Here is a 57,671-nt window from a genome sequence, read left to right as displayed (position 1 = left end):
TCGCTCCTTCGCCCTGCCCAACCCGCCGTGAAATCCCGCCTGATCCGTCAATTGCTGCTGCCGCCTCTGATCATCCTGCTGATGGTCGGCCTGGGCATGGCTGGCTACCTGATCAGCGAGAGCAATGGCATCCGTGCCCTGAGCGAGAACGGCGAACGCCAGCTGGAGCTGCACGCGCGTACCGTCGAGAGCGAGATCAGCAAGTACACCTACCTGCCGAGCTTGCTGGAACTCGAGGACAGCGTCTCCAAGTTGCTCACGGACCCTGAGGCGGGCTACCGCCAGACCGTCAACGAATACCTCGAAGGCCTGAACCGCCGCAGCCGCAGCCGGGCCATCTTCGTGCTGGACACCACCGGCCGTGTCCAGGCTACCAGCAACTGGCGCGACGCCGACTCCTTCCTCGGCGAGGATTTGTCGTTCCGCGCCTACTTCCAGGACGCCGTGCGCGGCGAGCCTGGCCGCTTCTATGGCATCGGCAGCACCACTGGCGAAGCAGGCTATTACCTGGCCCACGGGCTGGAGGAGCACGGCAAGATCATCGGCGTGGCGGTGATCAAGGTGCGCCTGGACACCCTCGAAGAGCGCTGGCAACGCGCCCGCCTGGAAGCTTTCGTCAGCGACGAGAACGGCATCATCATTCTTTCCAGCGACCCGGCACGCCGGCTCAAGTCGGTGCGCCCGCTGACGCCGCAGATCAAGGAGCGCCTGGCGCGCAGCCTTCAGTATTACTGGTGGCCGCTGAACGAACTGCAGCCCTTGGCGCGGGAGACCCTGTCCGATGGCGTGGAGAAACTCACCTTCCCCGCCAACAGCGAGACCGACCAAGGCAAGCCCCGCGAGATGGCCTACCTGGCCCAGACCCGCCGCCTGGTGGATACCCCCTGGCATTTCACATTGCTCACCCCCCTACAAGACCTGCACCGCGAATCCATGGTTCAGGGCATCCTGGCAGGCGTGGCCTTCGCCCTGCTGACCATCCTGGCGATCGCCTGGAACGAGCGCCGCAAGGTGATCGCCACCCGCCTGGCCGCCCGCGAAGCCCTCGAAGAGGCCAATAGCCAGCTTGAGCGGCGCATCACCGAACGCACCGCCGATCTGCGCGCCAGCAACGAACGGCTCAAGGGGCAGATCCGCGAGCGTCGGCACGCCGAGCAGACCCTGCGCCACGCCCAGGACGAGCTGGTTCAGGCCGGCAAGCTCGCGGCCATCGGGCAGATGTCCACCAGCATCGCCCATGAGCTGAACCAGCCCCTGGCCGCGCTGCGTACGCTGTCGGGCAACACCGTGCGTTTTCTCGAGCGCGGCGCCCTGGAGACCGCCAGCACCAACCTGCGCACCATGAACGACCTGATCGACCGCATGGGCCGGATCACCGCCAGCCTTCGATCTTTCGCAAGGCGTGGCGATGACAGCGGCCAGGCCTCGTTGGGCAAGGCCGTGGATGCCTCCTTGCAAGTGCTGGCCAACCGCATCGCCGGCTGCAAGCTGCAACTGCACAGCCAATTCGACGACCAGCAACTGGCCATCGACCAGACACGCCTGGAGCAGATCCTGGTCAACCTGGTCGGCAACGCCCTAGACGCCATGGCCAACCAGCCAACCCCGCAGCTCTGGCTCGAGGGCGAGCTGCAAGGCGACAAATACCGCCTGCGGGTGCGCGATAATGGCCATGGCATCGATGCCGAGGCGCGCAAGCACCTGTTCGAGCCTTTCTTCACCACCAAACCGGGCGAGCATGGCCTGGGCCTGGGCCTGACCCTGTCGGCGAGCCTTGCCGCCGCCGCCAAGGGCTCGCTGAGCGTCGAGCACCCCGCCAGCGGCGGGACCGCCTTCCTGCTCGCCCTGCCCTTGGTCACGCCCACCGGCAAATCGGTAGAACCTCTATGAACGCAGGGTCCCTATGAACCAAGTGCCCTTGACTGTCCTGATCGTCGAAGACGACCCCCATGTGCTGCTGGGCTGCCAGCAGGCCCTGGCCTTGGAAGACATCGCCTGCGAAGGCGTGGGCAGCGCCGAGCAAGCCCTGGAACGCATCGGCGATGATTTCGCCGGCATCGTCGTCAGCGACATCCGCCTGCCCGGCATGGATGGCCTGGAGCTGCTCGGCCGGCTCAAGGCCCGCGACCGCAGTCTGCCGGTGGTGCTCATCACCGGCCACGGTGACATCGACATGGCGGTTGGCGCCATGCGCAACGGTGCCTACGACTTCATGGAGAAGCCCTTCTCCCCCGAGCGCCTGGTGGATGTGGTCCGCCGCGCCCTGGAGCAACGCGGCCTGTCCCGCGAAGTCCACGCGCTGCGCCGCCAACTGGCCGGCCACAGCTCCCTGGAAGGTCGCATCATCGGTCGCTCGCCAGCGATGCAGAACCTGCGCGAACTGATCGCCAACGTCGCCGACACCTCGGCCAACGTGCTGATCGAAGGCGAGACCGGCACCGGCAAGGAACTGGTCGCCCGCTGCCTGCATGATTTCAGCCGTCGCCAGGGCCAGCCGTTCGTGGCACTCAACTGCGGCGGCCTGCCGGAGAACCTGTTCGAAAGCGAGATCTTCGGCCACGAGGCCAATGCCTTCACCGGCGCCGGCAAGCGGCGCATCGGCAAGATCGAACATGCCAATGGCGGGACGTTGTTCCTCGATGAAGTCGAGAGCATGCCGATCAATCTGCAGATCAAACTGCTGCGCGTGCTGCAGGAGCGCACACTCGAGCGCCTGGGCTCGAACCAGAGCATCCCGGTGGATTGTCGTGTGATCGCGGCGACCAAGTCGGACCTGGACGCCATGGGCCAGAGCGGGCAGTTTCGCAGCGACCTGTACTACCGCCTGAACGTCGTGACCTTGGAGCTGCCGCCTCTGCGCGAACGCCGCGAGGACATCCTGCAGCTGTTCGAGCACTTCCTGGAGCAGTCAGCGCTGCGCTTCGACCGTGAGGTTCCGGAGCTGGACAGCCAGACCCTGTCACGGCTGATGGCCCACGACTGGCCTGGCAACGTGCGCGAACTGCGCAACGTCGCCGAGCGCTATGCCTTGGGCCTACCGGCGTTCAAGAAGAACGCCAGTGGCGCCAGCCAGGGCCTGGGCTTTGCCGAGGCGGTGGAGGCCTTCGAACGCAACCTGCTCAGCGACGCCTTGCAACGCACCGGCGGCAACCTCAGCCAGGCCAGCCAGGAGCTGGGCATGGCCAAGACCACGCTGTTCGACAAAGTGAAGAAGTACGGCCTCAGTTGAGGCCAAGGGAAACCCGTGGACCTGATACTCAAAGCCAGCCTGGGCGCCGCCGTCGTGGTGCTTCTGGCCATCCTCTCCAAGACCCGCAACTATTACATCGCAGGGCTGGTGCCGCTGTTTCCGACCTTTGCCCTGATCGCCCATTACATCGTGGGCAAGGGGCGCTCGCTTGAGGACCTGAAGGCCACCATCCTGTTCGGCATGTGGTCGATCATTCCGTACTTCGTCTACCTGGCCACCTTGTACGTGCTGGTCGACCGTCTGCGCCTGGAAGCCTCGCTGGCCCTGGCCACAGTGGCCTGGCTGGTGGCGGCGACGGTGCTGGTCACGCTGTGGGTACGCTTTCACTAGGGTCTGTATGAAAAGTCTTGAGACGAAGGTCAGGCAAGGCGAAAACAGCCAAGGAACGGTCGGAGTCGCGCTCGACTTTACGGGTTGTAAATGAGCATTCCGAGGCTGTTTTCAACGCAGCATCACCGAGTATCAAGGCTTTTCGTACAGAGCCTAGGCAACCGTGCGGCCCTTTTCGCGAGTAGACCCGCGCCTACAATAATTGCCGTGATCCCTCTGGAAGCGGGTTTACCCGCGAAAAAGGCAACGCCGCTCAAAGCCCGGCCACGTGCCGGAGGTCTTCGCGATGTGAGCTCAGGTAAGGCAATACCGCCGCCAGCAGCGGCGCCTTGAACTGCTCCTGGAAGCGGTGGGCCAGCCCCGGGATCAGGCGCAACTGGCTGCCCTGGATGTGCGCGGCCAGGTGCACCCCGTGCATCACCGGCAACAGCGGATCGGCCGTGCCATGCACCACCAGCGTGGGCACGCGCAACTGGTTGAGCAGTGCCACCCGGCTGGGCTCGGCGAGAATCGCCATGATCTGCCGCTGGGCCCCTTCTGGATTGAACGCCCGGTCATAGGCCACTGCCGCCTGATGCAACAGCGCTGTTCGGTCGTCCGGGATCGTCGGGCTACCCAGGGCGGCCAGCAGGTCCGCCTGGTGCTCGATGGCCACTTCGCGATTCGGCGCGTCCCGCCGGGCCAGCAGTTGCACCAATGCAGCACTTGGCGCCGGCAGGCCTTCGGCGCCGGAGCTCGACATCACCAGCGTCAGGCTGCGCACGCGCTGCGGAGCCATTGCCGCCAGGTGCTGGGCAATCATGCCGCCCATGCTCACTCCCAGCACATGGAACTGCTCGACCTTCAGCTCATCCATCAGGCGCAAGCCATCGGTGGCCATGTCGGTCAAGGTATAGGGCGCCGACACCGGCAGCCCCAGTTTGTAACGCAACAGCTCGACGGTCAGATTGGCCGAGGCTGGCAGCTGGTTCCAGCGTGACAGCCCGACATCGCGATTGTCATAGCGAATGACCCGGAAACCTTGGTTGCACAGGGCCTCGACCACGTCATCGGGCCAATGGATCAGCTGTCCGCCCAAGCCCATGACCAGCAGCAACACAGGGTCCGACGGTGCCCCCACGCTCTGGTACACCAGGCTCAGTTCACCCAGCTCGGCCCGTTGCACCGGCACCTGCGCGTCGCAGCGCGACGCCGACGCAGTGGCCGATGCGCTGAACAATAGAAAGAAAAAAACCCATAAAGCCCGCATGAAAGAAACACCAGAATGCAGATCCCCAGTAGATCGCGAGTCTGATGAAATCTCTTCGAGGGCGCTGCCACAGAATCGTGACAGTTTTATTAAGCCTGCCGAGCGGTCATCGCATCCCCCGTCGACAGCCGCCCACAACATGAGAGAAACTCAACATCACGCTTTTTTTCTCCCGTTCTACCCCCGGAGCCTTCTGTGCTGGAAATCCGCCACCTGAAAACCCTTCATGCCTTGCGCGAAGCCGACAGCCTGGTGGAGGCGGCCGAACGCCTGCACCTGACCCAGTCGGCCCTCTCGCATCAATTCAAGGAACTGGAAGAACGCCTGGGAATGGCGCTGTTCGTGCGCAAGACCAAGCCGATCCGCTTCACCAGTGCTGGCCTGCGTCTGCTGCAATTGGCCGATGCCACCCTGCCCCTGCTGCGTGGCGCCGAACGTGACATCGCCCGGCTGGCCGGTGGCACCGCAGGCCGCCTGCACATGGCCATCGAGTGCCACAGCTGTTTCCAATGGCTGATGCCGACCATCGACCAGTTCCGCGATGCCTGGCCGGAGGTGGAACTGGACCTGGCCTCAGGCTTTGCCTTCGCCCCGCTACCGGCCTTGGCCCGCGGCGATCTGGACCTGGTGGTGACCTCCGACCCCGTGGACCTGCCGGGGATCACCTACGTGCCGCTGTTCACCTACGAAGCCATGCTCGCGGTCGCCAATCAGCACCCGTTGGCCAGCAAGCCCTACATCGTGCCCCAGGACCTGCTCGATCAGACCTTGATCACCTACCCGGTGGAGCGCGACCGCCTGGACATCTTCACCCGCTTCCTGGAGCCGGCCGACATCGAACCGGCCGCGGTTCGCACTTCGGAGCTGACAGTGATGATGATGCAATTGGTGGCCAGTGGCCGTGGCGTGTGCGGTATCCCGCATTGGGCGCTGCACGAATACAGCTCGCGCGGTTATGTGAAGGGCAAGCGCCTGGGTGAAAAGGGCCTGTTCGCCACGCTGCACGCGGCGGTGCGCACCGACATGCTCGATGCGCCTTACATGCGCGACTTCCTGCTCACAGCCAAGGACACGTCCTTTTCCACCCTCGACGGCGTCAGCGCGGTGCGCTGACCGCCTGGCGGTAGAGCGGCAGAATCAGGTCACGGGTCAGCGGTGCCAGCTCAAGGTCCGTGACCTGGTCAGCGCTCAGCCATACCACTTCTTCAATCTCGGCAGCCGGTACGACGGCCGAGGCGCTGTCGACCCTAAACAGCTGCGCCTGGACCTCGAACCCAGGCTCGTTGGCGGCCGGTGCGCTGAACTGGCCAAGATAGACTGCCTGCTCGGGGTCCAACCGCAGCCCCAGTTCCTCGTGCAACTCACGCACCAGCGCCGCCTGCGGCGACTCCCCCGCATCGATCTTGCCGCCGGGCTGCATGAAGGCCAGGGTGCCGCGCTTGCGCACCAGCAGAGTACGACCTTGCGGGTCGATCAGCAGGGCGGCGGCGATGCGGATGGTCTGGGACATGGAGGGCTCGCTTGCAGGTAAAAAAGGCGAGAAGGATCACACGGGGGCACGGTACGGACAAGGGGCCGCGTTGCGGCCCATCGCAGGCTGCGCCAGCTCCCACGACCTGCGGGTTTACCCGCGAACACCGGCGCAGCCGGTGCAAGACACCGCGCCGTCTGTTTCGCGGCTAAAGCCGCTCATACAGGTCCAGCGGCGGCAGTCAGCGCAGCGGAAAACCTGTGGGAGTGGGTTTACCCGCGAAAGGTTGGACGCAAAGTTCATGACGAACGGCCTCTTGCCAATGTCCGTCTCGCCCTCCATAAACAACACATGAACCTCCCTGCCCAGCACCACCCGGTGCTCGACCTGTTCCACCCCGCCATCGGCACCTGGTTCCGGCAACATTTCGCCACCGTGACCGACGCCCAGGCCCGGGCTTGGCCACTGATCCACGGTGGCCAATCGATGCTGCTCGCCGCCCCTACCGGTTCGGGCAAGACCTTGAGCGCATTCCTTGCCGTGCTCGATGAGCTGTTTTGCCAAGGCCTGGCACAAGGCGGTGAACTGCCCGCGCAGACCCAGGTGGTCTATGTATCGCCGCTCAAGGCGCTGTCCAACGACATCCGTCTCAACCTCGAAATGCCCCTGGCAGGCATCAGTCAGGCGCTCCAAGCCCAAGGCCTGCCGGCGCCGCGCATCACCACCCAAGTGCGCACCGGCGATACACCGCAAAAGGAACGTGCAGCCATGCGCAAGCAGGCGCCGCACATTCTGGTGACCACCCCCGAATCGCTCTACGTGCTGCTGGGCTCGGCCTCTGGCCGCGAGGGCCTGGCCACTGTGCACACGGTCATCGTCGACGAGATTCATGCCTTGGCAGGCAACAAGCGCGGCTGTCACCTGGCCTTGACCTTGGAGCGCCTGCAAGCGCTGTGCGCACGCCCCTTGCGCCGCATCGGCCTGTCCGCGACCCAGCGTCCCGTGGAACGCGTGGCGCAGTTTCTGGTCGGTCACCAGCGCCCGTGCGCCATCGTCGACGTCGGCCATGCCCGCCGCCGCGACTTGGCCATCGAGGTCCCGCCCATACCGCTGGGGGCGGTGATGGCCACCGATGTGTGGAGTCTGGTTTACGACCGCATCGCCACCCTCGCCCGCGAACACCGCACCACGCTGGTGTTCGTCAATACCCGGCGCCTGGCCGAACGGCTGACCCGCCACCTGGGCGAGCGCCTGGGCCAGGACGCCGTGGCCGCGCACCACGGCAGCCTGGCCAAGGAGTACCGTCTGGCCGCCGAACAGCGCCTGAAGGCGGGCGAGCTGCAAGTGCTGGTGGCCACCGCCTCGTTGGAGCTGGGCATCGACATTGGCGAGGTGGAGCTGGTGTGCCAGATCGCCTCGCCCGGCTCGATTTCGGCCTTCCTGCAACGGGTCGGGCGTTCCGGACACCAGGTGAAGGGGGTGCCCAAGGGGCGGCTGTTCCCGACCTCGCGAGATGACCTGATCGAATGCGTGGCCTTGCTCGACTGCATACGCCACGGTGAACTCGACGAATTGCACATCCCCACGGCGCCGCTTGACGTCTTGGCCCAGCAGATCGTCGCCGAAGTGGCCAACCAGCCCTGGCCGGAACAGGCGCTGTACGACTGTCTGCGCCAGGCTACGCCCTACAGCGCCCTGGATCAGCATCATTACCAGGCATTGCTGCGCATGCTCGCCGAGGGCTACAACGGTCGCCAGGGCATACGCAGCGCCTATCTGCATCGCGACGCGGTCAGCGCCACCTTACGCGGGCGCCGGGGCAGTCAGCTGACCGCACTGACCAGTGGTGGGACCATTCCGGACACCGCCGACTACGCCGTGTTGCTCGAACCCCAGTCGCTGAACATCGGCAGCGTCAACGAAGACTTCGCGGTGGAGAGCATCGCTGGCGACATCTTCCAGCTGGGCAACGCCTCCTATCGCATCTTGCGGGTCGAGCCAGGCCGGGTGCGGGTCGAAGACGCCCACGGCCTGCCGCCGACCATTCCATTCTGGCTCGGTGAAGCGCCCGGGCGCAGCGATGAGCTGTCCGCCGCCGTGGCCCGCCTGCAGGCGCGCATCGATGAGCGTTTGCAGGCCAGCGCCGGCGACTTCGCCCCGGTGCTGGCCTGGCTCCAGGAGGCCTTCGCGCTGGACGAGGACAGCGCCAGCCAACTGCTCGACTACCTGGGGCGCACCTGGCAAGTGTTCGGTGCCCTGCCCTCGCAACAGACGCTGGTGATGGAGCGCTTTTTCGACGAGTCCGGCGGCACCCAGTTGATCATCCATTCGCCCTACGGCAGCCGCATCAACCGGGCGTGGGGCTTGGCCCTGCGCAAACGCTTCTGCCGTACGTTCAATTTCGAACTGCAAGCTGCGGCCAGCGAGGACGCCATCGTGCTGTCGCTGTCCACCAGCCACAGCTTCGCGCTGGACGACGTCTGGCGCTATCTGTCCAGCACCAGCGCGCAGCCGATCCTGGTCCAGGCCTTGCTCGACGCGCCACTGTTCGGCGTGCGCTGGCGCTGGAATGCCGGCGTGGCGCTGGCCTTGCCGCGTTACATCGGGGGGCGAAAGGTGGCGCCACAGATCCAGCGGATGAAAAGCGAAGACCTGATCGCCGCCGTGTTCCCCGACCAGATCGCCTGCCTCGAAAACATCTCGGGCGAACGGCAGATCCCCGACCACCCGCTGGTGGAGCAGACCCTCGACGACTGCCTGCATGAAGCCATGGACAGCGAGGGCTGGCTGGCCATGCTGCGACGCATGGAAAACGGCCAGATCCGACTGCTCGCCCGCGATCTCCCGGCCCCGTCTCCATTGGCCTCGGCCATCCTCAATGCGCGGCCCTATACCTTCCTGGACGACGCGCCCCTGGAGGAGCGCCGTACCCAGGCGGTGCTCAACCGCCGCTGGAATGAAGTCCACAGCAGCGACGATCTGGGCGCGCTGGACGTCGACGCCATCACCGCCGTGCAGGCCGAAGCCTGGCCGCAGCCGGGCAGTGCCGACGAGATGCACGAAGCCTTGATGAGCCTGGGCGCCATCAGCCAGGCCGAGGTACAGGCCAATGCGCCCTGGGCTGGCCTGCTCGGGCAATTGGCCGATACAGGTCGCGCCTGTCAGTTGCACACCGGCGAGCACAGCCTGTGGCTTGCACGCGAACGCCAGAACCTGTTGCTGGCGTGTTATCCGCAAGGCCGCCTGGCGCCTGAGTTCGCACTGCTGCCAGGCTTCGACCATCCTGTCGAGCCAGACACCGCGCTGACCGAACTGCTGCGCTCGCGTCTGAGCGGTTTCGGCCCGTTGACCGTGGCGCAGATCGCCGCGCCCCTGGGCCTACCCAGCAGCGCTATCGAACAGGCCCTCGCCCGCCTGGAAGTCGAAGGCTACGTGCTACGCGGGCATTTCAGCCCAGGCCAGCACACCCAGCAATGGTGCGAGCGGCATCTGCTGGCGCGTATCCATCGCTACACGGTCAAGCGCCTGCGCCGGGAGATCGAGCCGGTCACCCTGCAGGACTTCATGCGTTTTCTGTTCGACTGGCAACACTTGGCGACCAGCGAGCGCGTGCAAGGCCCGCAGGCGGTGGCCTTGGTGCTCGATCAGTTACAAGGGTTCCCGAGTGCAGCCGGCGCCTGGGAAGCGGAGCTGCTGCCTGCCCGCATCAAGGACTACAGCCCACATTGGCTCGACGATGCCTGCCGCAGCGGGCAGTGGGCCTGGAGCCGGCTGGCGACCACGGTTTCAGGCAGCACATTGTCGAGCACGCCACTGGTGCTGTTGCCTCGGGAGCATCTGAGTCTCTGGCGCAGCCTCGCCGCGGCCCCGGCGCCCGATGAGCTGGCGCCCAGGGCGCAGCGCGTGTACGAAACCCTGCAGACCCAGGGTGCATTGTTCTTCGACGAGCTGGCCCACGAGGCGCATCTGCTGCCCAGCGAACTCGAAACAGCCCTGCAGCAATTGGTGGGCGCAGGGCTGGTCGGCGCCGACAGCTTCACCGGCCTGCGCAGCCTGATCACGCCCGCCAACAAGCGCACCTCGCGCAACAGCCGCCGGGGCCATCCGCCACTCTCCAGCAGCATGGCCCACGCCGGGCGCTGGGCGCTGCTGCGCCGAAGCAGTACCGCGCCAGACCACGAGCAGCGGCTGGAACACATCGCACGGACGCTGCTGCGCCGATATGGGGTGATCTGCTGGCGTTTGCTGGAGCGCGAAAGCGACGCCCTGCCGCCCTGGCGTGAGTTGTTGCGTTGCTATCACCGCTTGGAAGCACGCGGCGAGATACGTGGTGGGCGCTTCATCGCAGGGCTGGCCGGCGAGCAATTCGCCCTCCCCGAGGCGGTCGGATTGCTGCGTCAGGTACGAAAGCGTACGTCACACGGCGAACTGGTGATGGTTAGCGCCTGCGACCCGCTCAACCTGCTGGGGACCTTGCTGCCAGGGAACAAGGTGGCCGCGGTCGGCGGCAATCGGTTGCTGTATCGCGATGGTGTGCCGGTCGCGACCCGCGTGGCGGGACGATACGAGTTCCTGCTGGAAGCGCCGGCGACGGAGCAGCAAGCCTGGCGACAGCAGTTATTGCGCGACAGGCCCTGAGGCCGCTTCGCGTCCGTTCGCGGATAAGCCCGTTCCCACCTGGCCTGCGGTGAATCCTGTGTGGGGTTTACCCACAAAAATGCTTGCCACTGAAGGACAGCCGCCCTTGCGCATGACCAATCTTTCATGTGTACAGCGGGCCATCGACTGGCAATACGCCACGCAATGGGGCTATGGTCGGGGTTTGACCCAGGCCCCTGAGCCTGACCGAGCCATCGCAAGGACCCTGTATGAGCCTGTCACTTCTCAGTCGCTATGCCTTCTTCGCCGCCTGTGTGCTGTTCACCCTGGCCAGCCTGCCCTTCCTGCACCATGAATGGCTGTGGCCGTTCACCCTGACCACCGGCGTGCTCACGCTGATCGGCCTGTTCGACCTGCTGCAGCAACGCCATGCGGTGCGGCGCAACTACCCGATCCTCGGCAACATTCGTTACCTGGTCGAGGCCATTCGCCCAGAGATTCGCCAGTACCTGCTCGAAGCCGACAGCGATGCCCTGCCCTTCTCCCGGGCCCAGCGTTCGCTGGTCTATGCCCGGGCCAAGAACGAAGCGTCGGACAAACCCTTCGGCACGCTGATCGACGTCTATGAGTCGGGCTTCGAATTCATCGGCCATTCGATGCGCCCGGCGCCCTTGGCGGACCCGTCGAGCTTTCGCGTGGTGGTCGGTGGCCCGCAGTGCAGCCAGCCGTACTCGGCGTCCATCTTCAATATCTCGGCCATGAGCTTCGGCTCACTCAGCGCCAATGCGATCCGAGCCCTGAACCAGGGTGCCAAGCTGGGCAATTTCGCCCACGACACCGGCGAAGGCAGCATCAGCCCCTACCACCGCGAGAATGGCGGCGACCTGGTCTGGGAACTGGGCTCGGGCTATTTCGGTTGCCGCACCCCGGACGGACGCTTCGACCCCGAGCGCTTCGCCGAGCAGGCGCGCAACCCGCAGGTGCGCATGATCGAGATCAAGATGAGCCAGGGCGCCAAGCCCGGCCATGGCGGTATCCTGCCCAAGCACAAGGTCACCGAGGAAATCGCTGCGACCCGTGGCGTGCTGATGGGCGAGGACTGCATCTCGCCGTCACGTCACAGCGCCTTCTCAACGCCCATCGAGATGATGCAGTTCATTGCCCGCCTGCGTGAGCTGTCCGGCGGCAAACCGGTGGGCTTCAAGTTCTGCCTGGGTCACCCCTGGGAGTTCATGGGCATCGCCAAGGCCATGCTCGAGACCGGCATCCTGCCGGACTTCATCGTCGTCGATGGCAAGGAAGGCGGCACTGGCGCAGCGCCCGTGGAGTTCACCGACCACATTGGCGTGCCGCTGCGCGAAGGCTTGCTGTTCGTGCACAACACCTTGGTCGGGCTGAACCTGCGCGACAAGATCAAGCTCGGCGCCAGCGGCAAGATCGTCAGCGCGTTCGACATCGCCAGCGTACTGGCCATCGGCGCCGATTGGGCCAACGCGGCGCGCGGTTTCATGTTCGCCATCGGTTGCATCCAGTCCCAAAGCTGCCACACCAACAAGTGCCCGACCGGGGTGGCTACCCAGGACGCCCTGCGCCAGCGCGCCCTGGTGGTTCCAGACAAGGCCCAGCGGGTGCTGAACTTCCACCACAATACCCTGCGCGCCCTGGCCGAGATGCTGGCTGCGGCGGGCCTGGAGCATCCGGCGCAACTGGAGGCCAAGCACCTGGTACGGCGTATATCCGCCACCGAGATCAAGCTGTTCTCGCAGATGCATGTGTTCCTCAAACCAGGCGAGTTGCTCACCGGCGAGGTGAATGGGCAGTTCTATTCGCGCATGTGGCAGATGGCCCGGGCGGACAGTTTCGAACCGCATACCGAGGTCGCCGCCTGAAACAAACCTCCCACTCGATGTGCCGGCGCCGGGCCGGGCACATCGGGTAATTTAGAGCGATGTCCTACAACGCGCCAAGTCGCCTCCTACTCATCCATTAAATGGTCGTTAATCAATGGCCGACATGCTCGATGCCTCTCATTCAGGAGTGCACATCATGTCGTCGATCAACAATCCACACTTTCCAGAAACCTGCTCGGCGTCCAGGCCTCAGCGTCTACTGGCGCTCGCCAGGCAGATCGCCGTGCTGGGCGTTGTCATGCCGATGTTGATGATCGGCCTGCTCAAATTCACATCGCTCGAAGTACAAGCCCTCAAACCGCTCATCAGCCAGACACCTTGGCTGAGCTGGTTGTATGCCGTGTTTGGCGAGGTGGGGACATCCTACTTGCTGGGGGTGGTGGAGATATTGGCCGCTGTGCTGGTCCTGGCCAGCCGATGGTCGACCAAAGCTGCCATTGCCGGTGGAGGGCTTTGCGCGCTCACCTTCGCCACGACACTGTCGATCATGCTTGCCGTGCCAATCTGGGAGACCGCCTCTGGTGGTTTCCCCTGGCTCAATCGCGCCGGTAGCTTTCTGATCAAGGATCTGGCGCTGCTGGGCGTGAGCCTGATGGTATTGGCAGAAGGCCTGCTTCGCAGCCAGCGGCGCCAGCCAGCGGTCGGTTCCACAAACCATTGACGGGCAGAACAAGAACCCAAAAAACAAAGCCCCGGCGCAGGCCGGGGCTTCGTTCGTCAGGAGGCGGTACTGGCCGCGCCTTGCGTCTCTTTCGGCGCCAGGCGGAACGCGTAGTACAGCACCGTCAGCAGCACCAGGAACGCCGGGCCGATGTACAGAGCCACGCGGGTGTCCTCGAAGTACGCCATCAGGCCGACCACCAGCACCAGGAAGGCCAAGGCCAGGTAGGAGCTCAGCGGCCACAGCCACATGCGGTACTTAAGGCCCTGGCGCTCGGCGGTGGAGAGGCCAGCGCGGAACTTGAGCTGGGCCAGCAGGATCATCACCCAGGTCCAGATCGCGCCGAAGGTGGCGATCGAAGTCACCCAGACGAAGACCTTCTCAGGCACCAGGTAATTGGCCAGCACACCCAGCAGCAGCGCACCGATCGACAGCAGCAAGGCGTTGCGAGGCACGCCGCTGTTGGAGGTGCGGGCGAAGGCCGCCGGCGCCTGGCCATTCTGCGCCAGGCTGTAGAGCATGCGCCCAGTGCTGAAGATGCCGCCGTTACAGGACGACAGCGCGGCGGTGATCACCACGAAGTTGATGATGCCGGCGGCGGTCTTGATGCCCAGACGCTCGAAGGTCATCACGAACGGACTGCCCTGGCTGCCGATTTCGTTCCACGGGTAGATCGACAGGATCACGAACAGCGCGCCCACATAGAACAGCAGGATGCGCCAGAACACCGAGCCGATGGCCTGGGGAATGGTCTTCTGCGGGTTGCGCGCTTCACCGGCGGTCAGGCCGATCATCTCGACGCCCAGGTAGGCGAACATCACCATCTGCAGCGACATCAGCACACCGGTCACGCCGTTGGGCATGAAGCCGCCGTTGCTCCACAGGTTGGAGATGCCCACTGCCACGCCGTCATTGCCGAAGCCGAAGGCGATGATGCCGATGCCGCCCAGGACCATGGCAATGATCGTGACGATCTTGATCAGGGCGAACCAGAATTCGAACTCGCCAAACGCCTTGACCGCGATCAGGTTGATTGCCCCCATGCTGCCCAGCGCCGCCAGGGCCCAGATCCAGCGAGGTACGTCAGGGAACCAGATGCCCATGTAGATGGCCACGGCGGTGATTTCCGCCACGCAGGTCACCAGCCACAGGAACCAGTAGTTCCAGCCGGTCAAAAAGCCCGCCAGTGGGCCGAGGTAATCCTGGGCATAGCGGCTGAAGGAGCCGGCGACAGGGTTGTGAACGGCCATTTCGCCGAGGGCGCGCATGATCACCAGGATGGCCAGGCCACCGATGATGTAGGAGAGCATGATCGCGGGACCGGCCATTTCGATGGCCTTGGCCGAACCGAGGAACAGGCCGACACCGATACAGGCGCCCAGCGCCATCAGACGGATGTGCCGTTCGCCCAGCTCGCGCTTGAGTGGGCCGCCCTGGGCGGTCTCACCATGGGCAGGGTGGTTGCCGACTGGCATAGCAATACAACCTCATTTTGTTATTGGATATGACCTCCGTGCAGCGCCGGCCATGCCGATGGGCGTGGCGTCGTCTTGCCAAGCGAGCCTTGTGGGCCCGCCTGTCCGCCGAAATTCGGCAGACGAAGGGGTCGAGCAGTATAGGAATCCGCCTGTAGGGCTTTTCACTATATAAACAAGGAAATTTGGAGAGAATTCTCGGCCAAAATCCCTTTCGCGGAAGAGAGAAAATCCTCGCGCGCCCTCTCGAGGAGAATGGGGCGGCTACCATAACAACATTGCCGAAGAATGGAAGCTGCACCAAAGGCGGATATTCCCACCCAAGATTGCGAGGCTTCTTACAATTTTTTCACCAACCCCGCCTAACGTCTAAGCTTCAGACAAGCAAGACGAAAAGTACCTGGCCGGATTGAAGACTATGGGCGCACTGTGGCAATCGGAACCAACCAGAACGGAAGCACCCGAAACATCTCCGGCTGAAGCGCCACTGCCAAAGACTCCCCGCCAGCGTCGGCTATGGTGGCGGCTGATCCTGCTCATCGTGCTGCTGGGGATCATCGTCATCGGCTTTGCCGCCTACGACGAAATGCGCACCTCCAAGCTGCAATCCAGGGAATTCAGCCGCCTGGCCAGCACCCTCACCTACTCCCTGCAACCTGGCCCGAGCGACGCGATCATCTACCCGGGTGACGGCCCCTTCGACAAGCGCCTGGGCTACAGCGCCCTGGGCGAATTCCTACCCCGACTGCTCAAGCGCGACTACCTGATCAGCCAGCAGGTGCAGTTCTCGCCCGCGTTGATGAACTACGTTGAGCATGGCCTGTTCGTCCCTTATGTGGAGAAGATCCAGGCCGGCTTGTCGATTACCGACTGCCGCGGCCAAGACCTGTACCACTACAACTACCCACAGCACCTGTACCCGGATTTCGCCTCGATTCCACCGATCATCGTCAACAGCCTGCTGTTTATCGAAAACCGCGACCTGCTCGACCCGCAGGACCCACGCAACAACCCGGCCGTGGACTGGCCACGCTTCGCCAAGGCCGCCTACAGCCAGGTGGCCAAGTACCTCGCCCTGCCCGGCCAGTCGGCTGGCGGCAGTACCTTGGCGACGCAGTTGGAGAAGTACCGCCACTCCCCCGATGGCCTGACCGTCTCCGGGGCCGAGAAGATCCGCCAGATGATTTCTGCCAGCGTGCGGGCCTACCAGGGCGGGCCGGACACCACGGTGGCGCGCGAACGCATCGTGCGCGACTACCTCAACAGCGTGCCGCTGTCGGCGGTGCCGGGCCACGGCGAGGTGCACGGCATGGCCGAAGGGCTGCGGGTCTGGTACGGCGCTGACTTCGACCAGGTCAACCAGGCGTTGGCCGCCACCACCACCGATCCTGAGTCACTCGCCGCCCGCGGCCTGGCCCTGCGCCAGGTGCTGTCGCTGATGATCGCCCAGCGCCGGCCGTCCCATTACCTGTCCAAGGGCCGGGTAGAACTGGCTGAGCTCACCGACGCGCACATCCGCGTGCTTGCCGCCAACGACGTGATCGACCGCCCCCTGGCCGATGCCGCCCTGGCCAGCAAGGCGGTGTACCGCGACTGGGTGGCCCAGCCGACCATCGTGCCGATCATCACCAACAAAGGCATCAGCCTGGCCCGCAACCGCCTCGCAGCCATGCTCAACCGGCCTCTATATGACCTCGACCGCCTCGACGTTTCGGCCACCAGCACCTTGCAGGCCGACTTGCAGATGCAGGTCAGCCAGTACCTGAAGAACCTCTCCGACCCCGAGTTTGCCGCGCAGATGGGGCTGATCGGCGAGCGCCTGCTCACGACCAAGACCACCGACCAGGTGCGCTACAGCTTCACCTTGTTCGAGCGCACCGCCGACGGCTCGCGGGTGCGGGTACAGACCGACAGCACCGACCAGCCTTTCGACATCAACGAAGGCAGCAAGCTGGAGCTGGGCTCCACGGCCAAGTTGCGGGTGCTGACCACCTACCTGGAAATCATCGCCGAACTGCACGACAAGTACGCGGGCAAGCCTGCCGCGGAGCTCAAGAAAGTCCCGGTGGCCGAGCTCGATCGCATCACCCAGTGGTCACTGGAATGGCTGATGCAGAACCCCAAGAACCAGAGTCTGGATGCCATGCTCGACGCGGCCCTGGAGCGCAAGTACTCGGCCAACACCGGCGAGGCCTTCTTCACCGGCGGCGGCATGCACGTGTTCAACAACTTCCGCAAGGAAGACAACAGCCGCAACCCGACCCTCAAGATCGCCCTGCGCGAGTCGATCAACCTACCGTTCATCCGCCTGATGCGCGACCTGGTGCGTTATGTCACCTACCAACAGCCGTTCAATCGCGAGCCGCTGCTCAAGGACGATTCCGACCCGCGCCGTCAGGAATACCTGGCACGTTTTGCCGACAAGGAAGGCACCAACTACCTGATGCGGTTCTGGAAGAAGTACCAGCGCAAGACCTCCCAGCAGCGTCTGGATACGTTCCTCGACAGCATGCGCGTCACCCCGCAGCGCCTGGCCGCGGTGCACCGCTACCTGTTCCCGGAAGCCGGGCAGGAAACCTTCAACGCCTTCGTGCGCGCCCACAGCGTCAACGACAAGAAGGCCCTGGCCAAGCTCACCGACGGACGCCTGTCGGAGATGTACGAGGCCTATGGGCCCGGCAAGTACGACCTGCCTGACCAAGGCTACATCGCCAAGGTCCACCCGTTGGACCTGTGGTTGCTGGGCTATCTGTTGAAGAACCCTGGCGCCTCGCTCACCGAGATGGTCAACGCCAGCCGCTTCGAGCGCCAGGAGGTCTACAGCTGGCTGTTCAAGAGCCGCCACCAGGGTGCACGCGACAGCCGCATCCGCACCATGGTCGAGATCGAAGCCTTCCTGGATATCCATCAGCGCTGGAAGCGCGTGGGCTACCCGTTCGATCACCTGGTGCCGTCGCTGGCCACCGCCATCGGCAGTTCCGGCGATCGCCCGGCGGCGCTCTCCGAGCTGGTCGGGATCATCCAGAACGACGGCGTGCGCCTGCCGACCCTGCGCATCGACACCTTGCACTTTGCCGCCAACACCCCTTACGAAACCAAGCTGATCAGCGACCCGGACCGTGGCCAGCGGATCCTGCCGGTGGAAGTGGCCAGGGCCCTGAAGGGCGCGATGTCGCAGGTGGTGGATGCCGGTACCGCGCGGCGTATCTCCGGCAGCTTCAAGCTGCATGACGGCACCTCGCTGGTGATGGGCGGCAAGACCGGTACCGGCGACAACCGTATCGAAAGCTTCGGCGCGGGCGGCCGCCTGATCGGCTCGCGCTCGCTCAACCGGACCGCCACGTTCGTGTTCTTCCTGGGCGAGAACCACTTCGGCACCCTGACCGCGTTCGTTCCGGGACGGTCGGCCGAGGCGTTTACCTTCACCTCGGCGTTGCCGGTGCAGGTGCTCAAGGGGATGGCACCGATCCTCATGCCGTACCTGGAGCCTGGCAGTGCCACCGAGTGCAAGGCACCGGAAGTGGCAATGCATACGCCGTAACACGCGGGGCAGGCCTTACCGCTCGACCCATCGAAAATAAAGATAAGAATCATCCGTATTTTAGCGCTTGTGTTTAGATATATCTTGAGTAATATCTTGAGATATATCTAAACACACGGAGCCGACTCTCCATGCGCGACCATTCCCCCCACGATCCCTTCGAACGCCGTCCTGCCCGGGGCGAGCGTGGCCCTCGGGTCTTCGCCCCAGGCGATCTGAAACTACTGATGTTGTCGATGCTGGCCGAGCAGCCCGGTCATGGCTATGACCTGATCCGCCAGATCGAAAGCCTGTTCGACGGCAGCTACACCCCAAGTCCGGGCGTCATTTATCCCACCCTGAACTTCCTCGAAGAGGCCGAGCTGATCACAGGCCAGGTCCAGGGCAGCAAGCGGCTCTACGCTATCACCGAAGCGGGGCGTGATGCCCTGGCCGAGCAAGCCGTGGCGCTCGATGGCGTGCGCATGCGTATCGAAGTCAGCAAACGTGCCCTGCGTGGGCACGATCGCCCGCCAGAAATCCACGAAGCGGTCGGCAACCTGCGCCACGCCCTGCACATGCACAGCGGTCGCTGGTCGCCCGATGAGATCGAGCGGGTACGCACCCTGCTCAACGACACCGCCAAGGCCATCGCCTCAGGCCCCACCGAGGCTGTTACGGAGAACGCCCCATGAGCGACACCATTCATCGCGTCAACCACGAGATCCGCCAACGCCGCCTGCAGGTGCTGCGCGTCACCGACCTGACCCCGCGCATGCGCCGCATCACGTTGGGCGGCGTGGAACTGCAAGGCTTTACCAGCGTCGGCAGCGACGACCACATCAAGCTGCTGTTCGCCCAGACACCCGAAGAGCAACAGGCCATCGACGCCCGCAATCTTGGCCGCGACGGCGGTGCTCGCCCGACCATGCGCGAGTACACGCCCCGGCGCATCGATCTGGTCGCCAATGAACTGGATATCGATTTCGTTCTGCACGGCGATGGCCCGGCGTCCACCTGGGCGGCGCAGGCCGCAGCGGGCCAGACCTTGGACATCGCCGGCCCGCGTGCCTCGATGGTGGTACCGGATATCTTCGACAGCTACCTGCTGATCGGTGACGAGACCGCGATTCCCGCCATCGGCCGACGTCTCGACGAGTTACCGGCTGGCCGCCAGGTGCTGGCGCTTATCCAGATCGAGGACGAGCAGGAACAACAGCCATTGCCGAGCAAGGCGCACGTCGAGGTGATCTGGGTACGTCGCCACCAGGACGACCTGCTGGCGATGCTCGAACAATTGGCGCTGCCCCCCGGAGCGCTGTACGCCTGGGTTGCACTGGAAAAGACCCTGACCCGCCAAGCCAAGGCATTGCTACTGAACAAAGGTGTGAAGGACGATGCGCTGAAAGCCGCGGCCTACTGGCGCCAAGATGGCAGTGCCGATGACGAGTGATGTTTTGCAGCTCATGCGTTGCAAGGTCAACTGGCTTGCGCTGTAGCGTCCTCTTCACGGGTAAACCCGGTTCCGCAGGTTCTCCGGTGCTATCGAGAACACTGCTGTACCTGTGGGAACGGGTGTACCCGCCAACGGGCCGCCACGGCCTCAACAGGCCTGCGCCAACCGACGTCCCCGCCAGCGATCCACCCCGATCAACACCAGCCCGATCACCCAGAACCCCACCAGCACCCCCAAGGCATTGAGCAGCACTTGCCCGTAGCCCAGGCTCGCGACATCGATGAAGGGATAGGCATACACACCGATCTCTCGACCCCGCCACAAGGCATAGGCGAAATACACCGCTGGGTACAGGCTCCACATCGCCAGATGCCAGAGTCGCAAGCTGCCCTTGGGCACCACGCGCCACCAATACAACACGCACAACACCGGCATCACATCGTGCAGCAACTCGTCCGCCAGCCATTGCCAGCCCTGGGGTTGCCACAGATGGCGCAGCAGTACGCTATAGGCCAACGCCACCAGTACGATACTGGCGGTGATGCCGGAGCCGACCACCGGCGACAGAAAGAACCGCCGCGCGCCCGACGCCCGACCAAACGACGCATAGCTGAGCACAGTGGCGACCAAGGTATTGGTCAGGACCGTGAAATAGCCAAACACATTCACCAAACCGCCGATCAGGCTGGCCTGCTCCTGCCAGCGGGCCCACAGCACCAGGTAGACCTGTATCGCCAGGCCCGTCCAGCCGAGGCAGGCGGCGAAGGTCAGCCAGGGACGACGCGGCATCAGCCCGCCCGCTGGAGTTTCACGTAGAGCTGCTCAACCTTCTCCCGCGCCCAGGGCGTCTTGCGCAGGAAGGTCAGGCTCGACTTGATGGTCGGGTTGCTCTTGAAGCAACGAATGTCGATGCGCTCGGCCAGGCCTTGCCATTGGTAGTGCGCCACCAGCTCGGTGAGGATCTGCTCCAGCGTCTTGCCGTGCAGCGCGTTGTGTTGGGCCGTGCTCATGCCTGTGCTCCCGCGGGTAAAGATGCGCACCTTACACGAGTGTAGTGACAGGCGGCGCTGATTCGGTACTGCGAGTTGCCATTTGCACAAAGCACTGGCCAAAACGCGAATCCTTGTGCTGCAATAGTGATGTTATATTGTAACAGCAAAGATATCTGCCAAGGAACGTCACAACCCCATGCGTCACATGTCCCTGCGTCTCTCCCCGCTCGCCGCCGCACTCTGGTTGGCCTCCATGCCCGGCCAGGCCGTGGAACTGGAACCCCAGATCATCACCGCCAACCCCCTGGGCAACCGCCAATTCGCCGCACCCAGCACCGTGCTGCAAGGCGACGACCTCCTGCAACAGCAACAAGGCAGCCTCGGTGAAACCCTCAACAAACAGCCCGGCGTCGCCTCCACCTGGTTCGGCCCCGGGGCCAGTCGCCCGGTGATTCGCGGCCTGGACGGCGACCGCATCCGCATACTGCGCAACGGCGTGGGCGCACTGGACGCCTCGTCGCTGTCTTATGACCACGCCGTGCCACTGGACCCGGTCAATGTCGAGCGCATCGAAATCGTCCGCGGCCCGGCCGCCCTGCTCTATGGTGGCAACGCCATCGGCGGTGTGGTCAACACGTTCGACAACCGCATCCCCGACGCCCCCATCGAGGGCATACATGGCGCAGGCGAGCTGCGCTATGGCGGCGCCGACACCACCCGCAGCAGCGCCGGCAAACTGGAAGCCGGCAATGGCGCTTTCGCCTTGCATCTGGACGCCAACAGCCGCCAGTTCAACGACCTGCGCATCCCCGGCTATGCCCGCAGCTCGAACGTGCGCGACAGCGACGAGCCAGGCAGCCGTCATCGTCTGGAAAACAGCGACGGGCGCCAGGACGGCGGTGCCATCGGCGGCGCCTACCACTGGGACCACGGCTACACCGGCCTTTCGTACAGCCGCTATGACAGCAACTACGGCTCAGTCGCAGAGCCCGGGGTCCGTCTGGACATGCAGCAGGATCACTATGGCTTTGCCAGCGAGCTACGCGACCTAGAAGGCCTGTTCAGCTCGGTCAAGATCGACGCGGGCTACACCGATTACCAGCATCGCGAGATCGAAAGCGGCGAAGTCCACACCACGTTCAAGAACACAGGCTACGAGGCGCGACTCGAAGCGCGCCACCAGCCGCTGGGGCCGGTCGAAGGGGTGCTGGGCGCGCAAGTCAGCCGCAACGAATTCTCCGCTTTGGGCGAGGAAGCCTTCGTCCCGCACACCGACACCGACAGCCTCGCGCTGTTCCTGCTCGAGCAGTGGCAGGCCAGCGAACGCCTGAACCTGAGCCTCGGCGCACGCCTGGAACACACCCGCATCGACCCGGACGCCAAGGGCAACGCCACCTTCGCCAGTGCTGACAGCTCGAACAGCTTCACCGCCTCGAGTCTATCGTCCGGTGCGGTGTACCAACTCGACCCGATCTGGTCGCTGGCTGCGAACCTCGCCTACACCGAACGCGCCCCGACCTTCTACGAGCTGTACGCCAACGGCGCGCATGTGGCCACCGGCGCCTTCGAAGTGGGTGACCCGAGCCTGAACAAGGAGAAAGCCACCTCCGCCGACTTGGCCCTGCGTTTCGACAATGGCACCCACAAAGGCAGCGTGGGCGTGTTCTACAGCCACTTTCACAACTACATCGGCCTGATCGGCACCGGCAACCTGCGCGAGGGCCACGATCACGATCATGATGAGCATGACCACGATCACGATCACGATCACGATCATGACCACGGCGAGTTGCCCGAATACCTGTACCAGGGGGTACACGCCCGCTTCTATGGCATCGAGGCGCAGGATCGCTGGCAGTTGCTCGAAAACCGTTATGGCCGCTTCGCCCTGGAGCTGTCCGGCGACTACACCCGCGCCAAGAACCTCGACAGTGGCGAGCCCCTGCCCCGTATCGCCCCCCTGCGCCTGAACAGCGGGTTGCTGTGGGAACGGGACCGCTGGCAAGCGCGGGTCGACGTGCAGCATGCGGCCTCGCAGCACCGCAAACCCGCCAACGAGACCCGAACCGACGGCTATACCACCCTCGGCGCCAGCCTGGGCTACCGCTTCGAGATCGGTCAGAGCGAGTGGCTGGCTTTTGTTCGCGGGGAAAACCTGACCGATCAGACCGTGCGCTATGCCAGTTCCATCCTGCGGGACATCGCGCCAGCGCCTGGGCGTAGCGTACAGGTGGGATTGCGCACCTCGTTCTAAGCATTTTGGCGGCACCACGGGCCCAATCGCGATGGTCCGGTGCCAGGGCAAGCCAGTTCCCTCGGTGGCGCGGGGCTGGTGAAGCCTGCAAAAGGCTGCCCAGCCGCCCCAACTATTACTCGCTGAGCAACAATCCGCTGCGACATTTTGTCTTTTTTTCTTACAACTTCCTCTATATCCTCCACGCCGAACGCTGAAACGCTTCACCCATGAACCTTGCAGCCATCTCCATCGAAGGGCCTACCCTTCGATGCGTTTGCCGTTTTTTCAATAATCAAAAGATAGCGCTATCTCATGCTCCAACTGCCGCACATCCGTTTTTCCAGTTTCGCCCTTGCCACTGTCCTGGGCGGGCTTTCGTCCACCAGTGCAGCCCATGAATTGTTCGCCAGTGACTCCCCCTGGATGCTCGGTGACTGGGGCGGCACCCGCACCGAGCTATTGGAAAAAGGCTACGACTTCACTTTCGGCTACACCGGCGAGATGGGCAGCAACCTGCACGGTGGCTATGACCACGACCGCACTGCGCGCTATAGCGACCAGTTCACCTTCGCCAGCCACCTCGACCTGGACAAAATCCTTGGCTGGCACGATGCCGAATTCAAGCTGGCGATCACCGAGCGCCATGGCCAGAACATCAGCAACGACCGGATCAACGACCCGCGCGTGGGCGGCTTTACCTCGGCCCAGGAAGTCTGGGGCCGTGGCCAGACCTGGCGACTCACTCAGATGTGGATCAAGCAGAAGTACTTCGATGGCGCCCTGGACGTGAAATTCGGCCGCTTCGGCGAAGGCGAGGACTTCAACAGCTTCCCTTGCGACTTCCAGAACCTGGCCTTCTGCGGCTCCCAGGTGGGCAACTGGGCCGGTGGCATTTGGTACAACTGGCCGGTCAGCCAATGGGCCCTGCGCGTGCGCTACAACCTCAACGACACGCTGTACGCCCAGGTCGGCGTCTTCGAACAGAACCCCTCGAACCTTGATAGTGGCAACGGCTTCAAGCTCAGCGGCAGCGGCACCCAGGGCGCCGTCATGCCGATCGAACTGGTGTGGAGCCCACGAGTCAATGGCTTGGAAGGGGAATATCGCGTTGGCTACTACTACAGTAATGCCAAGGCACAAGATGTTCTGAAGGACAGCAATGGCCAGGCGGCCGCGCTGAGCGGCCAGGCCTACCGCAGCAGCTCGAGCAAACACGGTTTCTGGCTCGGTGCCCAGCAGCAGGTGACGTCGCTGGCCTCGGACCACTCCCGCGGCTTGAGCCTGTTCGCCAATGCCACGATGCACGACAAGAAGACCAATGCCATCGACAACTATGTTCAGGCAGGTGTGGTGTACAAAGGGCCCTTCGATGCCCGCGCCAAGGACGACATCGGTTTCGCCCTCGCCCGCGTGCACGTCAACCCCGGCTACCGCAAGAACGCCCGCCTCATCAACCAGGCCGCCGGCCTGGACGACTACGACAACCCTGGCTACCTGCCCGTCCAGGACACCGAGTACAGCGCCGAGCTCTACTACGGCATCCACCTGGCCGATTGGCTCACCGTACGCCCCAACCTGCAGTACATCCGCCATCCGGGCGGTGTGTCGCAGGTCGACGCCGCCCTGATCGGCGGCCTGAAGATCCAGAGCAGTTTCTAACCCACCCCTTCGACCTACGGAGAACATACGATGAGCACTGACGGTGCCAAGAATGGAACCCGCTGGCTACCGCGCCTTCTGGGCGTGCTGCTGTTGCTGATGGGCCTGGCCCTGCTGGCCGGCGGCATCAAGCTGAGCCAGTTGGGAGGATCCCTGTACTACCTGATCGCCGGCATTGGCTTTGCCTTGTCCGGCATCCTCCTGCTGGCCATGCGTCGCATCGCCCTGGGCCTGTATGGCCTGGTGCTGCTGGGCAGCACCATCTGGGCACTGTGGGAAGTCGGCCTGGACTGGTGGCAACTGGTGCCACGCCTGGCGATCTGGTTCGCCATCGGCGTCGTCCTGCTGCTGCCGTGGGCACGTCGCCCGCTGGTCGGCCCGTCGTCGAAGATCAACACCGCGCTGCTCGGCATCGCGGTGGTCGCCTCTGGCGCCAGTGCCCTGGGCAGCCAGTTCACCCATCCCGGCGAGACATTCGGCACCCTCAATCGCGACAACAGCGAGATGGGCAGCGCCGCGCCCGACATGCCGGATGGCGAATGGCAGGCCTACGGCCGCACCGAGCACGGCGACCGCTACTCGCCGTTGCGCCAGATCACCCCGCAGAACGCCTACCGTCTGGAAGAAGCCTGGCGCATCCGCACCGGTGATCTGCCGACCGATGACGACCCGGTGGAACTGACCAACCAGAACACCCCGCTGAAGGTCAACGGCATGCTCTATGCCTGCACCGCCCACAGCAAGCTGCTGGCCCTGGACCCGGACACCGGTGCCGAAATCTGGCGCTTCGACCCGCAGATCAAGAGCCCGACCGGCTCGCTCAAGGGCTTTGCCCACATGACCTGCCGCGGCGTTTCCTACTATGACGAAAACCGCTACGTCAGCCGCGACGGCAAGCCGGCACCGAAGATCTCCGACGCAGGCCAGGTCGTGGCCCAGACCTGCCCACGCCGCCTCTACCTGCCGACCGCCGACGCCCGCCTGATCGCCATCAACGCCGACAACGGCAAGGTCTGCGAAGGCTTCGCCAACCAGGGCGTGATCGACCTGACCACCGGCCTCGGCCCGTTCACCGCTGGCGGCTACTACTCCACCTCACCTGCGGCGATCACCCATGAACTGGTGATCATCGGCGGTCATGTCACCGACAACGAGTCGACCAACGAGCCGTCCGGCGTGATCCGCGCCTATGACGTGCATGACGGCCACCTGGTGTGGAACTGGGACAGCAACAAGCCCGAAGACACCAAGCCGCTGGCCGCCGGCCAGACCTACAGCCGCAACTCGGCCAACATGTGGTCGATCGCCAGCGTCGATGAAGACCTGGGGATGATCTACCTGCCCCTGGGCAACCAGACCCCGGACCAATGGGGCGCCGACCGCACCCCAGGTGCCGAGAAGTACAGCGCTGGCATCGTCGCCCTGGACCTGGCCACCGGCAAGGTACGCTGGAACTACCAGTTCACCCACCACGACCTGTGGGACATGGACGTGGGCAGCCAGCCGACCCTGGTGCACCTGAAGACCGACGATGGCATCAAGCCCGCGGTCATCGTGCCGACCAAGCAAGGCAGCCTGTACGTGCTCGACCGTCGCGATGGCACGCCGATCGTGCCGATCCGCGAGATCCCGGTACCGCAAGGCGCCGTCAAAGGCGATCACACCGCACCGACCCAGGCCCGCTCCGACCTCAACCTGCTCGGCCCCGAACTGACCGAAAAGACCATGTGGGGCGCAACGCCGTTCGACCAGATGCTCTGCCGCATCCAGTTCCGCAGCCTACGCTATGAAGGCCAGTACACCCCGCCGTCCGAGCAGGGCTCGCTGGTCTACCCAGGCAACGTCGGCGTGTTCAACTGGGGAAGCGTGTCGGTCGACCCGGTCCGCCAGGTATTGTTCACCTCGCCGAACTACATGGCGTTCGTCTCGAAGATGGTGCCACGCGAGCAAGTCGCCGCCGGCAGCAAGCGCGAGAGCGAGACCAGTGGCGTACAACCGAACACCGGCGCGCCGTATGCGGTGATCATGCACCCGTTCATGTCGCCTCTGGGCGTACCGTGCCAGGCCCCGGCCTGGGGCTACGTCGCGGCGATCGACCTGTTCACCAACAAGGTGATCTGGAAGCACAAGAACGGCACCACCCGTGACAGCACCCCGGTGCCGATCGGCCTGCCCGTCGGCGTACCGAGCATGGGTGGCTCGATCGTCACCGCAGGTGGCGTAGGCTTCCTCAGCGGCACCCTGGACCAGTACCTGCGCGCCTACGACGTGCACAATGGCAAGGAACTGTGGAAATCCCGCCTGCCAGCGGGTGGCCAGGCCACGCCGATGAGCTACACCGGCAAGGATGGCAAGCAGTACGTGCTGGTCACCGCCGGCGGCCACGGCTCGCTGGGCACCAAAATGGGCGACTACATCATCGCCTACAAGCTCGCCGACTAAGCTTCAAGCGGCAAGCCACAAGCAACAAGAGAAAGCGGGGCCTGCGAGGTCCCGCTTTTTTCTTGCGGCCTGAAGCTTAAAGCTTGAAGCTTGAAACCCATCCCCCCCCGCCCCATCTAAGCACCATAGTCATTTACGCAGGTGCCCCATGAGCGACCAGCAGGATCTACCGGACCATCCAGACGAACACGAAACAGTCGAACACCTCCACGCCAAGGCCACCCCTGGCCACCACCTCGCCCTGCCCGGCCAGCAACTGCCGGACAAGGTCTACGTGATCCCGATCCACAATCGCCCGTTCTTCCCGGCCCAGGTCCTGCCGGTGATCGTCAATGAAGAGCCCTGGGCTGAAACCCTGGACCTGGTCGCCAAGACCCCGCATCACGCCCTGGCCCTGTTCTTCATGGACGAACCGCCAGAAGACCACCGCCACTTCGACACCTCGTCCCTCCCGCAGTACGGCACCCTGGTCAAGGTTCACCATGCCAGCCGCGAGAACGGCAAGCTGCAGTTCGTCGCCCAGGGCCTGACACGGGTGCGTATCCGCACTTGGCTCAAGCACCATCGCCCGCCCTACTTGGTGGAAGTGGACTACCCGCACCAACCCGCCGAGCCCACCGACGAGGTGAAGGCCTACGGCATGGCCCTGATCAATGCGATCAAGGAGCTGCTGCCGCTCAATCCGCTGTACAGCGAAGAGCTGAAGAACTACCTCAACCGCTTCAGCCCCAACGACCCGTCGCCCTTGACCGACTTCGCCGCAGCGCTGACCTCGGCCACCGGCGCCCAGCTGCAGGAAGTGCTCGACTGCGTGCCGATGCTCAAGCGCATGGAGAAAGTCCTGCCGATGCTGCGCAAGGAGGTCGAAGTCGCGAGGCTGCAGAACGAGATCTCCGCCGAGGTCAACCGGCAGATCGGCGAGCACCAGCGCGAGTTCTTCCTCAAGGAACAGCTCAAGGTCATCCAGCAGGAGCTGGGCCTGACCAAGGACGACCGCAGCGCCGACCTGGAGCAGTTCCAGCAGCGCCTGGAGGGCAAGACCCTCCCGGAGCAGGCGAAAAAACGCATCGACGAGGAAATGAACAAACTGGCGATTCTAGAGACCGGCTCGCCGGAATACGCCGTCACCCGCAACTACCTGGAGTGGGCCACCGCACTGCCCTGGGGCGTGTACGGTGAAGACAAACTCGACCTTACGCATGCGCGCAAGGTGCTCGATCAACACCACGCCGGGCTCGATGACATCAAGGACCGTATCCTGGAGTTCCTCGCCGTGGGCGCCTGGAAAGGCGAAATCAGCGGCTCCATTGTCCTGCTGGTCGGCCCGCCAGGGGTCGGCAAGACCAGCATCGGCAAGTCCATCGCCGAAAGCCTCGGCCGGCCGTTCTTCCGCTTCAGCGTCGGCGGCATGCGCGACGAGGCGGAGATCAAGGGCCACCGCCGCACCTACATCGGCGCCCAGCCCGGCAAGCTGGTGCAAGCGCTGAAGGACGTGGAGGTGATGAACCCGGTGATCATGCTCGATGAGATCGACAAGATGGGCCAGAGCTACCAGGGCGACCCTGCCTCCGCCCTGCTCGAAACCCTCGACCCCGAGCAGAACGTCGACTTCCTCGACCATTACCTGGACCTGCGCCTGGACCTGTCCAAGGTGCTGTTCGTCTGCACCGCCAACACCCTGGACTCGATCCCCGGCCCGCTGCTCGACCGTATGGAAGTGATCCGCCTCTCCGGCTACATCACCGAAGAGAAACTGGCGATCGCCAAGCGTCACCTGTGGCCCAAGCAACTGGCCAAGGCCGGCGTCGCCAAGACCAGCCTGAGCATCAGCGACAGCGCGCTGCGCATGGTGATCGAGGGTTATGCACGCGAGGCGGGTGTACGTCAGCTGGAAAAACAGCTGGGCAAACTGGTGCGCAAAGCGGTGGTCAAGCTGCTGGAAACGCCGGACGCCAAGCTCAAGATCGGTACCAAGGACCTGGAAGCCGCACTCGGCATGCCGGTGTTCCGCAGCGAACAGGTGCTCGCCGGCAAGGGCGTGATCACTGGCCTTGCCTGGACCAGCATGGGCGGCGCCACCTTGCCGATCGAAGCCACGCGAATCCATACCCTGAACCGTGGCCTGAAGCTGACGGGCCAGCTGGGGGATGTGATGAAGGAGTCTGCGGAAATCGCCTACAGCTACATCAGCTCGAACCTCAAGCAGTACGGCGGCACACCCGACTACTTCAACGAGTCGTTCATCCACCTGCACGTACCGGAAGGTGCCACGCCCAAGGACGGCCCCAGCGCCGGCGTCACCATGGCCAGCGCCCTGCTGTCGCTCGCCCGCGACCAAGCGCCGAAGAAAGGCGTGGCCATGACCGGCGAGCTGACCCTCACCGGCCAGGTGCTGCCGATCGGCGGCGTCCGTGAGAAGGTCATCGCCGCACGGCGACAGAAAATCTTCGAGCTGATCCTGCCGGAGGCCAACCGTGGCGACTTCGAAGAGCTACCGGACTACCTGCGCGAAGGGCTGACCGTGCATTTCGCCAAGCGCTATGCCGACGTGGCGAAAGTGTTGTTCGCTTGATTGAACAGAGGGGCCACGGCCCCTCTGGTTTTCAGGCAAAAGCCTCACGCAATCGCTGCGCGTGCACGGCAACCTGTTTCCACTGTCCCAAGAATATTTTGAAGTACACCATGAAAAGCGCCAGCTCTCGCTGGCGCTTCACTTTGCTCAAATGATTGTGTGCACTTTCGACATACGTGCCTATCGCTTGCCAAGCCGTATGAAGTTTTTCAATATTGCCATGCACGCCAGCCAGCTGTAGATCACGCACGCCAAACAAAGCCCTAAGCTGTTCGCGATCTTCTTCTTCAAAAGTCGCTTTCCGACAGTTTGTCCAAAACGGCTCGACTCTCAGCGTGCACTTGAGCACCTCAACCGTATCGAGCGCTTTGATCACCCTATCCAGGTCGGGCTGTAATTCACGCCGGTGAGTCTCGCGAAAATCCTCGATACCTGACATGTATTCAGTGAGATGGATGTCAAAGGCCTCGACCTCCCTCCGAAGGCTGACCACGTACGCAACCATTGTTTCCACACGCGTCAAATCCCTGGGACTGAGTGCCAGATCCTTTTCGCGAGACAACGCCTCCCATCTATCGGCATGACCGTTCGCCATCTCGAGCCGAGACGCAATGTTCTGTATTTCTGCACTCCGCTGCGTGACCGTTTGGGTATGCCCGGCCAATGCCTGACTCAGCGAACTTCCACGCTCACGCAAGGACCACCAAAAACCACTCCTGTAGGACAGCCTAGCGATCAGCCGTTCCAAATTACCAATATTCAGGACTGGCTCAGAGACATACGAATAGCTCACCCAACGCGACAATCGTCCTTGAGGTAAATCGTGAACCCTGCGGACATAGGCATCCAACTGCGCAACGGAGGCTTTTAGGTCACCCCTGCCGCTGCGCGCCTGTTCGAAGAGCGCTGCCACTCGCACTTCCATCGCCCTCGCAGCGTTCCCCATAGGCATCAGCATCCTTTGTTCCATGAGCATTAACTCCGAAGGCCTGACCGCCGCTCTGATGAATGGCAGTCAGGCTATTGATCACGAATCAAAATGCATTGCTGATCTGCTTGTTCATGCTGCGCTGATAAGCCAGGAGCGTCTTCAAAAACGCATCGATAGCACGCAGGTCTTCGACTCCCTTGTACTTGGCGTTCTTCAGCAGGTTGTAGAAACTCCCCAACGCCATGCTCAGCGCATTCAAGGCAATCAGGCAGGCCTTACGTTGCGCAACGAGCCCAGGCACATTTTCCAGCGCCTTGAGCTGCTGACGGCATGCCGCCAGGTTTCGGCTATTGGCGGCAAGCTCCCGCTGCAGCGTTCTGAGTCCGAGCGTCAATTGCCGACGCTCTGCCTGCAGTCGGCTGTAATTGAGGTCGGCAGACAACTGTCCAAGCGTTTTCTCCAGGTTTTTCAGGGCCTGGGCTGCGGCCTCACTCAGTAAGGCGATCTGCCCACCGGGCACTGCCAGCGCAGCCAATTGCTCGGGCGTGGGAATCAGGCCGTCGAACTTGACCTCGATATCGATGGCTTCCAGCGCTTTGAGGGCGGTATGCAGTGCCTCGATCTTGGACGACTCGGCGTCTATTTCGGCTTTCAAGGCGACACTGGTCGTTTCCAGTTCCATCTGCTGCCTGAATAAACGGGCTTCGTCGCGGGAGGCGTTGGGGGCAGACAAAGCCGACAACTCCGTCGAGGCATTCTTCACACCATTGATCTGAATCGTCAGATTCGACAGCACTTTATTGATTGTTTCCTGGGCAATGAACAGAAGCTCAGGGTCTTCGCCGATGTCCTCAAGCGCCTCGACGATATCCTCTAATCCACTTGCATGCAGCTCTGCCTCCATTCGAAGGGCTTGAGTTGCCATTCGCTTGGTAATGCTGTCCAGAAACTTGGCATGCCGCTCAATCGATTCATATAACGTCGGCAAGGACTTCAGGTTGCCCTGCTGCCACTCAAGCAGGAAAATACGTGTCGTCGAGAGAATGTCGTCCAGCGCAGGTTGCTGGCTGGCTGGCGACAGATAAGAAACCTTGGTATTCATGGTGATAGTCCTTTAATGAATTAGCGTGCCGATGCGGCATTGTCGAAAACCGCTGTCAGTTGCAGCGAAGTTCGCTCGATTTCTTTCCACTGCCGGAGGAATCGTTTGAAAAAGATCAGGAAGATCGCCAGCCGCTGGCCATCTGTGATCTTTCCGAGTTCCTCGATGGAGCTGGTGATGTAGACCTCGACACGCTCCCAGACCGTCTGCAAATGGGAGGCCGAGGTCAGGACATCGTTAAGACGCACGTCCAGGTCATCCACAAACTGGGTCATTTCCTTGAGCCGGCCTTCCAGATTCACACGGGCCTTAAGTTTCGCTGCGACCACCCTGCGTTGCTGTTCCGCCTTTTTACGTTGCTTACGCGCAGATTCTGCTTTGGCGCCATAGATCGCACCGCCGACAATAGCTCCAAGCGGCCCCCCAGTGAGGCTGCTCAGTCCGCTGGACAGGTACCTGTCGTATTCTTTTTTAAGTTCGCCGATCTCGACGTCGAGGGCTTTGAGTTCCGTGCGCAACTCTTCAACCAGCCCGTCTTGTTTCTTGCGTTTTAGCGCCTTGTCCTTGTTGCCGACTGCAGGCAGCAACTCCTTTTTAACGGTGTCCCTGAAGGCTTCGCTGCCTTTCTTTACACCGTCTACACGCTTGGCATAGTTCCTGACATCGTCGTTGAGGATCTGCATGTACTCGACCAGTTGCGTGACGACTTTCTGGTCCTCGGCGCCCAGCTTGACCGGTCTCGCGAGCGCTACCTGCTCCCAGGTCATTTGCGGTTTCAGAAATCTCAGGCGACTGCACTCTTCAACAATTTCCTCGCCAACGACATCGATCAAGTTTGCGGTGGTTGCCAGTTCGCTCGAGAGCCGCTTGCTGCGATCTGACAGTGTTGTCCAGGCGTTGGCATGACGACGCAGCCCCTCAAACAGGCTGGACATGGCAGAGGGCTTCAGCTCAGGCTCATCGATGGTCTTGTAGCCCAGCCATTGCTCAACGGTTTGCGGGGTCTTGGGCAGACCAAAAACAAAATTGGCATATTGGTTGATAGTGACGATGTGCTCGCGGCTGAGTGTCAGGCCGCCCTCATTACTACCGTCGCGCTCGGCCATGGCTGTAACCATTGCTACAGGTTGGCTGGCCGCCTCATTTGCCAGCGTTTCATAGCTGGCTCTTTGGAAACTCATACATTTCTCCTTGTACCCAAACCGGGCTGGTTTGGTGATACAAAGCTATGACTCGCTCCGATGAGTCATCAGATGGCAATCGTTCCTCCTACAAGTTCTATTGGTATATTCAGACAGGAGACTTCATGAGATCTCGCCTTGCACTGTTTCCCCTGGCCTTCGGGCTATTGAGCGCCTGCAGCCAAAACCCCTCATCACCTGAGCCGATCGTTCTGGAAAAAGCCAGTGAATGCCCAATCACCCTGGTACCCGGGCAAACATTGACCTTGCGCTTGCCCAGCAATCCCAGCACCGGCTATCGCTGGTTGGTTCAGCACCCGGCGGCCAACATCCTGCGCAGCCTGGGGCCTGAGGTGTATAGCGATCCAGAGGACATCGGTGTGGTGGGCAGTGCAGGCCAGTCCTTGTGGCGCTTCCAGGCCCAGGGCCAAGGCGTGAGCCATCTCATTCTGGTGTATCAGCAACCCTGGGCACCTGAAGTGCGCCCCGCGCAAACGTTCGACTGCGCCGTGACGGTGGACTGAACCTGCCCAGAGGCGATGCGCAAACGGTCAGGGTTGGCTAAAATGCACGCTCTTTACACCCCCACCTGGTACACCTGTGAGCCAACAACCCGACCGCCTCTTCGCCCAGCCCTTGGAGCAGGTGCCCGATTTCGCCTTCAACGAGGACGTGGTGCGGGTATTCCCGGACATGATCAAGCGTTCGGTGCCCGGCTACCCGACCATCGTCGAGAACCTCGGCGTGCTCGCCGCCCGCTTCGCCCAGCCGCACACCGCGCTGTACGATCTGGGCGCGTCCTTGGGCGCGGTGACCCAGTCCCTGCGCCGCCACGTGCGGGCCGATGGCTGCCGGGTGATCGCGGTGGACAACTCCGCCGCCATGGTCGAGCGTTGCCGCCAGTACCTCACTGCCCAGGACTCGATGTTCCAGGAGTTGTTGCCGGTCCAGGTGCTGGAAGCCGATATCCTCGCCCTGCCCTTCGAGCCGGCCTCGGTGGTCGCGATGAACTTCACCCTGCAGTTCATCGCCCCGGACCAACGCCTGGCACTGCTCGGCCGCATCCGCCAGGCGCTGCTGCCCGGCGGCGCACTGATCCTCTCCGAGAAGCTGCGCTTTGCCGATGACCAGGAGCAGGACCTGCTCAACGAACTGCACCTGGCCTTCAAGCGCGCCAATGGCTACAGCGAACTGGAAATCGCGCAGAAACGCAGCGCCATCGAGAACGTGATGAAACCCGACACCCTGGAAGCCCACAAGGAACGCCTGCACGCCGCGGGCTTCTCCAAGGTCGTGCCCTGGTTCCAATGCCTTAACTTCGCCTCACTGATTGCCCTGCCATGATCGACCTGTCCCCCCTCGTCCGCCGCTTGGCGGACACGCCCCTTGCCACTTGGTCTCAGGGGCTGCAGGCACAACTGCACACCAAGCTGGAAAAAGGCCACGGTGACCTCGACCGCTGGCGCGGCGCGCTGGAAGCCTTGCCGGACCTTACGCCCAGCGAGATCGACCTGATCGACGGCCTGCGCCTGGACAGCGATTGCGACCAGGCCACCCGCGCCCAGATGCACCAGGCGCTGATGGGGCTCTCCCCATGGCGCAAAGGGCCGTTCGACCTGTTCGGCGTCCATGTGGACACCGAGTGGCGCTCGGACTGGAAATGGTCGCGGGTCAGCCCGCACCTGGACCTGAAGGGCAAGCGCGTGCTCGACGTCGGCTGCGGCAATGGCTACTACCAGTGGCGTATGCTTGGCGCTGGCGCCGACATGGTCATCGGCGTGGACCCCAATTGGTTGTTCTTCTGCCAGTTCCAGGCTGTGCAGAAGTACCTGCCCGACCTTCCGGCCTGGCACCTGCCCTTCGCCCTGGAAGAACTGCCAGCGAACCTCGAAGGCTTCGACACCGTGTTCTCCATGGGCGTGTTCTATCACCGTCGCTCCCCCATCGAGCACCTGCTGGCGCTCAAGGACTGCCTGGTCAAAGGCGGCGAGCTGGTGCTGGAAACCCTGGTCGTCGAGGGTGACGAGCATCAGGTACTGGTGCCCGAGGACCGCTATGCGCAGATGCGCAACGTCTGGTTCCTGCCGTCGGTACCGGCGCTGGAGCGCTGGCTGCGCCGTGCCGGATTCAGCGACGTGCGCTGTGTCGATGTCAGCGTCACCAGCGTGGAGGAGCAACGCAGCACCGACTGGATGCGCTATCAGTCGCTTGCCGATTTCCTCGACCCCAGCGACCACAGCCTCACCATCGAAGGCCTGCCTGCCCCACGTCGCGCCACCTTGCTGGCCCGCAAATAAAAAAAGGCGCCCCATCAGGGCGCCAGACTCACCTTCGTCAGAGGAGCGGCTGCGAAGGCGGCTACGCGTCAATCCTTGGCCAGCTTGCGGGCCTTCTCGTTCGCCTCGCGCTCACGCGCCACCACCGCTTGCTCTTTGTCCCCGTGCAGACGCTGCTGGTCTTGCCGGAAGGCCTCCCAGAACTGTTTGGAACGCTCGGCACCGCCTTCGGCCATTGCCGCGGAGCTGCCCAGGGTGAGTACGGCCAACAACAGGTATTTGGTCAGGTTCATCGTGTTTGCCTCGTGATAACCAGTCATTCGAGGCCATCGTAGCGAGGCGCAGCTAACACCAAGGTGAGCCGGACATTACAGTGTTGCAAGACTTGAACAGCGCCTCGGCACACACCTGCGCAGCGCCTTTCAGCAACATTTCCCGCCCATTACAAATCCGTTATTCAAGGTTTCCCCTCGGTTGCATGCCGTAACATCCGCATCCTTGACCCTGATCCTGCTACAGGGTCGAGAATCGCCGCCTTTCATTCCACCGAGCTTTCCCATGCGCCTACTGATCATCGAAGACGAACTGCGTACCGCCGATTACCTACAACAGGGTCTGCGCGAGAACGGCTACGTGGTCGACTGTGCCCATACCGGCATCGATGGGCTGCACTTGGCCCGCCAGCAGCCCTATGACCTGGTGATCCTCGACGTCAACCTGCCCGAGTTGGATGGCTGGGGCGTGCTGCAACGCCTGCGCAGCGAATCGGCCACGCGGATCATGATGCTGACCGCCCATGGTCGCCTGGACGATCGAGTCAAAGGCCTGGACCTGGGCGCTGACGACTATCTGCTCAAGCCCTTCGAGTTCCCAGAGCTGCTGGCTCGAATCCGCAGCCTGCTGCGGCGCAACGACCAGCATCTGCAACCGAACACCCTGCGCGTCGCCGATCTGGAGCTAGACCCTGGCCGCCACCGCGCCTACCGCGCCGGGCGGCGCATCGATCTAACCGCCAAGGAGTTCGCCCTGCTGCACCTGCTGATGCGCCAGAGCGGCGAAGTGCTGTCGCGCACGCAGATCATCTCGCTGGTCTGGGACATGAATTTTGACTGCGACACCAACGTGGTGGAGGTGTCGATCCGCCGCCTGCGGGCCAAGATCGACGATCCGTTCGACGACAAGCTGATCCACACCCTGCGCGGCGTCGGCTACGTGCTCGAGGCTAGACCATGAAACCCGCCAGCCTGTCCCTGCGCCTCGGGCTCTCGGTGACCTTGATGGGCGCCGCGCTGGTGCTGCTGCTGGCCTGCCTGGCAGTGTTCGCCTTGCAGCACGAGCTCGACAGCCGGGCTCGCAAGGACCTGGACCGCAAGATGCTGCAGATCGAGCACAACTTGCGGGTCGATCTGCGCAATGAGGACTTGGTCCGTCGCGCCCATCCCTTGCTCGACGTGATCATGGGGCACGACGACCTGAGCCTCAGCATCCTGGCCCTCGACGGGCGCCATCCCTCGCTGCTGAGCCTGGGCCCTGCGCTGGAGGCACGCCTGAACGACCTGCCGGTCGATGACCGGCTGAGCTTCCACAAATGGCGCGACAGCGCCGATAACCAGATCCTCACCGCCACCCGCCTGATGCGCCTGCGCGACGACACCACAGTGCGGGTGATGATGTCGCTCAACCGTGCCGACGACACTGCCCTGCTGCAGGCCTACCTGAACTCCACGCTACTGGCCCTGCCCCTGTTGCTGGTGCTGATCGGTATCAGTGCCTGGAAGCTGATGCAAATGGGGTTGCGCCCTTTACGTCACTTTCGCCGAATCGCCGGACGCGTCTCGGCCCAGGACCTGGAGCACCGTCTGCCGGACACAGGCCTGCCGTTGGAGCTGGCCGAGCTGGCCAAGGCCATCAATGTCATGCTTGATCGTCTGGATCAGGGTGTCCGCCAGCTCTCGCAATTCTCCGACGACCTGGCCCATGAGCTGCGTACACCCATTGGCAACCTGATGGGCAAGGCCCAGGTCACCCTGGCCCGAGACCGTGACAGCGCCCACTACCGGGAAGCGCTGGAAGACAGTGTCGAAGAGCTGACCCGCCTCAACCGCATCATCAACGACATGCTGTTTCTCGCCCAGGTCAGCCAACCCCAGGCCCAGGTCCTGCTTGGGCCACTGGCCCTGTCCCAGGAAGCGCAGCGGGTCTGCGAGCTGTTCGCTGTCAGTGCCGAATTCAAGGGAATCGAACTGCGTCTACAGGGTTGGGGGACGGCCATGGCCGATCGTCTGATGTTCCAGCGGGCGCTGTCCAACCTGTTGAGCAATGCCATCCGCCACAGCCCCGAAAGCCAAGTGGTGGTGGTATTGATCGAGCGTCAGGGCGATGAAATACACCTAGGGGTGCAGAACCAGGGACCTGGCATAGCCGAAAGCCAGCTGCCGCACCTGTTCGAACGCTTTTACCGCGCCGGATACGGACGTTCACGGCTGGAGGGTGGGACTGGGTTGGGGCTGGCGATCGTGAAGTCGATCATGCAGTTGCACGGCGGGCGGGTGGAGGCCAGCAGTACGCCTGCTGGCCCGACCCGATTCACCTTGGTGTTCCAAGCGCAATAGCGGGTGCCTGGATCGGCTCTTCGCGGGTGAACCGACTCCCACAGCGATAACGCTGCCATTGGGCGTTCTGCAGCACCTAGGGGGAGCAGGTTTACCCGCGAAGAGGCCGCCCCAACCGCGCGAAAATCAGCGAGAAGCCGCCACGATCAGCGCTTTCATCTCGGCCACTGCCGCCTTGAAGCCGACGAACAGCGCATGGGCTACCAGCGCATGGCCAATGTTCAGCTCATTGATGCCCTTGATCGCCGCCACTGCCTCGACGTTGTGATAGTGCAGGCCATGGCCGGCATTGACGATCAGCCCCTGCCCTACCCCCACGGCCACGCCGTCGACGACTCGCTGGAGCTCTTCGGCCACCTCTGTCGGGGTTTCGGCATCGGCATAACGACCGGTGTGCAGCTCGATGGCCGGGGCTCCGACACGACGCGAGGCTTCGATCTGACGCGCGTCCGGATCGATGAACAGCGACACCTCGGCACCCGTGCGCGCCAGGCGCTCCACTGCGGCCTTGATCCGCGATTCCTGGCCCGCCACATCCAGGCCGCCCTCGGTGGTCAGCTCTTGACGGGTCTCCGGAACCAGGCAGATGTGCGCCGGGCGAATCTTCTCGGCGAAGGCCATCATTTCTTCGGTGATGCCCATTTCGAAGTTCATGCGGGTCTGCAGCACATCCTTGAGCAGCAGCACGTCGCGCTCCTGGATATGCCGGCGGTCTTCGCGCAGGTGCACGGTGATACCGTCGGCGCCCGCTTCCTCGGCATCCAGCGCGGCCTTGACCGGGTCTGGGTAACGGGTGCCCCGGGCCTGGCGAAGGGTCGCCACGTGGTCGATGTTGACGCCAAGAAGCATGCGGTTGCTGTGAGTCACGAAAGGGCTCTCCTGAAAGTTGAGCCCCACAGCATACGATGTGCTCAACGCTTGCGAAACAGTTCCCGACTGACCAGCGGTTTTGCGCCCAGGTGCACCGCCAGGGCTTGGCGCATCAGGCGCTTGGCGGCGAGCAAGGCGCCGGGCGCTTCCCAATCGGCCTCGGCGAGGGCCAGCAGCTCGGCCCCGGTGAACAAACCAGGCTGCGCGAGGTATACCCGCTCCAGGCCCGCATCGACCTGCAAGCGGTACAAGCCTTGAGTGTCGATGGGGTCGTCGTTGATATCGTGGGTCAGGGCAAAGGCATACCCCAATTCATCCAACAGGCGCCACTCGAAGGCACGCAGCAGCGGCTCCAGCGGCCGCCCGGCAGCCAGCGCCTGCAGCGTCAAGGTGTAGTGCTCGAAGAGCGCAGGATGGGGCGCCTCCGCCGGCAGCAGACGCATCAGCAGCTCATTGAGGTACAACCCGCTGAACAAAGCATCGCCATGCAGCCAGCCGCCGATGCCGACACTGTCCAGGCGCCCGACGTTCTTCAACTCGCCCCGCCCGCGCAGTTCCACCTCCAGCTCAACGAACGGCCGCACCAGGCTGCCGCCCTTGCCCCGGGCACGACGCAGCACCGCCCGCACACGGCCTTGGGGCGTAAGGAAGTCCACCAGCGCGCTGCTTTCCTTGTAGGCGCGGCTGTGAAGCACGTAGGCCGGCTGGCCGGCGGGTTGTTCCATCAGCGATCTCTGGGTGTTGAATGTGCCTGTGGGAGCGGATTCACCTGCGAAAGCGCCAGTGAAACCACTATCGCTTTCGCGGGTAAACCCGCTCCCACAGGGGACGTGCCAGCAGTATGTTCGCTGGAGAGGTTACAGGTCGCCGTAGCCCAGCGAGCGCAAGGCGCGCTCATCGTCGGACCAGCCACCTTTGACCTTGACCCACAGGTTGAGCATGACCTTGGCGTCGAACAGCACTTCCATGTCCTTGCGCGCGTCCGAGCCGATGCGCTTGATGCGCTCGCCCTTGTCACCAATGATGATCTTCTTCTGACCGTCACGCTCGACCAGGATCAACGCATGGATATGCAGCACATGGCCCTGCTGCTTGAACTCCTCGATCTCCACGGTGATCTGGTACGGAAGCTCCGCCCCAAGCTGGCGCATGATCTTTTCACGCACCAGTTCCGCGGCCAGGAAACGGCTGCTGCGGTCGGTGATCTGGTCTTCGGGGAAGAAATGCTCGTTCTCGGGCAGATGCTTGGCGATCAGCACTTCGAGGGCTTCGAGGTTGTGCCCTTGCTGGGCGGAAATCGGCACGATCTCGGCATTGGGCAACTGCTGTTGCAGCCACTGCAAGTGCGGGATCAGCTCGGCTTTCTCGTCCATGCGGTCGGTCTTGTTGACCGCCAGGATCACCGGGCCACTCACGTACTGCACACGCTCGAGCACCAATTGGTCCTCGTCGGTCCAGCGGGTGCGGTCGACCACGAAGATGACCACGTCGACGTCCTTCAGGGCCGCCGACGCGTTGCGGTTCATGTAGCGGTTCAGGGCCTTGTCGTTGGCCTTGTGCATACCGGGCGTGTCGACGTAGATCGCCTGCACGTCCCCCTCGGTCTTGATGCCGAGCATGTTGTGACGGGTGGTCTGAGGCTTGCGCGAGGTGATCGCCAGCTTCTGGCCAAGGATGTGGTTGAGCAGCGTGGACTTGCCCACGTTGGGGCGACCGACGATCGCGACATAGCCGCAACGGGTCGAAGTGTTCTCAGTCATTGCCATTCTCCACGCCAAGGGCGATCAATGCGGCGGCGGCGGCGACCTGCTCGGCGATACGCCGGCTCACGCCCTGTCCACGGCTCTTGTTGTTCAGCAGCACCACCTCGCATTCGACGAAGAAGGTACGGCAGTGCGGTTCGCCCTGGATGTCCACCACTTCATAGCGCGGCAGTTCGCAGGCACGCGACTGCAGGAATTCCTGCAGGCGGGTCTTGGGGTCTTTGTTGGTGTCGACCAGGGTCAGCCCGTCGAACTCACCGGCCAGCCAGGCCAGGATACGTTCGCGCGCGGTCTCCATATCGGCGTCCAGGTAGATCGCCCCGATCAGTGCCTCGAGGGCATCGGCCAGGATCGACTCGCGCCGGAAGCCACCGCTCTTGAGCTCACCCGATCCCAGACGCAGGTATTCACCCAAGTCGAAACCACGGGCCAGGCGGGCCAGGGTCTCGCCTTTGACCAGGCGTGCGCGCAGGCGCGAGAGCTGACCCTCGCGGGCCTGCGGGAAACGCTCGAACAGCGCTTCGCCGGCCACGAAGTTGAGGATGGCATCACCCAGGAATTCCAGGCGCTCGTTGTTGCGCCCGGCATAGCTGCGATGGGTCAGGGCCAGGAGCATCTGGTCCTGGTTCTTGAAGGTATAGCCGAGCTTGCGCTCCAGGCGCGCGAGGGAAGCACTCATGGGGCCACCCGTGGATTGTTCAACGCGTTGTTCAAATCAACATCCTGAAAGACTGTTTGGCTGTGGTCCACCACCTTGTGGGCGGCGGAATCTCTCGATCCCTGAGAACACAGCCTATGTCAGAAATGCATTCGGCGCTGTCTGCCAGACAGCGCCGTTGGGTATCAATGGATCAGGCCAACCCGCGACATGTTGGGGAAGTGGCTGAGCTTGGGCTCCGGCCAGCTCATCCACACCGCGAAGGCCTTGCCGACGATGTTGCGATCCGGAACCATGCCGTGCAGTTCCTTCGGAATGTTCGGATCGTCCCAGTAACGGCTGTCGTTGGAGTTGTCGCGGTTGTCACCCATCATGAAGTAATGGCCGGCCGGTACGGTCCATTGCTGGTCCGGCGGCATGCGGTAACGGCTCATTTCCTTGCGGATCAGGTGCTCGGCCTCGCCGAGTTTTTCCTTGTACAGCTGGGCACTGCCCAGGGTGCCTGGCTCGGTGCCGACCAATTGCTCGGCGATCGACTGGCCATTGACGTACAGGCGCTTGTCGCTGGTGTAGCGCACCTGGTCGCCCGGCAGGCCAACCACACGCTTGATGTAGTTGACATTCGGGTCGCTCGGGTAGCGGAACACCATCACGTCGCCGCGCTGCGGGTCGCCCACTTCGATGACCTTCTTGTCGATCACCGGCAGGCGAATGCCGTAGGAGAACTTGTTCACCAGGATGAAGTCGCCCACTTCCAGGGTCGGTTTCATCGACCCCGACGGGATCTGGAACGGCTCGACCAGGAACGAACGCAGCACCAGCACGATGAACAGCACCGGGAAGAACGACTTGCCGTACTCGACCAGCAACGGTTCCTTGTTCAGGCGCTCGAGCACCGCCATCTCGGGCTGGCTGACGCTACCCTGATAGTTGGCGACCGCCGCTCGCCGGCGCGGGGCCAGGAACAGCAGGTCGATCAAGCCCAACAGGCCGCAGACGGCTACGGCGATGACTAGCAACAGCGGGAAATTTAGCGACATAGGACCTAGCTATCCAACCTGAGCACGGCAAGGAAGGCTTCCTGTGGAATCTCCACGTTGCCGACCTGCTTCATGCGTTTCTTACCGGCCTTCTGCTTCTCCAGCAGTTTCTTCTTACGGCTGACGTCACCACCGTAGCACTTGGCCAGTACGTTCTTTCTGAGCGCCTTGACGGTCGTACGGGCAACGATCTGGCCGCCAATGGCTGCCTGGATCGCCACATCGAACATCTGCCGAGGGATCAGTTCCTTCATCTTCTCAGTCAGCGCACGGCCCTTGTAGTGGGCATTGTCGCGGTGAACGATCAGCGCCAGGGCGTCTACCTTGTCGCCGTTGATCAGCACGTCCAGCTTGACCAGGTTGGCCGACTGGTAGCGATCGAAATGATAGTCCAGCGAAGCGTAACCGCGGCTGGTCGACTTCAGTTTGTCGAAGAAGTCCAACACCACTTCGTTCATCGGCAGGTCGTAGCGCACCTGCACCTGGCTGCCGAGGAACTGCATGTCGCGCTGCACGCCACGCTTCTCGATGCACAGGGTGATGACGTTGCCCAGGTGCTCCTGGGGCACGAGGATGGTCGCGGTGACGATCGGCTCGCGGAAGTCCTGGACCGCCGAAACATCCGGCAGCTTGGACGGGTTGTCGACGTAGATGGTCTCGCCGGTCTTGAGGACCAGCTCGTAGATCACGCTCGGCGCGGTGGTGATCAGGTCCAGGTCGTACTCGCGCTCCAGGCGCTCCTGGATGATCTCCATGTGCAGCATGCCGAGGAAGCCGCAACGGAAGCCAAAGCCCAGTGCGTCGGAGCTTTCCGGCAGGTATTGCAGCGAGGAGTCGTTCAGGGTCAGCTTCGACAGCGCGTCGCGGAAATCTTCGAAATCGTCGGAACTGACCGGGAACAGGCCGGCATACACCTGCGGCTGGATCTTCTTGAAGCCTGGCAGCACTTCGACCTCGGGGGTCGAGGACAGGGTCAGGGTGTCACCGACCGGCGCACCGTGGATGTCCTTGATACTGGCGATGATGAAGCCCACCTCGCCCGCCTTGAGGTCGGCGGTCTGGGTGTGTTTCGGGGTGAAGACACCAACGCTGTCGACCAAGTGCACCTTGCCGGTGGACTTGACCAGGATCTTGTCGCCCTTCTTGACCCGGCCGTGACGCACGCGGACCAAGGAGACGACGCCCAGGTAGTTGTCGAACCAGGAGTCGATGATCAGAGCCTGCAGAGGGGCATCGAGCTCGCCCTCAGGAGCAGGAATGGTCTGCACCAGACGCTCGAGAACCTCATCGACGCCCATGCCGCTCTTGGCGCTGCAGGCAACGGCGTCGGTGGCGTCGATACCGATGATCTTCTCGATCTCGTCCTTGACGCGGTCCGGGTCGGCCTGGGGCAGGTCCATCTTGTTCAGTACCGGCATGACCTCCAGGCCCTGCTCGATGGCGGTGTAGCAGTTGGCCACGGACTGGGCCTCGACACCTTGACCGGCGTCCACGACCAGCAGCGCGCCTTCGCACGCGGCCAGGGAACGGCTGACTTCATAGGTGAAGTCGACGTGGCCGGGGGTATCGATGAAGTTCAGCTGGTAGACCTTGCCGTCCTGGGCCTTGTAGCTCAGCGTGACGCTGTGGGCCTTGATGGTGATCCCGCGCTCACGCTCCAAGTCCATGGAATCGAGGACCTGGGCTTCCATTTCGCGTGCCGACAGGCCACCGCACATCTGGATGAAACGGTCGGCCAGCGTCGACTTGCCATGGTCGATGTGGGCGATGATGGAGAAATTGCGGATATGACTCAAATCACTCACGGGTCAACACTCGAAAAGGCTGCGAGCCGGACGCCCGCCGAAAAATAGCCGGGAATTGTACCTTAAGCCGCGGGGATATGGGAGATTCCAGATCAAGCAACATGGTGACGAGCTTTGCTCCTGGGGGAGCCGGCAGGCCCTGGGATTGTGCGCCTCCGGGCTGACCGCAGCGCCAGGCCAAGTGTCGACTGAGGAATATTTCATGAAAAAGGGCAGCCGAAGCTGCCCTTTTCCTACGCAACGCGCAGATTACTCCGCCAGCTTGAAGGTAATGAAGCTGGCTCGGCCCTGACGCAGCACGCGCATGGACACCGAACGGTTCTTCGGCAGGTCCTTGGCGATTTCGGTGAACTGCTTGGCCGAGGCGATCGCCTGGTTGTTCAGGTGGCTGATGACATCGCCCGGACGCAGGCCGATCAACGCCGCCGGACCATCCTGAACCTCCTTGATGACCACGCCGCCCTTGAGTTCCAGGGACTTTTTCTGCTCGGCAGTCAGGTCAGCCACGGAAACGCCCAAGCGGTTGCTGTTGCGCTCGGCGCCTGACTCGCCACCGGTACCGATGTCGGCATCGTCCTCGGGCAGCGCGCCGATGGTGATGTCCAGGTTCTGGCGCTTGCCGTTGCGGATGATCTCCAGACGGGCCTTGTCGCCATCTTTGAGGCTGCCGACCAGGTGCGGCAGGTCGGCCGACATGACGATCGGCTGGCCGTTCATGCTCAGGATCACGTCACCCACCTGCAGACCGCCCTTGGCTGCAGGACCGTCCTCGAGCACCTGGGCGACCAGGGCACCGGCCGGCTTGTCCAGACCGAAGGATTCAGCAAGGTCCTTGTTTACCTCCTGAATCACCACGCCAAGCCAGCCACGGCTGACCTTGCCGTCCTTCTTCAGCTGGTTGGAGACATCCAGCGCCACATCGATCGGGATGGCGAACGACAGGCCCATGAAGCCACCGGAACGGGTGAAGATCTGCGAGTTGATGCCCACCACCTCGCCTTTCATGTTGAACAACGGACCACCGGAGTTGCCCGGGTTGATCGCCACGTCGGTCTGGATGAACGGCACATAGGTGTCGTTCGGCAGGGTTCGCCCCTTGGCGCTGACGATACCTTTGGTCACCGAATGGTCGAAGCCGAACGGCGAACCGATCGCCAGCACCCACTCACCGACCTTGAGCTTTTCGGAGTCGCCGAGCTTGACCGTCGGCAGGTTCTTGCCTTCGACCTTGAGCAGGGCCACGTCAGTACGCGGATCGGTGCCGACCAGTTTGGCCTGCAGCTCGCTGCGATCGGACAAACGCACGATGATCTCATCGGCATCGGCGACCACATGGTTGTTGGTCAGCACATAGCCATCACTGGAGATGATGAAGCCCGAACCGAGGGACTGGGCTTCCCGCTGACGGTCGCCCCGGGGCGACCGTGGCGCTTGCGGCATGTTGCGCTCGAAGAACTCGCGGAACATCGGCGGCAGGCCTTCCAGGTCCGGCATCTGCCCGGCGGCGACGCGGCGGTCCGGCAGCTTCTGCTTGGTACTGATGTTCACCACGGCCGGCGAGGCTTGCTCGACCAGGGTGGTGAAGTCCGGCAGGGCTTCCTCGGCCTGGGCGGTGAGCACCTGGCCGAGCATCAGCACGGCGGCGAACATCGATAGGTAGGATTTCAAGCGTGGTATTGACATACGGCTCCCGTCACAACGAGCGTAGTTAACAAAGTGAGGCCTTTGCACAAGCAAGAAAGGCCAGACCCCGAGAAGCCTGACCTATAGAAAATTTACGAAAGGATTGCAAATGACAATGCTTTAATTTCATGTCAGACGCATGACCTACGAGACGTAGGAAGGCACGCCATCACTGGCGTGCCTGGGCATCCTGGGCCCGCATGGACAGGGCGACACGCTCGGCAGTCCCCAGCGGGATCTCGCCAACCACGGTGACCATGACCTTGCCTTTGGGCGTATTGAGACGGCGCGATACGGCGACTGTCGGCCCCAACTGCGCGCGGGTATCAGGCCCCGCGTCGTCGCTGACCGGCTCCAAGAACACCGAGAAGCGTGCCAGGCCGTCGTCGTACATGAGGCTGCTGACCATGCTGTCACGCACCGGATCGCGGCGCACGGAGCTGTTGATCAGCTCGAAGCCCGGCGGCAACCAATCCGAGCGCCAGCCGGAGGCGGCCTCGGTGGTCCCGGCAGCGACTCGCTCGACGGGTTTGCACGATGCACTGGCGAGCAGGTCATCGTCGGTGGGCACGTCATCGGTGTCCAGACGGGTCATCTGGAAGCGCTCGAGCAACTGGCCTTTGTCGTTGAGCATCAAAGAGCGCAAGGGCAAACCAGTGCGGCGATCCAGGTGCAGTTCGAAGGCGTAGCGGTGCTGGTCTCGCGGCGTGAGCGTCACGATCACGGCGTCGCGCCCCGCGACCCGGGACTTACCCGCAACGCTCAAATCGTACCAGCTCATCAGTTTGAGAGGATCGAGCACACGCGGCGCAGAGTCCGGCGGGGCTCCTACGCGACTGACCAAAGAGCCGCTGACGCACTGGACCTTGCCATCGACGCGCACGATTTCCTGGGTCGCGCCATCGAGCTGCAACAAGCGCTCGCTGACCTTGCCATCCTGGACGCGGTGCCAGATATCGTGAGAGGAGAAGCTGCCATTGCGTTCGTAGACGAAGGAACCCTGGTAACTCTGTTCTCGCTCGGCCTGTGCCAGCTTGTTCAACCACTCACTCGCCTCGGGCGAGGAGTTGGCCGCCAACGCCGGCACCATCATGCAACTGCCAAATAGCAGCGTCAGGAGAGGTAGCGCGCGCATGATCCTCCTTACTTAACGGTTTTCCAGGCTGGCGGCGCGTGCGTAGGGCAGAGCGGTCTCGGTACCCTTGAGCGCAGATTCCTGGGCATGCTGGCGCAGGTATCCTGGCAGACGCTGATCCCAGCCGGCCTGGTTCTGCAGCACGCCGTTGGCCATCGGCCCGGTCGGTTGCTCACTGCTCTCACTATAGCCTGCCAAAACGGCAGGGCCCTGTGCCTGTGGCACACTCAGACCTTGCTGGGCAGGTTGCTGGGCAGCAAGCTCGGCACCGGTGATCTCATCCTGGTTGTACAGACGCACGCCAGCCAGCACGGCGACAGTCACCGAGGCGGCGACGGCCAGGCGACCAATGGTGCGCCATGGGCCTTGCTTGACCTTGACAGGCACGGCTTCGTCGGCAAGCGCCGCGGACACCGCCGAGGCGATATCGAGTTTCGGCAGTACCAGTTCGTTGTGCATCGCTGCACGCGCGACCTGATAGCGGGACCAGGTGGCACGGGTTTCAGGATCGTCGACGGCGTTCAACACGCGACGCAGTTCAAGTTCGTCCGCTTCGTTATCCATTACCGCGGACAGCGATTCCTGCAAAGCTTCACGACTCATGGCGGTTCCTCTCTTGGCTGTCGCCGCTGTCTCAGGTTTCCTGCAACAGAGGCTGCAGGGCTTTATCAATGGCCTCCCGAGCGCGGAAAATTCGAGAGCGCACGGTACCTACCGGACATTGCATGACACTGGCAATGTCTTCGTAACTCAGTCCGTCGAACTCACGTAGGGTCAATGCCGTGCGCAGGTCCTCGGGCAGTTGCTGGATGGTGCGATGGACGGTGCCTTCGATTTCATCCCGCAACAACGCGCGCTCTGGAGACTCGAGATCCTTGAGGCCATGATCGCCGTCGTAAAACTCCGCATCCTCGGAGCTCACATCACTGTCTGGTGGCCGTCTTCCGCGGGACACCAGGTAGTTCTTCGCCGTGTTGATGGCGATGCGGTACAGCCAGGTATAAAAAGCACTGTCACCGCGAAAATTTCCCAGCGCCCGGTAGGCCTTGATGAAAGCCTCCTGCGCCACATCCTGGGCCTCGTGGGTGTCGTGGACGAACCGCACGATCAACCCGAGAATCTTGTGCTGATACTTCAGCACCAACAGATCGAACGCTCGCCTGTCGCCGCGCTGCACGCGCTCGACAAGCTGCTGATCCTCTTCCTGGGTTAGCATGAACACTCCTCAGTGGTCTCGAAGGAGCGTTGCAACAGCCATCGTTCAGGCTTGCAACCATAGACTCGGCCTTTGCGCAAAAGTTCTCCCCTCCAAGCAAGTTTCCTGCGGCCCTTGGTCGGCTCGCACGAAAGACGCAGCGCGGTCACGGCCGGCTGCGTCGATAATCTGATCTCGAATACGCAGGTGTCAGCCCGAATAGAGCTACCGCCATGCGTCGCCGCGGCATTTGGTGGCGTGCGGGCAGCCTTCTTAGGATTTCCACCGGTATCGGAAAGTTCCCATAAAGATCGCCACCAGGGTGCAGATGCCATTGGAAATCAGACACCTGTGGCTGCTATAAAGGCAGCCGGACAGGCTTAACGATAGTTTCACAATGCCATCTGCGCATGACTATTGTGCCGCTCCCCTTCCCAAGATTACTAGTGTCAAGACATGAGCCAACAATTCCAACACGATGTCCTGGTGATCGGCAGCGGCGCCGCTGGCCTCAGCCTGGCACTGAACCTTCCCAGCCACTTGCGCATCGCCGTGCTGAGCAAGGGCGACCTGGCCAACGGTTCGACCTTCTGGGCCCAGGGCGGCGTCGCCGCGGTCCTGGACAACACCGATACCGTCCAGTCCCATGTCGAGGACACGCTCAATGCCGGCGGCGGACTGTGCCATGAAGATGCGGTGCGCTTCACCGTCGAGCACAGCCGCGAAGCCATCGAGTGGTTGATCGAACAAGGGGTTCCCTTCACCCGCGACGAGCATTACAGCGTCGATGACGGCGGTTTCGAGTTTCACCTGACCCGCGAAGGTGGTCATAGCCACCGGCGTATCATCCACGCCGCCGATGCAACGGGCGCGGCGATCTTCACGGCCCTGCTGAACCAGGCGCGCCAGCGACCGAACATCGAGCTGCTTGAGCAGCGCGTGGCGGTCGACCTGATCACCGAGCGCCGCCTGGGCCTACCGGGCGAGCGTTGTCTAGGCGCCTATGTGCTGGACCGCAACACCGGCGAAGTCGACACCTTCGGTGCGCGCTTCACCGTGCTGGCCACCGGCGGCGCGGCCAAGGTCTACCTCTATACCAGCAATCCCGACGGAGCCTGCGGCGATGGTATCGCCATGGCCTGGCGCGCTGGTTGCCGGGTCGCCAACCTGGAATTCAACCAGTTCCACCCCACTTGCCTGTACCACCCCCAGGCCAAGAGCTTCCTGATCACCGAGGCCCTGCGTGGTGAAGGCGCCCTGCTGCGCCTGCCCAATGGCGAGCGCTTCATGCCGCGTTTCGACCCCCGCGAGGAGCTCGCGCCCCGGGATATCGTCGCCCGCGCCATCGACCATGAGATGAAGCGCCTGGGCGTGGACTGTGTCTACCTGGACATCAGTCACAAGCCCGCCGACTTCATCAAGAACCACTTCCCCACGGTCTACGAGCGCTGCCTGGCGTTCGGTATCGACATCACCCGCCAAGCGATCCCGGTGGTCCCGGCCGCCCATTACACCTGCGGCGGCGTGATGGTCGATGATCGCGGCCATACCGACGTGCCCGGCCTGTACGCTATCGGCGAGACCAGCTTCACGGGCCTGCACGGCGCCAACCGCATGGCCAGCAATTCGTTGCTCGAATGCTTTGTCTATGGCCGTGCCGCAGCGGCCGACATCGAGGCGCACCTGGACGAAGTGCAGTCGCCGACCGCCCTGCCCTGCTGGGACGCAAGCCAGGTCACCGATTCGGACGAAGACGTGATCATTGCGCACAACTGGGACGAGCTGCGGCGCTTCATGTGGGACTACGTGGGTATCGTGCGCACCAGCAAGCGCCTGCAGCGAGCCGAGCACCGTGTGCGCCTGCTGCTCGACGAGATCGACGAGTTCTACAGCAACTACAAGGTCAGCCGCGACCTGATCGAGCTTCGCAACCTGGCCCAGGTCGCCGAGTTGATGATCCGCTCAGCGATGCAGCGCAAGGAAAGCCGCGGGCTGCACTACACACTGGATTACCCGGGAATGCTGCCCGAGGCCAAGGACACCATCCTCAGTCCAGTCTGAACTGACGCGTATTCGTGGGAACTGGCGGGGCCTGCGATTGGCCTGGGGCTGCTTTGCAGCCCATCGCAGGCTTCGCCCCACAAGTACAGGACAACACACACCTGAAGCGGGCTATTGCGCCGAAACGTCGGCCCAGCGTCTGCGACTGAACTTCAACCTCACCCGAAGACGCCGATGCTGATCGGCATCCAGGGCGTCTCGCGGTACGCACTGGCTCTCGCCAAACCAACGCCCTGGCCTGACGAAGCGCAGCACGACCAACCCTGGCAATGCCACGCTGTCCCGACACAACCGCACCCGCTGCCAGCCTCGGGCATGACTGAAAAGCCGCCAGCCGGTGGGATCACGGCGCAGGCCGGTAATGGCCTCGGGATGGGTCAGCAGGATACGACGGGGAATGGCCCAGCAGGCGTGGGCAAGGCAAGCGAGGGCGAGAAGAATGCTCAACCACCAGGATTGCGCGCTCAGGATCAAGGCCCAGAGCGCGAGCACCTGGCAGGTCAGGTAGGCCGCCAGCAGCAGGCGTGAGCCTTGCCAGCGGCACTCGAAATGCTCACTTGGGCTGGACACGGTCCAGGATGATGCGAACCATGCGTTGCAGCTCAGGGTCGTCGGACTCGGTGCGCTCCATGAACCAGCCGAACATGTCCTGGTCTTCGCAGGTCAGCAGGCGACGGTACAGCTCGCGGTCCCCTTCGCTCAGGGTGGGGTAGACCTCCTGGGTGAATGGCACCAGCAGTACGTCCAATTCCAGCATGCCGCGGCGGCTGTGCCAGAAAAGCCGGTTGAGTTCAGTTTGTTCGACCATGGGGCCCTCCTCGAATGGGCCGCCAGTATACAGTGGGGCGCTCGCGGCGGCACAAGGCGTTGGTCTAGTCACCTACCTATTTTGTTACCAGCGTTCTATGATGGCCGCCAGTCTCAAGCAACCGCGATGACCCATGGCCGATTCCGCTTTCTTCTGTCTCCTGTCCCACGAGGGCATCCTCGCCGTCCGCGGCTCCGATGCCGGCAAGTTCCTGCAAGGCCAGCTGACCTGCAACATCAACTACCTCAGCGAGGAGCATGCGAGCCTCGGCGCCCGCTGCATGGTCAAGGGCCGCATGCAATCGAGCTTCCGTATCCTCCCGCAAGGCAACGGTTACCTGCTGGCCATGGCCAGCGAACTGCTCGACGCGCAACTGGCCGACCTCAAGAAGTACGCCGTCTTCTCCAAGGCCACGCTGACCGATGAGAGCGCCGCCTGGGCCCGCTTCGGCCTGGCGCAAGGCAATACTGCGCTTGAAGCGCTGGGCCTGGCCACACCGACCGAGGCCGGCGCCACGGTACGCCATGACGGGCTGATCGCGATCGGTGTCAGCACCGGCCGCGTGGAGCTCTGGGCACCCGCCGCGCAAGCAGATACCGTGCGCCAGACGCTCGCCGCCCACCTGGCAGAAGGCAGCCTCAACGACTGGCTGCTGGGCCAGGTCCGTGCCGGCATCGGTCAGGTCATGGGGCCGACACGCGAGCTGTTCATCCCGCAGATGATCAACCTGCAAGCGGTCGATGGCGTGAGCTTCAAGAAGGGCTGCTACACCGGCCAGGAGATCGTCGCGCGCATGCAGTATCTGGGTAAGCTCAAGCGCCGGCAGTACCGCCTGGCCCTGGCCCAGCACGATGTGCCCGTCCCTGGCGCCGAGATTTTCTCGCCCACCCACGGATCGTCGGTGGGCGAAGTGGTCATCGCGGCCCGTGCAGGTGACGGCTGCGAACTGCTCGCGGTGCTCAGCGCCGAAGCCGTCGCAGACGACAACCTGCACCTGGGCAGCCTCGAAGGCCCACGCCTGACGTTGCTGGACCTGCCCTACGAACTGGACCGCGACCGGGAAATCCTGCGCTGACCAGCCTGCCCCGCCGTTGCGCGGGGCCGCACCACCATTGCGGTAGAGAAGTTAGATGAACAAGCTGGCCGAGACGGTTCAATCACAGTTGCTCGCAGCCATCGACAAGGACGACCTGGTCCTGCCGACCCTTCCGGAAGTTGCCTTGAGCATCCGCGAGGCCGCCGAGGACAGCGAGATCAGCGTCGCCGCGTTGAGCAAGGTGATCGGCCGCGACGCGGCCCTCTCGGCGCGCCTGATCAAAGTGGTCAACAGCCCCTTGTTGCGCGCGGCAGTGGAGGTCACCGACCTGCACACCGCCATCACCCGCCTGGGTATCAACTACAGCTGCAACTTGGCGATCGGCCTGGTGATCGAGCAGATCTTCCATGCCCGCTCCCCGGCCGTTGAGCAAAAGCTGCGCGATATCTGGGCCAATAGCCTTGAAGTGGCAGGCATCAGCTATGAACTGTGCCGTCGTTACAGCCAGCTCAAACCGGACCAGGCCACCCTGGGGGGGCTGGTCCACCAGATCGGAGCCCTGCCCGTGCTGATCTACGCCGAGGAGCACAACGAACTGCTCTCCGATCCGGTGTGCCTGCACTACGTGATCGAGCAGATCCAGCCGGTGCTGGGCGACAAGATCCTCAAGGCCTGGGAGTTCCCCGAACAGCTGGTCAATCTGCCCAGCCAGGTGCAGGACCTGGACCGACGCACCGACAGTATCGACTACATCGACATCGTGCAGATCGCCCGCCACCTCAGCCATCGGACCCGCAGCCGCCCCCTGGCCGCCTTGCCCGCCTACCAGCACCTCGGGCTGCCCTATGGAACCGAGCTGGATGTCGCCGACCTGCTCGATGCCCGCAGCATGTTGCGCTAAACGAAACGCCTCAGCTGTGGGAGTGAGCTTACCCGCAAATGCGGCAGCGACTTGACCAACGCATTCGCGGGTAAACCCGCTCCCACAAGGTCACCGCAAACACTGCTGAACTGGATTTACCCGCGAGTGCAGCAGCGAATTGACCAACCCGCTTCCAAGGATCACCGCAAACCCTGTGGGAGATTCTAGACCGGGATTGCGTCGCTCTTAAGACTTACGCAAACCCTGTGGGAGCGGGTTTACCCGCGAATAGGCCGGCACAGGCAACACAGGACCGTTGTTCCCACAGCCCCTGCCCCTCTGAAACAGCAAGGCGCAAAGCCCCGCTCAATCAGCGATGAAACTCACCCGCACGCGCAACCCACCCTTTTCGCCATCATGCAGGCTGATCTGCGCCAGGTGCGCACGACAGATCTCTCCGACGATCGCCAGCCCCAGCCCCGTACCCTGGGCGCTGCGCCGATAGAAACGCTCGAATACCCGCTCGCGCTCCGCCTCGGGAATACCCGGCCCGTCGTCCTCCACTTCGAGGATGGCCGGGGCCAGCACCCGCAGAATCACATTGCCACCCTTGGGCGTGTGCGCCAGGGCGTTGTCCACCAGGTTGCTGAGCAGTTCGTTGAGCAGGGTCGGCTCGCCCTTGAGCCACACCGACGCCTCGGCCTCCAGCGCCAGGGCCACGCCCCGAGCGTGCGCCAGTGGCGCCATGGCCATGCCCAGGTCACGTGTCAATTGGCACAGGTCCAGACGCTGGGCACCGCCTTCGGCGATCGCTCGGGCACCGTTTTCCACCCGCGCCAGGGACAACAGCTGGTTGGCCAGGTGAGTCAGACGATCGGTACCCTGGGTGGCAGCCTCGAGGGTCTGCCGCCACTGTTCCGGCTCCTGGGAGCGCAAGCCCAGTTCGACCCGCGCCTTGAGCGCGGCCAACGGTGTGCGCAACTCATGGGCGGCGTCGGCGATGAACTGCGCCTGGCGCTCGAACTGCCCGCGCAGCCGCTCGGTGAAATGGTTCAAGGCGCGTACCAAGGGCCCCAACTCGCGCTGCACCTGGACCACCGGCAAGGCGCGCAAATCATCAGGCTGGCGTTCTTCGACCGCCGTGCGCAGACGCTCCAGCGGGCGCAAGGCCGCGCTGACGGCGAACCAGACCATGACCAGCGCTCCCAGCGCCAGCATGCCCAGGCGCAGCAAGGTGTCGGCCATCAGCCCCCGAGCCATGCGCACCCGCGCCTCCTCGGTCTCGGCCACACGGATCTCGGCCATGCCGTTCATGTTCGGCTCGCTGACCGGCTTGAGCAGGCTGACAACACGCACATCCTGGCCCTGGTAGGTGGCGTTGTAGAACCGCGCGAGGGCTGGGTAGTCATCGGTACGCGGTGTACCCGGTGGAGGGGGCGGCAGGTTTTCGTAGCCGGAAATCAGCCGCTGGTGGATATCCAGCACTTGGTAGTAGATACGCCCGGCGCTGTCGTAGGCAAAGGTGTCCAGGGCCACGTAGGGCACATCCGCGCTCAGGGTCCCGTCGCGCTGGGACAGGCCCGCGGCGATGGTCCGTGCCGAGGCCAGCAGCGTGCGGTCGTAGGCGGTGTCAGCGGCCTCACGACCGTTCCAGTAGGCGCTCAGGCCGCTGGCGAGCATCAGCACCACCAGCAGCAGCGCCAAGTTGCCCAGCAAACGCCCACGCAGGCTGCCATTGTCACGCATCACGGTGCTCAAGCAGGTAACCCAGGCCGCGGAAGGTGACGATAGCCACTGGATGGCCATCGAGCTTCTTGCGCAGGCGGTGGATGTAGATTTCGATGGCATCGGGGCTGGCTTCTTCGTCCAGGCCGAAGACCTGGGCCGCCAGTTGCTCCTTGCTCATCACCCGCCCCGGGCGGGCGATCAGGGCTTCGAGCACGCTTTGTTCACGCTGGGTCAGGGTCAGGGCCTCGTCACCGAGGGTGAAGCGGCGGGTGTCCAGGTCGTAGACCAGCGGCCCGCAGCGCTGCTGACGCTCCCCACCGAGCACGCTACGGCGCAGCAGCGCCTTGACCCGCGCTTCCAGCTCGGTCAGCTCGAACGGTTTGGCCAAGTAATCATCGGCGCCCAGGTTCAGGCCATGGACCCGATCCTTGACGTCACTGCGCGCGGTGAGCATCAGCACTGGCAGCGTCTTGCCCCGCCCGCGCAGGCGCGCCAGCACTTCGAAACCGTCCATGCGCGGCAGGCCCACATCGAGCACGGCCACCGCATAGTCCTCGCTGGCCAGGGCCAGGTCGGCGGCCACGCCATCGTGCAGCACATCCACAGTCAGACCTTGGCTCTTGAGGGCCAAGGCCACGCTTTCGGCCAGTTGCAGGTGGTCTTCGACCAGCAACACTCGCATCGGATTCTCCCTGCTCGGGTGGGGCTTTGGCGCGGAGTGTACCGCCGTCCGGGGGCCTGTGAAGCCCTCGCGGCAAACCTTTCGCTCTGAAAGGTTAGCGAAAGGTTCATTACCTAGCATCGCACCACGGTCGCCCCGCGCGCCGAAAAAAGCACCAGCAAGGTGCGCCCGATAAGAACAATAAACGGAGTCTCCCGACGATGCTGTCCACGCAGCCGCAGGCGTTCGCGCCTACCCGTTCCCTGTCCGCACGCCCGTCCGCCATCGCCAGCGCCCTTGCGCTAGCCGGTGTGGCCCCGCTGAGCCAGGCCGCCTTCTTCGAAGACAGCACGGCCACCTTCGAAACCCGCAACATGTACTTCAATCGTGACTTTCGCGATGGCACCAGCAGCCAGCAGTCCAAGCGCGACGAGTGGGCCCAGGGCTTCATGCTCAACTTCGAATCCGGCTACACCGACGGCACCGTAGGCTTCGGCCTGGATGCGCTGGGCATGCTCGGCATCAAGCTCGACTCCAGCCCCGACCGCACCGATACCGGCCTGCTGCCGACCCATGACGACGGCAAGGCCGCCGACGAATACTCCAAGCTTGGCCTGACCGGCAAGGTCAAGGTCTCCAAGACCGAGCTCAAGGTCGGCACCCTGATCCCGGAACTGCCGACCCTGCAGCCCAACGACGGACGCATCCTGCCGCAGACCTTCGAAGGCGGTCTGCTCACCTCCAAGGAGCTCAAGGGCCTGACGTTCACCGGCGGTCGCCTGGAAAAAGCCAAGGACCGCAACGACACCAACTGGGAAGACCTGGCCCTCAACAACAAGAATGGCCGCTTCGGCGGCAGCTTCAGCGCCGACAATTTCGACCTTGCCGGGCTGGACTACCAGTTCACCGACCGCATCACCGGCAGCTACCACTTCGCCGAACTCGACGACATCTACCGTCAGCACTTCATCGGCATGGTCGCCACCCAGCCCTGGGGCCCTGGCACCTTCGGCGCGGACCTGCGCCTGGCGCTCAGCGACGATGCCGGCCAGGCCAAGGCCGGCAACATCGACAACACCACCGTCAACGGCATGCTCAGCTATGCCCTGGGCGGCCACAAGGTCAGCGCCGCCTACCAGCATCTGTCCGGCGACAGCGCCTTCCCCTATGTCGATGGCGCCGATCCGTACCTGGTCAACTTCGTCCAAATCAACGACTTCGCCGGGGCCGACGAGCACTCCTGGCAAGCACGCTACGACTACAACTTCGCCGCCCTGGGCATCCCCGGCCTGACCTTCATGACCCGCTACATCAGCGGCGACAACGTCAGCCGAGCCGACGGTGGCGAGGGCAAGGAGTGGGAACGCAACACCGAGTTCAAGTACGTGGTACAAAGCGGCCCGTTGAAGGACGTCGCCGTTCGCCTGCGCAATGCCACCTTCCGCTCCAACTTCGCTCGCGATGCCGACGAAGTCCGGCTGCTGGTGAGCTACAGCGTGGCTCTGTGGTAACCCATAACAACAACGCTCACGGAGATAGACGATGACCTTTTCACTGCGCCGCCTCGTCCTGGCTACCGGTTGCCTGCTGCTGGCAGGCAATGCCCTGGCCGCTGAACCTAAACGCCCCGAATGCATTGCCCCCGCCTCGCCCGGTGGCGGCTTCGACCTGACCTGCAAGCTGGTGCAAAGCGCCCTGGTCAACGAGAAGATCCTCTCCAAGCCCATGCGCGTGACCTACATGCCCGGCGGCGTCGGCGCGGTGGCCTACAACGCCGTGGTCGCCCAACGCCCGGCCGATGCGGGCACCCTGGTGGCCTGGTCCAGTGGCTCCCTGCTCAACCTGGCCCAGGGCAAATTCGGTCGCTTCGACGAGAACGCCGTGAAATGGCTGGCGGCGGTCGGCACCAGCTATGGCGCCATCGCCGTGAAGAGCGACTCCCCCTACAAGACCCTGGATGACCTGGTCGCGGCCCTGAAGAAAGACCCGAGCAAAGTGGTCATCGGCTCCGGCGGCACCGTCGGCAGCCAGGACTGGATGCAGACCGCCCTGATCGCCAAGGCCGCTGGCATCAACCCGCGCGACCTTCGCTACGTAGCCCTGGAGGGCGGCGGCGAGATCGCCACGGCGCTGCTCGGCGGGCATATCCAGGTCGGCTCCACCGACATCTCCGACTCCATGCCGCACATCCAGAGCGGCGACATGCGCATCCTCGCGGTGTTCTCCGAAAATCGCCTGGATGAGCCAGAAATGAAAGACATCCCCACCGCCAAGGAACAAGGCTACGACATCGTCTGGCCAGTGGTACGCGGCTTCTACCTGGGGCCAAAAGTCAGCGACGAGGACTACGCCTGGTGGAAAGCCTCGTTCGACAAACTGCTGGCCTCGGAGGACTTCGCCAAGTTGCGTGACCAGCGCGAGCTGTTCCCATTCGCCATGACC

The 57,671-nt window shown here is 63.3% G+C and carries 47 protein-coding genes (2 of these 47 running past the window's edge); 24 read left to right on the top strand and 23 right to left on the bottom strand.

All coding sequences use genetic code 11. The annotated features are described in order from the left end of the window. The 3 genes in view from ACNFCH_RS01530 to ACNFCH_RS01520 are tightly spaced (at most 24 nt apart) and all read left to right on the top strand, a layout consistent with a single transcriptional unit that may run on beyond the window. A protein-coding gene (locus ACNFCH_RS01530) for a sensor histidine kinase (protein ID WP_337157768.1) crosses the window boundary here: on the top strand, positions 1-1,890 show its 3' portion. It extends 15 nt beyond the left edge of the window; the window shows 1,890 of its 1,905 coding nt (coding positions 16-1,905); the start codon falls outside the window, past its left edge; it ends in the stop codon at positions 1,888-1,890. Positions 1,891-1,903: 13 nt separating this feature from the next. Continuing rightward, positions 1,904-3,229: a sigma-54 dependent transcriptional regulator gene (locus ACNFCH_RS01525; RefSeq protein WP_337157769.1), complete on the top strand. Its 1,326-nt coding sequence runs from the start codon at positions 1,904-1,906 to the stop codon at positions 3,227-3,229. A 24-nt stretch (positions 3,230-3,253) separates the two neighbouring features. After that, positions 3,254-3,580 carry a GlpM family protein gene (locus tag ACNFCH_RS01520; RefSeq protein WP_170831793.1) on the top strand — a complete coding sequence of 109 codons (327 nt, stop codon included), beginning with the start codon at positions 3,254-3,256 and terminating at the stop codon, positions 3,578-3,580. 253 nt (positions 3,581-3,833) lie between these two features. On the opposite strand, the gene ACNFCH_RS01515 is transcribed toward ACNFCH_RS01520, so the two are convergent. Beyond that, complete coding sequence (locus ACNFCH_RS01515; RefSeq protein WP_337157770.1) at positions 3,834-4,829, bottom strand: alpha/beta hydrolase; 996 nt, start codon at positions 4,827-4,829, stop codon at positions 3,834-3,836. A 195-nt stretch (positions 4,830-5,024) separates the two neighbouring features. Here ACNFCH_RS01515 and metR point away from each other — a divergent pair, with 195 nt between their 5' ends. After that, on the top strand, positions 5,025-5,942 hold the full coding sequence (gene metR / locus ACNFCH_RS01510) for a transcriptional regulator MetR (RefSeq protein ID WP_070093543.1): 918 nt from the start codon (positions 5,025-5,027) through the stop codon (positions 5,940-5,942). Here metR and ACNFCH_RS01505 read toward each other — a convergent pair. Then, complete coding sequence (locus tag ACNFCH_RS01505; protein WP_337157771.1) at positions 5,926-6,339, bottom strand: NUDIX domain-containing protein; 414 nt, start codon at positions 6,337-6,339, stop codon at positions 5,926-5,928. The genes metR and ACNFCH_RS01505 overlap by 17 nt on opposite strands. A gap of 312 nt (positions 6,340-6,651) precedes the next feature. Here ACNFCH_RS01505 and ACNFCH_RS01500 point away from each other — a divergent pair, with 312 nt between their 5' ends. The 3 genes from ACNFCH_RS01500 to ACNFCH_RS01490 all read left to right on the top strand — a co-directional run bounded on the left by ACNFCH_RS01500 (position 6,652) and on the right by ACNFCH_RS01490 (position 13,470). Beyond that, positions 6,652-10,938 carry a DEAD/DEAH box helicase gene (locus ACNFCH_RS01500; RefSeq protein WP_416742128.1) on the top strand — a complete coding sequence of 1,429 codons (4,287 nt, stop codon included), beginning with the start codon at positions 6,652-6,654 and terminating at the stop codon, positions 10,936-10,938. A gap of 230 nt (positions 10,939-11,168) precedes the next feature. Continuing rightward, a complete protein-coding gene (locus ACNFCH_RS01495) occupies positions 11,169-12,788 on the top strand; it encodes an FMN-binding glutamate synthase family protein (RefSeq protein ID WP_337157773.1) in 1,620 nt (539 codons plus the stop codon). A 115-nt stretch (positions 12,789-12,903) separates the two neighbouring features. Continuing rightward, a complete protein-coding gene (locus ACNFCH_RS01490; RefSeq protein ID WP_416742127.1) occupies positions 12,904-13,470 on the top strand; it encodes a YkgB family protein in 567 nt (188 codons plus the stop codon). A 56-nt stretch (positions 13,471-13,526) separates the two neighbouring features. On the opposite strand, the gene ACNFCH_RS01485 is transcribed toward ACNFCH_RS01490, so the two are convergent. Further along, on the bottom strand, positions 13,527-14,945 hold the full coding sequence (locus ACNFCH_RS01485) for an amino acid permease (protein WP_196164675.1): 1,419 nt from the start codon (positions 14,943-14,945) through the stop codon (positions 13,527-13,529). Between the two features lie 418 nt (positions 14,946-15,363). Here ACNFCH_RS01485 and ACNFCH_RS01480 point away from each other — a divergent pair, with 418 nt between their 5' ends. The 3 genes from ACNFCH_RS01480 (at position 15,364) to ACNFCH_RS01470 (ending at position 19,918) form a co-directional block, all read left to right on the top strand. Beyond that, complete coding sequence (locus ACNFCH_RS01480; protein ID WP_416742126.1) at positions 15,364-18,486, top strand: transglycosylase domain-containing protein; 3,123 nt, start codon at positions 15,364-15,366, stop codon at positions 18,484-18,486. Positions 18,487-18,617: 131 nt separating this feature from the next. Continuing rightward, a complete protein-coding gene (locus tag ACNFCH_RS01475) occupies positions 18,618-19,160 on the top strand; it encodes a PadR family transcriptional regulator (protein WP_337157776.1) in 543 nt (180 codons plus the stop codon). Beyond that, a complete protein-coding gene (locus ACNFCH_RS01470) occupies positions 19,157-19,918 on the top strand; it encodes a siderophore-interacting protein (RefSeq protein WP_337157777.1) in 762 nt (253 codons plus the stop codon). The genes ACNFCH_RS01475 and ACNFCH_RS01470 overlap by 4 nt, the downstream gene beginning before the upstream one ends. Before the next feature lie 150 nt (positions 19,919-20,068). Here the strand turns inward: ACNFCH_RS01470 and ACNFCH_RS01465 are convergent, their stop codons facing one another. Beyond that, positions 20,069-20,710, bottom strand: coding sequence for a Pr6Pr family membrane protein (locus ACNFCH_RS01465; protein WP_416742125.1), 642 nt, complete (start codon positions 20,708-20,710; stop codon positions 20,069-20,071). Then, positions 20,710-20,931, bottom strand: coding sequence for a VF530 family DNA-binding protein (locus tag ACNFCH_RS01460; protein ID WP_043206489.1), 222 nt, complete (start codon positions 20,929-20,931; stop codon positions 20,710-20,712). Before ACNFCH_RS01460 ends, ACNFCH_RS01465 begins: the two co-directional genes overlap by 1 nt. Before the next feature lie 178 nt (positions 20,932-21,109). On the opposite strand from ACNFCH_RS01460, the gene ACNFCH_RS01455 reads away from it, so the two are divergent. The 4 genes from ACNFCH_RS01455 to lon all read left to right on the top strand — a co-directional run bounded on the left by ACNFCH_RS01455 (position 21,110) and on the right by lon (position 29,822). After that, a complete protein-coding gene (locus tag ACNFCH_RS01455) occupies positions 21,110-23,167 on the top strand; it encodes a TonB-dependent receptor (protein WP_416742124.1) in 2,058 nt (685 codons plus the stop codon). Between the two features lie 294 nt (positions 23,168-23,461). Further along, complete coding sequence (locus tag ACNFCH_RS01450) at positions 23,462-24,808, top strand: carbohydrate porin (protein ID WP_337157780.1); 1,347 nt, start codon at positions 23,462-23,464, stop codon at positions 24,806-24,808. 30 nt (positions 24,809-24,838) lie between these two features. Beyond that, positions 24,839-27,250 (top strand): glucose/quinate/shikimate family membrane-bound PQQ-dependent dehydrogenase, encoded by a 2,412-nt coding sequence (locus tag ACNFCH_RS01445; RefSeq protein WP_337157781.1) that lies wholly within the window; start codon positions 24,839-24,841, stop codon positions 27,248-27,250. Between the two features lie 148 nt (positions 27,251-27,398). Further along, positions 27,399-29,822, top strand: coding sequence for an endopeptidase La (gene lon / locus ACNFCH_RS01440; RefSeq protein ID WP_337157782.1), 2,424 nt, complete (start codon positions 27,399-27,401; stop codon positions 29,820-29,822). A 31-nt stretch (positions 29,823-29,853) separates the two neighbouring features. Here the strand turns inward: lon and ACNFCH_RS01435 are convergent, their stop codons facing one another. From ACNFCH_RS01435 to ACNFCH_RS01425, 3 genes are all read right to left on the bottom strand, one after another. Beyond that, positions 29,854-30,735 carry a hypothetical protein gene (locus ACNFCH_RS01435; RefSeq protein WP_416742123.1) on the bottom strand — a complete coding sequence of 294 codons (882 nt, stop codon included), beginning with the start codon at positions 30,733-30,735 and terminating at the stop codon, positions 29,854-29,856. A 121-nt stretch (positions 30,736-30,856) separates the two neighbouring features. Beyond that, a complete protein-coding gene (locus ACNFCH_RS01430; RefSeq protein ID WP_337157784.1) occupies positions 30,857-31,855 on the bottom strand; it encodes an alpha-xenorhabdolysin family binary toxin subunit B in 999 nt (332 codons plus the stop codon). Between the two features lie 20 nt (positions 31,856-31,875). Then, a complete protein-coding gene (locus ACNFCH_RS01425) occupies positions 31,876-33,036 on the bottom strand; it encodes an alpha-xenorhabdolysin family binary toxin subunit A (protein WP_337157785.1) in 1,161 nt (386 codons plus the stop codon). Between the two features lie 125 nt (positions 33,037-33,161). Here ACNFCH_RS01425 and ACNFCH_RS01420 point away from each other — a divergent pair, with 125 nt between their 5' ends. The 3 genes from ACNFCH_RS01420 (at position 33,162) to cmoB (ending at position 35,333) form a co-directional block, all read left to right on the top strand. Further along, the gene (locus ACNFCH_RS01420; RefSeq protein WP_337157786.1) at positions 33,162-33,560 is read left to right on the top strand and encodes a protease inhibitor I42 family protein; all 399 of its coding nucleotides are present in this window, start codon (positions 33,162-33,164) and stop codon (positions 33,558-33,560) included. A gap of 76 nt (positions 33,561-33,636) precedes the next feature. Further along, positions 33,637-34,380, top strand: coding sequence for a carboxy-S-adenosyl-L-methionine synthase CmoA (gene cmoA / locus ACNFCH_RS01415; RefSeq protein WP_337157787.1), 744 nt, complete (start codon positions 33,637-33,639; stop codon positions 34,378-34,380). Then, positions 34,377-35,333, top strand: coding sequence for a tRNA 5-methoxyuridine(34)/uridine 5-oxyacetic acid(34) synthase CmoB (gene cmoB, locus ACNFCH_RS01410; protein WP_337157788.1), 957 nt, complete (start codon positions 34,377-34,379; stop codon positions 35,331-35,333). Before cmoA ends, cmoB begins: the two co-directional genes overlap by 4 nt. Before the next feature lie 68 nt (positions 35,334-35,401). On the opposite strand, the gene ACNFCH_RS01405 is transcribed toward cmoB, so the two are convergent. After that, complete coding sequence (locus ACNFCH_RS01405; RefSeq protein ID WP_337157789.1) at positions 35,402-35,605, bottom strand: co-regulatory protein PtrA N-terminal domain-containing protein; 204 nt, start codon at positions 35,603-35,605, stop codon at positions 35,402-35,404. A 265-nt stretch (positions 35,606-35,870) separates the two neighbouring features. On the opposite strand from ACNFCH_RS01405, the gene ACNFCH_RS01400 reads away from it, so the two are divergent. Together ACNFCH_RS01400 and ACNFCH_RS01395 are read left to right on the top strand one after the other, a co-directional pair. Beyond that, complete coding sequence (locus tag ACNFCH_RS01400) at positions 35,871-36,545, top strand: heavy metal response regulator transcription factor (RefSeq protein ID WP_337157790.1); 675 nt, start codon at positions 35,871-35,873, stop codon at positions 36,543-36,545. After that, a complete protein-coding gene (locus ACNFCH_RS01395; protein WP_416742122.1) occupies positions 36,542-37,924 on the top strand; it encodes a heavy metal sensor histidine kinase in 1,383 nt (460 codons plus the stop codon). The genes ACNFCH_RS01400 and ACNFCH_RS01395 overlap by 4 nt, the downstream gene beginning before the upstream one ends. Before the next feature lie 126 nt (positions 37,925-38,050). Here ACNFCH_RS01395 and pdxJ read toward each other — a convergent pair whose 3' ends face one another. The 10 genes from pdxJ to rpoE form a co-directional block, all read right to left on the bottom strand. Then, entirely contained in the window at positions 38,051-38,773 is a 723-nt protein-coding gene (gene pdxJ / locus ACNFCH_RS01390; RefSeq protein WP_416742154.1) for a pyridoxine 5'-phosphate synthase, read from the bottom strand. 62 nt (positions 38,774-38,835) lie between these two features. Continuing rightward, complete coding sequence (gene recO, locus ACNFCH_RS01385; RefSeq protein ID WP_416742120.1) at positions 38,836-39,519, bottom strand: DNA repair protein RecO; 684 nt, start codon at positions 39,517-39,519, stop codon at positions 38,836-38,838. A gap of 132 nt (positions 39,520-39,651) precedes the next feature. Beyond that, complete coding sequence (gene era / locus ACNFCH_RS01380; protein WP_416742119.1) at positions 39,652-40,554, bottom strand: GTPase Era; 903 nt, start codon at positions 40,552-40,554, stop codon at positions 39,652-39,654. After that, positions 40,547-41,236 (bottom strand): ribonuclease III, encoded by a 690-nt coding sequence (gene rnc, locus ACNFCH_RS01375; protein WP_043206471.1) that lies wholly within the window; start codon positions 41,234-41,236, stop codon positions 40,547-40,549. The genes era and rnc overlap by 8 nt, the downstream gene beginning before the upstream one ends. A gap of 164 nt (positions 41,237-41,400) precedes the next feature. Next, entirely contained in the window at positions 41,401-42,255 is an 855-nt protein-coding gene (gene lepB / locus ACNFCH_RS01370; protein ID WP_416742117.1) for a signal peptidase I, read from the bottom strand. Positions 42,256-42,260: 5 nt separating this feature from the next. Further along, positions 42,261-44,060, bottom strand: coding sequence for a translation elongation factor 4 (gene lepA, locus ACNFCH_RS01365; protein WP_196170008.1), 1,800 nt, complete (start codon positions 44,058-44,060; stop codon positions 42,261-42,263). A gap of 249 nt (positions 44,061-44,309) precedes the next feature. Then, positions 44,310-45,710 (bottom strand): DegQ family serine endoprotease, encoded by a 1,401-nt coding sequence (locus ACNFCH_RS01360; protein ID WP_416742153.1) that lies wholly within the window; start codon positions 45,708-45,710, stop codon positions 44,310-44,312. 202 nt (positions 45,711-45,912) lie between these two features. Then, complete coding sequence (locus ACNFCH_RS01355) at positions 45,913-46,878, bottom strand: MucB/RseB C-terminal domain-containing protein (RefSeq protein ID WP_337157794.1); 966 nt, start codon at positions 46,876-46,878, stop codon at positions 45,913-45,915. 12 nt (positions 46,879-46,890) lie between these two features. Then, positions 46,891-47,481: a sigma-E factor negative regulatory protein gene (locus ACNFCH_RS01350; RefSeq protein WP_337157795.1), complete on the bottom strand. Its 591-nt coding sequence runs from the start codon at positions 47,479-47,481 to the stop codon at positions 46,891-46,893. Between the two features lie 31 nt (positions 47,482-47,512). After that, positions 47,513-48,094 carry an RNA polymerase sigma factor RpoE gene (gene rpoE / locus ACNFCH_RS01345; protein WP_010220971.1) on the bottom strand — a complete coding sequence of 194 codons (582 nt, stop codon included), beginning with the start codon at positions 48,092-48,094 and terminating at the stop codon, positions 47,513-47,515. 435 nt (positions 48,095-48,529) lie between these two features. Here rpoE and nadB point away from each other — a divergent pair, with 435 nt between their 5' ends. Further along, positions 48,530-50,134: an L-aspartate oxidase gene (gene nadB, locus ACNFCH_RS01340; RefSeq protein ID WP_337157796.1), complete on the top strand. Its 1,605-nt coding sequence runs from the start codon at positions 48,530-48,532 to the stop codon at positions 50,132-50,134. Between the two features lie 111 nt (positions 50,135-50,245). Here nadB and ACNFCH_RS01335 read toward each other — a convergent pair whose 3' ends face one another. Both ACNFCH_RS01335 and ACNFCH_RS01330 read right to left on the bottom strand, forming a co-directional pair. After that, on the bottom strand, positions 50,246-50,704 hold the full coding sequence (locus tag ACNFCH_RS01335) for a protein YgfX (protein ID WP_337157797.1): 459 nt from the start codon (positions 50,702-50,704) through the stop codon (positions 50,246-50,248). After that, complete coding sequence (locus tag ACNFCH_RS01330) at positions 50,688-50,942, bottom strand: succinate dehydrogenase assembly factor 2 (RefSeq protein WP_337157798.1); 255 nt, start codon at positions 50,940-50,942, stop codon at positions 50,688-50,690. The genes ACNFCH_RS01335 and ACNFCH_RS01330 overlap by 17 nt, the downstream gene beginning before the upstream one ends. Positions 50,943-51,075: 133 nt before the next feature. Here ACNFCH_RS01330 and ACNFCH_RS01325 point away from each other — a divergent pair, with 133 nt between their 5' ends. Then, entirely contained in the window at positions 51,076-52,017 is a 942-nt protein-coding gene (locus ACNFCH_RS01325; RefSeq protein ID WP_337157799.1) for a folate-binding protein YgfZ, read from the top strand. A 55-nt stretch (positions 52,018-52,072) separates the two neighbouring features. Then, positions 52,073-52,879, top strand: a complete 807-nt coding sequence (locus ACNFCH_RS01320; RefSeq protein WP_337157800.1) for an HDOD domain-containing protein — start codon at positions 52,073-52,075, stop codon at positions 52,877-52,879. Between the two features lie 327 nt (positions 52,880-53,206). Here ACNFCH_RS01320 and ACNFCH_RS01315 read toward each other — a convergent pair whose 3' ends face one another. Continuing rightward, on the bottom strand, positions 53,207-54,586 hold the full coding sequence (locus tag ACNFCH_RS01315) for a sensor histidine kinase (RefSeq protein WP_337157801.1): 1,380 nt from the start codon (positions 54,584-54,586) through the stop codon (positions 53,207-53,209). Then, positions 54,579-55,250, bottom strand: coding sequence for a response regulator (locus ACNFCH_RS01310; protein ID WP_196163148.1), 672 nt, complete (start codon positions 55,248-55,250; stop codon positions 54,579-54,581). The genes ACNFCH_RS01315 and ACNFCH_RS01310 overlap by 8 nt, the downstream gene beginning before the upstream one ends. Before the next feature lie 200 nt (positions 55,251-55,450). Between ACNFCH_RS01310 and ACNFCH_RS01305 the strand changes: the two genes are divergently transcribed. Both ACNFCH_RS01305 and ACNFCH_RS01300 read left to right on the top strand, forming a co-directional pair. Continuing rightward, on the top strand, positions 55,451-56,740 hold the full coding sequence (locus ACNFCH_RS01305) for an OprD family porin (RefSeq protein ID WP_070094565.1): 1,290 nt from the start codon (positions 55,451-55,453) through the stop codon (positions 56,738-56,740). A 31-nt stretch (positions 56,741-56,771) separates the two neighbouring features. Further along, positions 56,772-57,671: the 5' portion of a Bug family tripartite tricarboxylate transporter substrate binding protein gene (locus ACNFCH_RS01300; protein WP_196163146.1), read on the top strand. The gene runs 81 nt beyond the window's last position; 900 of the gene's 981 nt are visible here — the first part of the coding sequence; it begins with the start codon at positions 56,772-56,774; the stop codon falls past the right edge of the window.

Origin of the sequence: Pseudomonas sp. NY15354 (genome assembly GCF_048068075.1) — a bacterium.
Taxonomy (GTDB): domain Bacteria; phylum Pseudomonadota; class Gammaproteobacteria; order Pseudomonadales; family Pseudomonadaceae; genus Aquipseudomonas; species Aquipseudomonas guariconensis_C.
The sequence above is the reverse complement of the archived record's forward strand: the minus strand, read 5'-3'. Positions and strand labels throughout refer to the sequence as shown.

Bases quoted from the DNA above. Each gene is read 5' to 3' on its own strand.
- ACNFCH_RS01525 (WP_337157769.1), top strand. From the start codon at position 1,904: ATGAACCAAGTGCCCTTGACTGTCCTGATCGTCGAAGACGACCCCCAT.
- ACNFCH_RS01515 (WP_337157770.1), bottom strand. From the start codon at position 4,829: ATGCGGGCTTTATGGGTTTTTTTCTTTCTATTGTTCAGCGCATCGGCC.
- ACNFCH_RS01505 (WP_337157771.1), bottom strand. From the start codon at position 6,339: ATGTCCCAGACCATCCGCATCGCCGCCGCCCTGCTGATCGACCCGCAA.
- ACNFCH_RS01500 (WP_416742128.1), top strand. From the start codon at position 6,652: ATGAACCTCCCTGCCCAGCACCACCCGGTGCTCGACCTGTTCCACCCC.
- ACNFCH_RS01495 (WP_337157773.1), top strand. From the start codon at position 11,169: ATGAGCCTGTCACTTCTCAGTCGCTATGCCTTCTTCGCCGCCTGTGTG.
- ACNFCH_RS01490 (WP_416742127.1), top strand. From the start codon at position 12,904: ATGGCCGACATGCTCGATGCCTCTCATTCAGGAGTGCACATCATGTCG.
- ACNFCH_RS01485 (WP_196164675.1), bottom strand. From the start codon at position 14,945: ATGCCAGTCGGCAACCACCCTGCCCATGGTGAGACCGCCCAGGGCGGC.
- ACNFCH_RS01480 (WP_416742126.1), top strand. From the start codon at position 15,364: ATGGGCGCACTGTGGCAATCGGAACCAACCAGAACGGAAGCACCCGAA.
- ACNFCH_RS01475 (WP_337157776.1), top strand. From the start codon at position 18,618: ATGCGCGACCATTCCCCCCACGATCCCTTCGAACGCCGTCCTGCCCGG.
- ACNFCH_RS01470 (WP_337157777.1), top strand. From the start codon at position 19,157: ATGAGCGACACCATTCATCGCGTCAACCACGAGATCCGCCAACGCCGC.
- ACNFCH_RS01465 (WP_416742125.1), bottom strand. From the start codon at position 20,710: ATGCCGCGTCGTCCCTGGCTGACCTTCGCCGCCTGCCTCGGCTGGACG.
- ACNFCH_RS01460 (WP_043206489.1), bottom strand. From the start codon at position 20,931: ATGAGCACGGCCCAACACAACGCGCTGCACGGCAAGACGCTGGAGCAG.
- ACNFCH_RS01455 (WP_416742124.1), top strand. From the start codon at position 21,110: ATGCGTCACATGTCCCTGCGTCTCTCCCCGCTCGCCGCCGCACTCTGG.
- ACNFCH_RS01450 (WP_337157780.1), top strand. From the start codon at position 23,462: ATGCTCCAACTGCCGCACATCCGTTTTTCCAGTTTCGCCCTTGCCACT.
- ACNFCH_RS01445 (WP_337157781.1), top strand. From the start codon at position 24,839: ATGAGCACTGACGGTGCCAAGAATGGAACCCGCTGGCTACCGCGCCTT.
- lon (WP_337157782.1), top strand. From the start codon at position 27,399: ATGAGCGACCAGCAGGATCTACCGGACCATCCAGACGAACACGAAACA.
- ACNFCH_RS01430 (WP_337157784.1), bottom strand. From the start codon at position 31,855: ATGAATACCAAGGTTTCTTATCTGTCGCCAGCCAGCCAGCAACCTGCG.
- ACNFCH_RS01425 (WP_337157785.1), bottom strand. From the start codon at position 33,036: ATGAGTTTCCAAAGAGCCAGCTATGAAACGCTGGCAAATGAGGCGGCC.
- ACNFCH_RS01420 (WP_337157786.1), top strand. From the start codon at position 33,162: ATGAGATCTCGCCTTGCACTGTTTCCCCTGGCCTTCGGGCTATTGAGC.
- cmoB (WP_337157788.1), top strand. From the start codon at position 34,377: ATGATCGACCTGTCCCCCCTCGTCCGCCGCTTGGCGGACACGCCCCTT.
- ACNFCH_RS01405 (WP_337157789.1), bottom strand. From the start codon at position 35,605: ATGAACCTGACCAAATACCTGTTGTTGGCCGTACTCACCCTGGGCAGC.
- ACNFCH_RS01400 (WP_337157790.1), top strand. From the start codon at position 35,871: ATGCGCCTACTGATCATCGAAGACGAACTGCGTACCGCCGATTACCTA.
- ACNFCH_RS01395 (WP_416742122.1), top strand. From the start codon at position 36,542: ATGAAACCCGCCAGCCTGTCCCTGCGCCTCGGGCTCTCGGTGACCTTG.
- pdxJ (WP_416742154.1), bottom strand. From the start codon at position 38,773: ATGCTTCTTGGCGTCAACATCGACCACGTGGCGACCCTTCGCCAGGCC.
- recO (WP_416742120.1), bottom strand. From the start codon at position 39,519: ATGGAACAACCCGCCGGCCAGCCGGCCTACGTGCTTCACAGCCGCGCC.
- era (WP_416742119.1), bottom strand. From the start codon at position 40,554: ATGACTGAGAACACTTCGACCCGTTGCGGCTATGTCGCGATCGTCGGT.
- rnc (WP_043206471.1), bottom strand. From the start codon at position 41,236: ATGAGTGCTTCCCTCGCGCGCCTGGAGCGCAAGCTCGGCTATACCTTC.
- lepB (WP_416742117.1), bottom strand. From the start codon at position 42,255: ATGTCGCTAAATTTCCCGCTGTTGCTAGTCATCGCCGTAGCCGTCTGC.
- ACNFCH_RS01360 (WP_416742153.1), bottom strand. From the start codon at position 45,710: ATGTTCGCCGCCGTGCTGATGCTCGGCCAGGTGCTCACCGCCCAGGCC.
- ACNFCH_RS01355 (WP_337157794.1), bottom strand. From the start codon at position 46,878: ATGCGCGCGCTACCTCTCCTGACGCTGCTATTTGGCAGTTGCATGATG.
- ACNFCH_RS01350 (WP_337157795.1), bottom strand. From the start codon at position 47,481: ATGAGTCGTGAAGCTTTGCAGGAATCGCTGTCCGCGGTAATGGATAAC.
- rpoE (WP_010220971.1), bottom strand. From the start codon at position 48,094: ATGCTAACCCAGGAAGAGGATCAGCAGCTTGTCGAGCGCGTGCAGCGC.
- nadB (WP_337157796.1), top strand. From the start codon at position 48,530: ATGAGCCAACAATTCCAACACGATGTCCTGGTGATCGGCAGCGGCGCC.
- ACNFCH_RS01330 (WP_337157798.1), bottom strand. From the start codon at position 50,942: ATGGTCGAACAAACTGAACTCAACCGGCTTTTCTGGCACAGCCGCCGC.
- ACNFCH_RS01325 (WP_337157799.1), top strand. From the start codon at position 51,076: ATGGCCGATTCCGCTTTCTTCTGTCTCCTGTCCCACGAGGGCATCCTC.
- ACNFCH_RS01320 (WP_337157800.1), top strand. From the start codon at position 52,073: ATGAACAAGCTGGCCGAGACGGTTCAATCACAGTTGCTCGCAGCCATC.
- ACNFCH_RS01315 (WP_337157801.1), bottom strand. From the start codon at position 54,586: ATGCGTGACAATGGCAGCCTGCGTGGGCGTTTGCTGGGCAACTTGGCG.
- ACNFCH_RS01310 (WP_196163148.1), bottom strand. From the start codon at position 55,250: ATGCGAGTGTTGCTGGTCGAAGACCACCTGCAACTGGCCGAAAGCGTG.
- ACNFCH_RS01305 (WP_070094565.1), top strand. From the start codon at position 55,451: ATGCTGTCCACGCAGCCGCAGGCGTTCGCGCCTACCCGTTCCCTGTCC.